The following is a 57671-nucleotide window of genomic DNA, read 5'->3' on the forward strand; positions in this document are numbered from 1 at the left end:
TTTGAGCTGCGTGACTCCTTCATAAGGGATATGAGTTATAAACTGGCTCCGGTTTGCCAGTTTCAGCATCTCAGCCAGCACGCTCATCCGTGCATTTACGGTTAGCGGTGAACGCCCTTGTTTTAGCAAATTGGGCAGACCGGGATTCACTACCGGGCCAGTCAGTAGCTCCTTTCGATATCTTAGTAGATCAGCATGCTGGATGTTCTCTATGAGGGTATTGCCACCCACGATCCGCAGAAGGGTATTAATGCCGGATTTTATGGTGATTAAAGATGCTGCGGATACCTCAAGTGCTTTAGATTCGGTAAACAGATCGCATAACTCCTTGAACGTTGTGATCCGCTTTGTACTGCCAAACTTACTGAGTGCCTTTGATTCCGGAAACCGCTGTGCGTAGTCGAACTGACCTAACTGGATTTCGCTGACAATAACGGCCCGAAGGTTACCCGCCTTTCTCAGATTACTGTTGGTTGCCTGCCAGCCACGCAACACTTCGCGGCAACGAATGCCGCGATAGGTGAATGTGATTCTGATTTTCCCATTATGCAACTCAACACCTGTCGGGAAATCCATTACGCCTCCTGAACGAACCTGTTTATTCGGGGGTAGTTGTACCAGAGGACACCATTGCTGCTGCTGGTCTCTCCCAATGCGGTCAGATGTTTAAAGTGAACACCCTCGATCCACACTCCCAAACGATAGTTTTTAATTTGCCCTTTTGAGAGGCCAGTTCTTTCGCTTAGCCGGGTTTCAACTACCCATTCTTCATTGAAGACGATATCTGGCATGGTCTGTATCTCGTGTTTGCCCGCCGAACGCGCGCAAAAGCCCAGTCCGCCGGATATGGTCTTCTCCGGCGGAGTTTAATCAGGCTGGTGGCGGTGGGGCGGGACAGTAGTTGGACGGATTAAGAAAAAGTGAAATGCTGCTTTGTGATAGTGAAAACAACGGAAAAGAGCCCGCACGGAGAAGCGGGCTAAAAGACTACATTTTATTTTATTGGTATTCTTTCGTTCTGATGCCTCATAACTCTGGCAGAAACGCATGATGCTATTTAGGCATCGACAGGAGATTATTCAGTCGGTTGATCCAGTTCGGAAAGTGAATGTCCGGTAAGTTCCCATTCCACATCACGCCCCTGATACTGCGGCATTACTTCTCCTTTTGTAACACCGGTTACAACTTTATAAGTTTCGCTTTTCCAGACGCCAGTCTGTCCACATACCTCGCCCGAGTTTGCCGTTGTCCCTGGAGGTAACGGTTTGATTGAGTAATCCGTATTGAAATCGAAGTAACTGCCACCTGTAATCGGGGAAACCATACCTACTCCATTATCTCTATTGATGGTTACAATTTTTAAGCGACATTCGATTTTGAAACTTAAGTTTTTTAGTCCAAAAAAATACTTGTGTAGTGTATTTTTGATCTGCTTATTGTGTATTTAACCAGTTCAATATTTTGGTTATGGTGAAAATATTGGATTTTAAGTGATGTTTTTGGGTGCTGGATAGGCGAAATAATATTCAAAAGTGAGGAAACCGTCGCTTTCTACTGGTTGGTCTCATACATACCGGTTTCGACTGCGAGCTCCCTTGCAGCCGCTTTTCACTGTCACACCGCTGCTGGATGAACGAATTCGGCGTGGACACCTTCTTCGCTGTCGAATATGGAGAACAGGAACCAGTCTTCACCCTCTGGGGGGATAGGGTTCCATTCTTCGACTGCTGCAACATCATCCATACATCGTTCGAAAAGGGCATCGTCCTGATCTGACAGGTCAACGACCTTTACCTCGAGCCCATGCGACCTGAACCAATCATTTATCTCGGCAGGTGGGGTGCTTTCATCCCAGCCAGGTTGTAAAGCTGATGCCGGATGTGACCAGCGGCCAATGTGATCGCGTTCAACTGGGACGGGTCCAATGGGCAGGTAAAGCAATTCTGCCAGGCGGCGGGATATAACAGAGTCGATGCAGCAGGATAACGCCATCAGATCGAGCTGATCCATTTGCTGAATACGAGTCGATGTTGAGAACTGGGTTGCCAGCGCGCCCTGCAGATCAACAACTTCAACGGCACGAATCTGGCTCACTGTGTTGCTGAGAGTCAGACTGGGCACTAACTTTTCGGCACCGGCAGAAAGCTCCAATTGCTGGTCAGGCATCAGGTTTGGTGCAACGGACGCCAGTACTGTAATGATTTCGCTGACAGCGTCTGATTGTTTCACTGCATGCTGGTGGAGCAGTTCGCTCTCAGCTGCCAGGTTAATCATTTGCTGATGTTGAACATCCGCCAATTGGCGCTGTACCTGCCAGCGTGAAAGTAGTTCTTTAAGCACCGGGCCTGCTTCGCTGTAGCCAGCCAGTTTCGTCGCTGTTTCGATCAACTCAGCGTCAGTTTTGTGTTGTAGGCTCATAATTCCTCTTATGCTGCGTTGGTTTTGGGCCAGTTTTCCGCCTGCCAGTCTTTAACGACGTTCATACAGGCTGCGTGCACCTGACGTGCAGTCGCGATACCGAATCCTTTAACCAGGTTGGAGAGTTCTTCCGGGGTATGGCTTACTACAGTCCACAGGCTGTAAAGACCGGAGGCGTTTAGCAGATCAAGCCACTTGTCCTGCAGGGGAAGGTTGCTGAGTGGAGTCGCCATAGCCCACTCGGTACGCTGAACCAGGTGAGGGTGAGTATCGCCAAGCAGCTCTATAATCCGTCGGTTTAACGCAATCCCCAGAGCAGAGGACCAGGCTGATTTGAACTGGTCAAGAATTGGATAGCGCGCACGACACCACTGCGTAACGGATACCAGAACTGATATGCCGGAGTTGCTCCGAATCTCGATATGCCAGTCAATATCCTGAAGCAGGTCGAGATGCAGATCCCGGTCGGTGGATCCCAGCGTAAGTCGCCAGCCGAAGGTGTAAAAGTAAAACTGGAGACCGCTGTCGTCGGCAGCCGGGTACCAGATAGGTTCAACGTCACCGTCAATACGCTGGAGCCGTGTCCGCAACTCTTCGTTTTCAAGACTTAATTCGGCGTTCTGCTGGATGGCGACCGCCAGATTGGTTTTCGTCGTGGCCAGCTCGCCGCGGATCTTCCGCATCTCTTGTTTTTGCTGGTCGAGAAGCGTAGTTTTACTGGCGATGGTTTCTTTGAGGCTGACTATCTGCGTTTTCTGGCGTTCCGGGTTCATCGACTTGAACTGATCATTCTCTGTCTTCAGCTGTCGCTTATCACCCTGCAGAACAGCAATCTGTGCTTTTGCGATTTCCTCTGCGGCCCGCGCTTCTTTTGTTGTTAACTCCATATCAGCCAGCTTTTCAGCGAATCCTGTTGCCTGAAGTCCCAGCGTGGTGTTTCGGTCATCCAGTGCTTCGCATTGCTCAACGACAGCGTTGAACTCGTCAACCTGTAGGTTGTATTGCTCGATAACCAGCACTTCTAACTGGTCAGTCAATGCGAGAGCACTTTCGACAGATGCCCGGGAAATGCCGGCAGTCTGTTCGACGGCCAGCTCGAGCTGGGAGCGAACAGGGCGCAATGAGGTAGCCAGCACGCTGGCAACCGTAGTTTCGGTATTGTTGGTCATGGGTATCTCGTGATTGGCTGCCAGGAGCAGCCTTCAGGTTAATCGTGGCAGGGGTAAGAGATATCTTCCGGATCGCAGTCAATGGCTATTTTGGACATGCCGTAGTAAAGAGCCTGAACCATACGTTCAAAGCGGTTAGGGGATATTTCTTTGCTGGCAGGTTTCCCGTCCAGAACTGCTGAATAAACCTGTCCGAGCGGAATATCTATATCTCCTTGCCAGTGATCCTTGGTCCGGAATACTTCTCCATCCCTTGTCGAAATGGCAATACGATACTGAAGGTCATACTCGCTACGCGTGTGGAAACTGCTGCTTTCCCCTGGGTTCTTGTCGAAGAAAAGATGATGAAATCCCTGAACGTGGTTGCTTTCTTTGTAGATGACCTTCGGTGCTTCCCAGCCATTTTCAAAGGCTTCTTCATGATGGGCATCCATGAAGGCTTCCATAAAGTCAGAAAGGAGGATCACTGGTGGGAAGTCATGCTCTTTAAGCGTTTCATCCAGAAGAGTGCCAAGACGGGCTTTCATATCGTCTTCCAGACCGGCGCTTTCCCACTGACGCTTCATACTCTCAACAATGATGGCGTTGTAGCGTTTCAGTTCGAAGAGATTAGAGATATCGCCCGGGAGCGCAGCTTTAACGGACTCTTTGACCAGCTTGGACATGCCGTCGTAGCGACTAAAGCAATCATCAACGATGCCTTTGAACATACTCTCAATGCCTTTATCGATCATCTCAACGGCTTTAGGCGAATTAGCGAACTCGGTTACGCGCTCACAAAGCAGCGCTGCAAGGGTTTTCTCTGTCATTCTGATACCTCCATGCTGCGGCGCTGGCAGATGTCAGCGCGAACGTTACGGTAATGCATATTTGCTTCTGAGCAGGGGTACTCAGTCGATTTCCGCCAGAATGCCTGTGCTGTTTTGTAGTTCCCGCGCCGTTCTTCGCTGGCGGCGCGCTCGGTGATCATCCTGCCTTGCTCTTTCATCTTTTGAGCCAGTGTTTTCATAGGTGCTAACCTTCGTATTCTCGAAATAACAGGTAATGACGCGGCTGTAGCCGATAACGAATAACAGCCGGTCAGTTGTGCGCAGATACCGATATCCGCGGCGTCGCTGCAATCCCAGTTTTCGCAGTCTTGCCTTGGTCAGGGGCTTTGCCTGCAGAAGATCGTCGATGATGAAACAGGGAAGGGATTGCCGCCGTTCGGTGTAACGCCGTATGGCGTGGTCAGTAATGCTGTTAACCATCGCCAGACGTGGGATGGTAATGTCAGTCATTAGCGGGATTTAAACTCCGTAATGGCCTTAAGAAGCCGGATTTGCCAGAGACAGTCGTTAAGCGGCATGTGAATGCCGGTGGAAAGATGTTTAAGCGAAGAGGCAACAAATCCGTTGCGTTCGGCATCATTAAGCAGTGACTGGACATCATTCACATTACGGCGAAACCAGGGCACCTGAACGTCAGCATGCCTGAAGGCGTTTTCCCACTGTGGGATATCGAAGCGCGCTGGCTTTGCCCAGATATGCACTGACTGATGTAAATCACTGAGGCCCGGCGTCTCATCTTCCTGCCAGGTCCGGCGACAGGAGTCGAGCACGAAACGATAGAACTCGCAGCATGCCGAACGAATGGAAATGCGGTCCTCGTCGCCGTAGAACACAGACTGTTGTGTCTCTTTATCCCGCGCCATCCACCAGGCCACAGTGCTGGCATCAATTACCGTTCCGGGCTGACGGTCATGACTGATGCTAATAACTTTCTCAGCGAGCGGGGTGAAGGTGTGTGGATCGAACTGAACTAACCCAACCTGAGCAATATGCGCGTTGGGCAGAACGGATAACGTTTCGTTATCGATCATGATATGAACGGGTTCTTGCATAATTACCTACATCTGCATTGCGAAGTTGAGAAAAGCCAGTGCAAAGGCGCACAGCACCACGGCGAAAAGTACCGGCCAGCGCAACTGACTATCTGGCGGCATCACAGTTACAGGCTCCGGATGCTTGTTAAAACGCGCCTGGCAGCGTGGGTGAGGCCGGAAAGGATCATTGATAAAGATGGTTTGACGGGCGTTACGGGCCGCCATGGATTTTGTTAACACCTGAGATTTCATGTATATTTCTCCTGCTCCTTACTCTCCGTTAGGGGCAATACCAGTCAAACTGCTAACCTTGTCTGGTATCTCGTGTAATCAGCGGTTTGGTCGCTGCTGATTGGGATAGCCCCGGTTTGGTCGCCGGGGCTTTTCTCTTTGTGAGGTGCCTGCTTTTATCCACTTCAGGCGAGGTGGTACTCTTGCTGTCACCACAACAAGCGAGAGTAATTCGATGGAAGAACAACAAACTGGCGAGTGTCCGCTCTGTGATACTGGCGCGTCTTTCACCTTCACCGATCATGAAAACTACAAGCTTGTTCAGTGCCCTAAGTGCGGTATTTTTGAAATAAGCGTGGGGGCTGAAAGAACGCTGCGGGACAGGCATATGGAACAAAGGCTGGAATACGCTGAGTTATCCAGAAATGCGCCGAAGGGGCAGATGCTGGTTATCAAACTCAACGTTACAGTGGATGGAAATTTTCTTGTTTACGGATACGCTGCTCTTCGGTGAGCATTGAGTCTGGGATTTCACGAATTGAGACCATGTATCCGTTTTTATTGATCACTTTATTCAACGTCTGAAATACCTGCGTTGGCCATTCGTATACCAGTTCATTTATTTGCGACAACGTTTCAGGAGATGGTGATTCGTTTTCAGGATTGGATTTCGACATGTTGATTCCTCAAAAGTCCGGCATATTCAGATTCCGGACTTTTACGAGAGATGTACAGGTTAGAGTTCCAGCTGACGAATAATCTCGTCCAGCCGCGTATTGGCAGTAGCGACAGACGCCCCGAACCGGTGAATAACATCGGCCAGTGGAGAGAGTGGTTCATTCACTTCACTGGCGCCACTTACTTTAATTTCCGGGCAGGGTGTAACTACGTAACTACCGGGATCAAGCGGTCATGTAAATTGCTGATTCGCCCGTGAAGACTATCAAGCTGATCCCACACCTGATTGACCTTTACATCGATTACAGAACGCTTGGGTTCGGCACATACTGCCATGCCTGTTGTCCCGCTTTGTCCATTCATAGGGTGCTAACCTCTTTGTTGTGAGTATTGACGCTGTGCTGCGTCATGATTTTCAGACCTAACTTGAAAGCAAGGGGATATTCCGTGACTGCGCTGTCGCTGCCTTTCCAGCCATGTGCATCCAACAAACTACCCCTGGTTAATCTAATCGGATGTGGATGCCTGAAATTAATGAGAAATACTTTTAAAAACTTTATATAAACTATCTTGCATGGGTTAACTTACAATCATGTCACAACGTATCTTAGGCATGGTAAACAACCAACCAATGTAATCTTTCGGCTGGTTGTTTTTTATAAAATATAACTAAGGTGTTATTTTTGTTTTCTGAAGTGTTCTGCAGCTCTTTTTATTAATTTCCGAAAATCCTCTTCGCCTTGATTTTGCCAAGCATCATAGGTGCTTGAGGTGGCATTGTATTTTGATGCTTTACTAAAGAAAACAAAAGCACCTTTAATATATCGACTGATACTGCGTGCAGTTTCTGGAAGTGGTTGTTCATTATATTCACCCATTTCCCATGCTTCAGGGCCGACATATTCTGCTGGGCTTAGTTCAGTAAGATATTCATCAAAGTTACCATGTGAAAGATGTGATGTGATATTTGTAGGTTCAATTTCATCCGCCTCGAGCCAGAAGTAATTCCACTCTGGATCATGCCCAAATGATTCGAAACAGAGTTTTTTAGGTTTAAGAATTTCGGCACATTGATCACTGATCCGCAATTCCATAAATCCATGCTCTCCAGCAGATGCAACATCAGTCAAGTCATTCCCACCTCCACTAGGATAAAACATGTGGTTAAGAGATTTTCTAACGGCTATTAACTTGAGGACACGTATAATGCTATCTAGATCGTACCATTCTGTATGACTCGGGGTACCTACAGGAAATAATATATTCTGAACCTCCAGCCACTCAGTAAGATTTCTCTTTTTAAAGTCTCTATTTAGTTCAATCCACTCTAGGATTTTTTGTTTGAACTCCTTGATGCTCGGTCTTTTAGAAGGCAAATTATCTGTCGCACTTTGGAGAAGATTTTCAAGCGGTGTCAAATAGCTATTGTTTTCATAATTCGAAAGAGAAATTACGCTACCTTTAACATATTGTCCGTCAAAGCCTAAAGGTGTTTTGGTTAGGGCAATCCATAGCGACTTGGCCAAGGAATAAACATCTGCTGAACTACCTTCAGATTTGTATGCTTCTCTTCGCATTTCGGGGGCCATGGTAAACTTGGCTCCAACGTCTCTTCTCTCAGGTGTTAATTGAGGGCTTTCAGGAAATTTCACCAGTCCGAAATCAGTTAAAAAAACTCTATCCTGATAATACAAGAAATTCTCAGGTTTAATATCCCTGTGGAAAATGTTATTATTATGTAGGTTCTCTATAGTTTCTATTAGTGGTATGAATAAGGTGACTATTTCAAGAAAATCTTTCTCTTGAATAACTTCGGTAAAAGGTATCGCAAGTGGCATTGTATACCAAGGCTTGCTATCTTGAGTTTTCTCTGGCAAGTTATACTGAATGATAGGCATAACTCCATCAATACCACATTCAGTCACGATTTTTATTTCATTTTTGAATCTATTATATGTATCATCGCGAACAGTACGAAGAACCTTTAATGCAACTCTTTCAGATGTTTCTTTATTTTCAATGAGTGTAACATCTCCGTTACCACCTTGCCCCAGTATATCAACTGTAAAATAACCTTCTACAGGGCATTTGGGTAATCCTTTTGCTGTCATAATAATTTCCTAAAAGTAATTAATGATTCATTATACAGTCTTCATTGATTACGTGGTCTAGATCATTAACCGCATTTCGTAATCCGGCGCGGTTTCTCCGTTAACGTGGGAAGGCCGTGATCCCCTTACTTGCACATTAGGCCAACACATCCCGGAGGACCACCTCCGGGATTATCGTACTGTCAGCACCCTGGCATGTGCCAGACCAGCAACCCATTCGGGCTGTTAGTTCTATTGACCTGTCCACGTTGTTAAAGAGCAAGGGCCTTCGCCTTGGTTTTATTGTTGCACTTTTAGGAAAATAAAAACAATACCAAAAGTGCAAATTTAGTGTTCAATAAAATCATCGTATTGAAAAATATAAGAAAATAGTTAAAGGACAGGGTATATGGAGAGATGCTTACTGGTGAATGAAGCTCCCTGGAGGGCTTTACGTAGTCCTTCAGTAAGCAAGGTTCCTAGCTTTTCGGGATCTGAAGAGTGACAGATAATTTCGATGCAACTGCCTTTCGCTGAATCATAAAGAGCAGTTCTGATAAGATAACGATCATTTAAATCTTTCAATATCAACATGTTATACCTCCATGCAAGCCAAATCTTATTCTAAGATGGTGTCAGAAAATTGTTTGACTAAAATGGTGGGGAATTACTCCATATTTATCATATAAAACAAGGAATTACAGAGTATTGCGGGGAGCTAAATGTGACAAAGTACGCAGCAAAAACCTAACTGGGTAAAATCACAGTGTTTAGTTTGAGGCTGCTGGAATGAATCTTTCCGGGCTCACAATTGCTGAAATTGGGTAAATAGCACGGATATTATCCTTATACAGCATGGAAGGGCGATTAGAAGTGTAGTCAGATACGGTGTAACCGGCACCAGAGTCCAGCATCAACATAGTTATTAGTGGCTGGTTTTCGCCATGAAGTAAAACATAGACATCATCACCCGGTTGGCATGTTCTTCCCGGTTCAACGACTAAAAACTCCCCTGATTTGACCCGCGGCCATAGTTTGGTACCAATAATCTGCACGCCGAAAGAGGAAAGTTGCGAGTTGTCCAGTCGTAGATAGCCGCCCAAAGGCTCAGTGCAAACCTTACCATCGTCGGTGATGACCTTCAGACGTACAGGCACCCGCTCCTGAAGCTGAGTTTCTGTAAGAGACAATTGTAGCGATTGAGATTGTTGTCTGAGTTCTTTATCAAGTGAGGGGCTGATGTCTGACACATCAACTTGAAGAAGCTTAGCCAGTGCAGATACGGCCTTTGTATTCAGTGAATTACGGCCATAGAAGTAATGCCCCAAGGCAGAAAGGCTGATATCCATCTCATCAGCAATTCTCTGCATTGTGAGGTCAAGACTTTTTTTCTTTGCTTCGTAGATGCTTTTCAGTCTCTCAGCATCAGCAATTTGTTCTGAAGTTAATTTTTTCTTCTGCATCCAGTCATTTTATACCATTGGTACATTTGTTTAATGCATTTTAGGTGTTGTCATATTTGCACTAAAAATGTAGTCTTTCGAATGGAGGACCTATGAAAAAAACAGCGCTAAAAGATCTGGTGAGTAAACATGGTGAACTTAGTCGGGTTGCCAGAGGATTGAATATCCAGCCATCGGCAGTACAGAAGGCGGTTAACTCTGGCCGAGATATCACCATTATCGAATACAAGAACGGGAAAATGGTCGGGTCCGAAGCTCGTCCTTTTCCGGTGCCTAAACACGTCCGCTGACCACGGGCATTTTCAACCTTAAACAAATACACGAGATAACCATGACCAAATCCATTCTTGAACGTCTGCCACAACGTCGTAATCGCGGTGTAACCCCGGATGACATGCGCACCGAAGACATGCGCTGTCGCGTTACTCCGGCTCGTCGGGTTGCAGTTGATGCCGTGGCCCGTAAATGCCGGGATCACGGCGTTTCTCATAAGTCTGACGTAATGAACCTGGCACTGGAGAACCTGGTTTATCAGATGACCAGTTGCGATCCGGAACTTGCCGAAGAAATCCGCCGCGCGCTTAAAGCCGAGGCACTTCCAACCGATCACTCATGGCTTGCTGGTGGAGAAGATGAATAACAATGCCCGTTCTCTCGAAATTGCCCGTCAGGTGCTTATCCGGCAGGCCCGTGCTGCTGGTGGAGAGCCAGCTGTTCAGGCGCTGCTTGATCGCCTGACTGCAAACTATTCGCTTATCCGGAACAACGGTAGCGATAAAAAACACTAAGCGTGCCGGGCTTTCACCGGCACCGTGCTGCGACCAACAGCACTCGGTTAGCAATTGAATGGTAACTCTGTCCCTTTCTGCGAGAAGGGACAGTAGGGCGAACTATGAGCCGAATATTCGATATTGTTCAGTCACTGACTGGGCAGAAAAACAATCTGGTTGTACCCAGGCAGTTTCTGCGCTTCTTTGCCGGAGACCAGCAGGCCTATCAGCTTGCGGCAATTCTGAACCAGATCATCTTCTGGTCCGGGCATTCAACCCGTGACGACGGCTGGTTTTATAAAACTCATGAAGAACTGGGAGAGGAGGTCGAACTCAGCTCCGATCAGGTTCGTCGTGTCGTCGATAAATTATCAAAGGCCTACCTGGCCGGTATTCTCAGTACGGCGAACAAGCGCACGGCCAACGGCGATAAGGTCAAACATTACCACCTTGATGGTGACGCTCTTATCGAAAAACTGTTCCCGGCCACGCCGTGTCCGGAGGAGAAAAAAGAGCCTGATTCGCCAGACGGGAATGGCGAAGCCGCCGAACCGGAACCGCATAACCGCCAGTCCGGAATGGCGGAAGCGCCGCTCCCTGGGTCTGGCGAAGTCGCCGTTCCTATTCTCTATACAGATCAATACACAGATCTAAACATACAGATCTTAAATTATCGTCCGCGCACAATTTCTGAGCAGACGAAGCGGTTTCTTGAACGCCATCCTGATGCTGTCGACGGGGTCTATACCGCCGGTGGTCGCTCATGGGGCAACCAGGACGATGTCGTCGCTGCGGCGTATGTGTTTAAGCGAGCGCTCAACATCAACGCATCCCTCGGCGAACCAAACTGGATTGAGTGGGCAAACGACATTCGCCTGCTGCGCAATGCCAGAAACGTCACGCACAAACAGGTCTGCGAGGTGTTCCGCTGGGCCAACAAACATCATTTCTGGAGCACCAACATCCTCAGCCCGTCCGGACTACGCCGCAAATGGGACAACCTTGTTGCACAGATGGGATGCCGATCAGTTGGCACCGGTTCCGGCGGCCTCGACTGGGATAACACTGACTGGGCTGAAGGAGTACTGGGATGAAAGACCTGATGCAGGCAATACAGAACCGTGACGGCAGGGCGCTCAGCCGACTGGCCAGTGGCGCGCCTCAGCATACCCAGCGTGAAGAGCAGGCCGCTCTGATATTCAACGACCTGTTTCGCCAGTTACGCGCCACTTTCCCGGCTCTCAACACACACGTCAAAACTCAGGATGACCTCGATGAATTTCGTCGAACCTGGATGCTAGCATTTGCCGAAAACAGGATCACCACCATGGCACAGGTGAACGCTGGAATGCAGATTGCTCGCCAGCAGGAAACGCCGTGGATCCCGTCGCCGGGCCAGTTTGTTGCCTGGTGCAGGGAAGGGAGTCTGCGGATAGCCGGTCTGCCTTCTGACGAGGAACTGGTCGAGATTGTCCGGGACTACTGTCGCCAGCGTGGGTATTTGTCCTCTCCGGAGGAGTATGACTGGAAGCACCCGGCGCACTACTGGATGGTTACTGCATTGTATAGCTGTCTGAGGGCCAACAACTGGACTGAGAAAGAATTGCTGGAAGCTGCGCGCCGGGAACTGACCACCATGGCTGAGAAAATCCGTCGTGGAGAACCGATCCCCAAGCCGATTCTGGTACTCACTGAAAAACCGCGCCCGGCATTGTCGCGTGAAGAGGGTTTAAAACGCATCACAGAGATTCGCAATAAGTTCGGCCTGACCAGACGAACGAAGTAACACGAGAAACCGCGCCTGACCAGCGCATTTGAAACCAACAAAACATGAGGTTAGCAATGTTTAATCTGAAGAACCTGCGGTTATACCGCTTAAACCGCGACGTTAAATTTGATACTGACTCGTTGCAGGAAAAACTCCGGGCTATGGCCTTCACACCATGTGGCAGTCAGGATCAGGCAAAAACAGGCTGGGTGCCGCCGCTGGGCAACCATGCAGAACTGCTGTTCCATGTCTGCAATGGTCATATCCTGCTTGCGCGCCGCCGGGAAGAGAAATTACTGCCCGCCGAAATTATCCGAAAAGAGCTAACCGCTAAGGTCGAGAAGCTGGAAAACGAGCAGGGCCGGAACCTCAAGAATGCCGAGAAAGCCAGCCTCAAGGATGAGGTGCTGCACACTTTGCTACCGCGCGCATTCACGCGCCAGTCTGATCTCTGGATCTGGATTGACACCAGCAGCAGCCTGATTGCTGTCGACAGTGCCTCAGCCAAAAAAGCCGAAGATGCGCTGGCGTTGCTGCGCAAAACACTCGGTAGCCTGCCGGTTGTACCGCTGACCATGGAAACACCGATTGAACTGACTCTGACGGGCTGGCTGAAACTTGGTAAGGCACCATTTACGTTTGAGCTGGGAGAGTCTGCCGTTCTGCAGGCGGTGCTGGAAGGTGGTGGGAAGGTCACCTGCAAAAAACAGGATCTGAACAGCGATGAAATAGCCGGCCATCTGTCAGCCGGAAAAGTGGTCACACGTCTTGAACTGGACTGGCACGAGCAAATCCATTTCACGCTTTCGGATGACTTCGGCCTGACAGGTATCAAATACGCTGACCAGCTTCTGGAACAGAACTGTGACCACGAAGATGCTGCTGCACGCTTTGATGCGGACGTAATGCTGTTCACCCATGCCCTGACACGTTTGATCGCCGAACTGATGGAGTGTCTGGGTGGAGAAGTGAAGAAACAGTCCTTCGATGAATTTGAGAACGAAAGTGAACCTGAAGGAAACTGGCAGGATCCACTGTTTACTGACGCTGCACGTTTTGTCCTGGATACCGCGCGTCCGACAATATCCGCTATCCAGCGTCAGTTCCGCATTGGCTACAACCGCGCCGCGCGGCTCATTGAGGCAATGGAGGCTAAAGGATTGCTGTCTACACCGAAACATGATGGCAGCCGCTCTATAGTCGCTGGTGCGGAGGTAATTTGCTGATGGCCTATCAGATTCACACCGGACGCTGTGAAGACGTTCTGAAGACACTACCAGCTGATTCCGTCGATGCATTGGTTACCGATGCCCCTTATGGTCTGACCGACGATCTGGACAAAAATACCCTGAAAGAAGTGCTGCTTCACTGGCTGAATGGTGAAGAATACACCCATAAGGGCGGCAGCTTCATGGGTAAAAAGTGGGACAGTTTTGTGCCGTCACCGGCGATCTTCGAAGAGGCGTTACGGGTACTTAAGCCGGGTGCCTGGTGTGCTGTATTTGCCGGAAGCCGCACGCAGGATCTGATGACACTGTCGCTGCGCCTGGCAGGCTTTGATGTGAAAGATGTCGGTATGTGGCTGTACGGCACTGGCTTCCCTAAATCACTGAATATCGCAAAAGCGATTCGCGCGGCGTTGGGCACTGATGCGCCGGAGTGGGCTGATTTTGGTACCGCGCTGAAGCCAGCATATGAGCCATTCATCCTGTGCCGGAAACCGCTTTCAGGTACGTATGTCCAGAACATCGTGAATTATGGTGTTGGGGTGCTGAATATTGGCGCCTGTCGCATTTCCACTGAGGAGTCATTGGCTGGTGGCGCGGGAGCGCTTCTGTCCGATGTTCGTGATGGTAGTTTGCCTGAGGGGATCGAATGGATTCCGGCTGCTGGTGGGCGATGGCCAGCCAACATTCTGCATGATGGCAGTGACGAAGTGGTGAACCTGTTTCCCGCACAGGCTGGCGCGGCTGCGCCGGTCAAGGGTACGGAACCCTCTGCCGCTGGCGATGGTATGGTTTACGGTCTGCGTGCTCGCGTCAAAACATATTTCCACGGCGACCAGGGAAGTGCAGCACGCTTTTTCTACTGCGCAAAAGTTTCCAAAAATGAGCGTGATATTGGTATGGAACGCTTTGTACCGGTCACGGCCAGCGATATGACTGGCGGGCGCAAAGAGGGCAGCGTGGGAATAAACGATCCGCGCGCTGGCGCCGGGCGTACTGCCGGGGCGAAAAATCCGCATCCTACCGTAAAACCCCTTTCCCTGATGCAGTACGTTTGCCGTCTGGTTACGCCGCCCGGCGGCACTATCCTTGATATGTTCATGGGATCAGGCAGTACAGGCTGCGCAGCAGTGGGCTCAGAGTTCGGGTTTATCGGTATCGAGATGAATCCGGACGATTGCGTCACCGCAGCGGCACGTATTGGTTATGTCTATAAACAACGGGAATGCTCCGATGGGGTCAGAGTATGAGAGCCTTACTTAACCCCATCATCATTCGCGAATTGGATCTGGTAATTGTGCGACCGGGTCGGTCACTGATGGGATTGTTTTACGGCCCAATCATCATTGAGCCCGCAGGCGAAAAGGAGGCCGGGCGTAAGCCCGGTTTACTGCCGGAAGCGCAGCCATTACTGTCGGATCCCGCATATTCCTCATTCTGGATGAATCCTGAAGTGCTGCGCGCCGCTGGTGACTCAGTCCAGAGCTGGGTCGGAAAGTTTAACGTCTGCCAGTGGAACGATGGTGCAGATGAATACCATCACCCGGAACTTACCACGGCCAAGTACGAGCATTCAGGCCTTTGCCTGTGCTGGCATCATGACCGCGTGCTGGTGGACCAGCCTCTGGCACTGGTTGAGAAAGTTGCGCGGCAAAATGCGGCGCAATACATTCTTGAATCAGTTCGCTCGCATTTTCGGTACCCCGATCATCACATCGTTACTATCAGTGACCTGGGGTGCTGGGCGTTGGTGAAACGTGTTGCTAGTCTCCTCCCTGACACAGTTATTCGTAAGTTGCTGTGCATGCCTTCAGCTGAGCCAATTAAGCCTGTCTACCGCGAGAGCGAACTGGTAATACACCCGCCAGATCCACTAGCAATAATTACAACTGCCGCCGAGGAAGCGCCTGTATTGGCCATCACCGTCGATGCTGACGCGCCAGCGCAGTACATGCGCCGTCCGAAAATTCCTCGTTGGGAATGTCAGGTGTACACTGATTGGGTCAAAATACAGGCGTGCTGCGGTTGCGGTGCGCCGGGAGACGATCCGCACCATCTTATTGGTCACGGGTTCGGCGGTATCGGCATGAAAGCAGGGGATTTCCACGTTATGCCCATGTGCCGTATTTGCCACCGGGATCTGCATGACAATGTAGCTATATGGGAGAGTCAACACGGTAGTCAACTGGAACATATTTTCCGGTTACAGCACCGTGCACTGGGGCTGGGTGTGATTGTGGCAGGCAGCGAAATGGTAGGTAAGTTGCTCAAGTAAGGTTTGTGTCAAATGGGAGCAACGATAACCTAATAACCTTTTAGTCGTTGAAGGAGGAATCAATGCGGCCGTAGACTTCTGGCTTGACCACCTCTTTTTAGTGACCTCAGTTATGTTCTTTGAATGAGGTGAAAAGAGCCAGAATTCCTCACCTTTTGATCCTATTTTTTCTAGTTTTTAGCGATATTAACTGGAATATAGATAAAAATTGACATATGGTTATTTAGCTTAGCTACTAATCACTATTTTTATAAATGGATGTTCTGTGAAAAAAAATATTACAGTAACTATTGATTCAAACTCGTTTCCCAACGGTCAAGTTCAGTACTATAATCCGCTTCTTAAAGTTAACAAAATCGATGTGAATTGCATGCTAATTCATACCGCTTTGTGGACTCGTCCCCCCAAGCTTACTGGTTTTCATTTGTCTGACTTCTGGGCTTGGCTAAGATATTTCCCTGCCTTTTCGAAAACTTCAACTGACTTGCGACTTCGTAAAGAATGGAAAGACATAGATCCCCACCAAAAAACCATCTTAAGTGATGAAATAGGTGTTGGCTCAACCACGTTTACATTAATTGATACTCTAGGTTTTCAAGGGTTTATAGATGCAATTTATGTATTAGAGACATTGAATCTTACTCATCTTCTTTTAAAGAAATCTAAAAATGGTAAAGGTAAAACCCCTGACTATATTGGCTTGGATAATTTTGGTAGAGTTGTCGCTCTTGAATGTAAAGGTACGCAGAATAAAATAAAAGATTTACACAAAGCTATAACAAAGGGGGTGGATCAAAAGGAGAACTTGACAAAAAATCCGGCAGGTCAAATTAAAATAGGTCTGGTTGGTGGGGTTTTTATTCCGCAGTTTGACAATCCTGAAAGTGCACTAATACACTTCCGAGACCCTGACTGGAATGAATTTAACAAAATTATTTCAGAAGTCAATCCTCAGGATCTTACTAAAGCAATCATTAGAGGGGCGGTGATTAAACAATTATATCTCGCTGGTGCAAACAATTCAGCTAATGAGTTGTCAAATTATGTTAAAGGAAGCAATTTTGAATTTTCCCTTCAATCTATTAAGGAATTAAAGTCCTTTGAACGGGGAAGCGTGGTATTCAGTCACAGATTAAAACATCCAGCTGAAGGTGGGATCTCACATATAAAATTTAGTGCTAAAATAGAAAAAAATATTTTTGATATCGTGCAAAAAATAACCTCAAGTTACACTGATGTATCTGTGTTAATTAATCAGTTCAGTGTCACAGAGGAAAATTTTAACCGACGGCATGATGATCATTCATGGAGCGCCTATGAGAGTGAAGATAGTGGGATGATCGTATCCCCACAAGGATTTAACTTTAAATTAAGTTATAAAACAAATAACTAGTTACTGCATTAAACTGAACTTATTTCATAAAGATTAATGAGATAAGTGTGTTGTAGAGCCGGCGTACTTACCCCTCCGTCTATAAAAACCTAATTAATATCTTAAAGGCATGTTTGATGGAGGGGGAAAGCTTTAGAAAAATCATGTGTCATAGGGGAATAATTCCGTGCTAATTAATTTTGCTATGTAAATTAAGTCATCAACTGTAACGAAGAATTATTCTGTAATTCTGCTCCTCACTCATAGAGGACCTCGTAGCTCTTCTGTCAGCCCTCTGCATGCCATGAAGAGTAGTAGTTAGGTTTGTGTTAAAACTCACCAACCCCTTGTGATACGATGGTTGCTTTAGATTGTCACATGGGGGCAGATTTTGAATTCATACGTTTTCCTTGCTGGGGCTATTGTAGCTGAAGTCATCGGTACAACCCTGATGAAGTTCTCTGACGGATTTACACGCCTATGGCTATCTGTAGCAACCATTGTGTATTACTGCTCTGCTTTCTTCTTGCCTAGACGCTGTCGACCATTCCAACTGGTATTGCGTACGCAATTTGGTCAGGTGCTGGAATCGTATTAATCAGCCTTTTGGGCTGGTTGGTAAGTGGGCAAAAGCTTGATTTCCCGGCCATCGCAGGCATGATCCTTATCTGCGCTGGGGTTCTTGTTATAAATATTTTTTCAAAATCCTCTCCACATTAATTTTCTTGAAAGAGAGTCGGATATCTGGCGCGCTTAGGTGGTTTCTTCGATTAAAGATGCTGTCCACAAATTCATTTAACTTATACCCGATTTTCGCCTTTGCCAGACGGTCAACGCGACCGTTTAAGAGGCCTCGGTATAATGACTGAGTAAAAACTCAGGTGTGCCGCAGTAGCGGTGTTCCAGGCGATGACCCGTACCACATTGTTGGCCATGGGTTTGGGGGGATACGAACAGAAGCAGGGCATTTCTACGTAATGCTTCTGAGTCGTGTTTGCCATAATGAACTGCACAACAATGCCGCTTTTGGGGAGCAGAAACACGGTAGTCAGTTTGAGTTCGTACTGTGGATACAACATCGTGCGCTAGGGCCGGGGGAGCTAAAACTAAAGTGATGCATTACTTGTTCTCATGACTGTATTATTGTTTTATGATTCATCTGCCACTTTTCTCATGGAATCAAACGGATGAACCAGAAAGCATGGTCTTTTAAAGCAGTAGGTCAGGATGATCTTCGGTACTTTGGTAATAATGGTTATCACGATGACTCGACTAGTTTTTACAGATATGACAATTTTGTTCCAAACCATAAGCAAGTCAAAAAGGGAGATATTGTCATAGTAACTGACAGAAAAAATGTCCTGGGTATATCAGTCATAGATAATCTAATATCGGCTCCGTACATTAAAATTCGTAACCGATGCCCACATGAAAACTGCGCACCAGCAAAGTTAATCCATCGTAAATCTAAAAAACCAGAGTGGCGCTGCAGCAATGGTCATGAATTTAATCATCCTAAAGTAGAAGAAGTCTCTGCGTTAGAATTTAAAGCTGACTATAAAAAACATTACAAACCAATTAGTTCCGTCTCTATAACAGAATTAATATCTCACACACCACGCTACAACGTTCAGAGTTCAATTCAGGAAATCGACTTTGAATGGGCAAAAAATCTGTTTGGCGGCATCGTTCAGTTGGACCCTACTGAAGCGGACTGTGATGATACTCTTCTCGATGCTGATGATCAGCGAAAGGCTGTTTTGCGACATATTAAGCAACGGCGCGGTCAAAAAGCATTTCGTGACAGTTTGATAGCCCAAACCGCTAAATGCGCTGTAAGTGGCTGCGAAATTGTTGATATCCTCGAAGCCGCACATATCACTGCATACAAAAATGATACACACAATCATGTAAGCAATGGACTATTATTGCGTTGTGACATGCATACGCTTTACGATCTGGAACTATTTGCTATCGATCCGGATTCATTCATTATTTACTTTGCTTCACAGATCCAAGATAAAGAATATACGCGGTATCATGGGAAAAAATTACAAGTAACGTATAAAATTAATCGTGGAGCACTTGTGGAAAGATGGGAAAGGTTTATTGAAAAGAATGAGTTAGTTGAAGACGTACCGATGAGTATGGCCATTCAGATTTAGACGCTGTTACATATGGGGATTACATTTCATTAAACATTCTCTATGTTCAAAGTCTGTTCCTGACTCTGAGTCGATTACCATAACTCATGGTCACAATTCCGTTAAGGTACAGATCTTAATTATCTGTACCTATCAATGTCATTCTGACGATTTTACCGGAGATATTAACCACCCATTGATTGTGCTGCTTTTTTAAGCAAATTTTTGCGACATCGATAACTGACTAGTAACAACACAAATGACAAGATTGCGCTGGCTATTTTACGATATATTTCATTTTTTTCTGAATAACTCTCATAAGCATCAGCAAGTGCACTATATGTTCTGGAAAGACGCTGTACGGATGTGAAATATGACACCATTATATTATCACATATCTCAGATTGAGAATTTTCAGATTGAGAAATATTGCGCATTATCACCCGAGTTTGCGCAACTAAAGCATCAGACAGTTTATCCTCAGATGGAGCGGACAGTACTGAAACCAGTGCCAGATAATCTTTAGCTGCATTTTTATTACACTCCGCCAACTGAGGAAAAATTTTATGCAACTCATCAGCCGTTATTTTAACTGACTTGCGAATTTCCGGAGTAAGACTCATATACCAGTTAACATATTTTAACTCTTCAAAGGGTTTTAGCATACCGATGATAATTGGTTTTTCGGCCAACCAAAAATCCAAATAACGCGATTCTGAAATGCTTACCTTTAGTGCAATTTGTGCAGTTTCAGCGAATGTATGCTTACGGGATGTCAATTCCTTCCTCATTTCATCCCGTTGTTTTTGATACTCATCACGTAAATTAATAAACAACTGCGTATGTTCAATGACGATATTTTCATAATAACCTGGTGGCGTTACAGGAATGGATTTTAAGCTTAACCATCCAAAATTAAATAATCCGACGCATATCATGAGTAATACTGCTACTATTTCGTATTTATTGCGCCTGACAATCTGAAAAAATACTATCATCAATACTTTTCTCTTATTAAACTTATTTGTATGTGCGGCTCTTCATTCAACCTCTTTCGTAATCTCTACTACTAGCTTCACTCTGGGGCTGTTAGTTTCTCACTGTGTACCTCGCTTGAATAAGTGTATGTTCTGTTCTCTTGAGAACTACATCGCACAATACAAAAAACTTCCGCTTCAGGAGCCGGGGTGACGTTGAAGTAATCTGTATTCAAACTGGCTAAGGAGTCAGCCTTGATATGGGCTGACTCATTTTAGAAATGATAACTATTTCTGGCTCGAACGACACTCTCTGCACCAGCTTTGATTTGTCGCGCCAGAAGGTATTGTTCTGAAGCCGAAGAGAACCTGTAGCTCGCTAGCCGTGTGTGCTGTAGTCTGTTTACAATTTGGACATGTATGTGGAAGATTTACTGTTCCTACCATTTTGAGCTCCTTTAGATTTCACCGCGTTCTTTGAGAATCTTCATTGCGACACTTTTTTCACGATCGCTGGCTGAACTGAAGAATCCCTCTGACTTGATCAGCTGTTTCAAATCTGCACTGTTTTTACCTTCAAGACGCATTTTAATAGCCTGCAACTCATTTACTTGAGCTTCTAGTGCGCTAGCTACGCCTTTTATGATTTTTCCTGTGACGTTCCAAAATCCCACGTTTATTTCTCCATTTTTTCATCTGGTTCTTCTCGAACCAGAACATGCTGAAAAGTTTGCGATTCACTCGAGAAAACTTAATTATCGGCATGTGCCCCATAAACCTGAGAAATCAATTTTTAACAATTTATGAGAAGGGAAACAATCTTGGTGGAGGCTTACTTACAGTGATTTTTACCCAGTGTATCTTGGAGAAGATTTTGTTACGGATGCGGTGCTGCTTACGGGGTTGTATAGGGGTATATTCTTTGCCACTAATATTTTTATACGACGATAAAATATGATTAATTTGGCGTATTATGTGAATGCTATTAAAAACGGAAAGGAAGTAATTTGCATTCAAGAACAGTGGGTGCAGGATGATTTGGCTGAAGTTGAAACTATCGCCATGGAATGGCTTCATGATAGCGGTGTGGTAATCCGATGCACTAATGAACTTGAAGCTACACAACATCCCAATAATGTTTGCCCTGAATGTCGGATTTGTTGGGAAGTGATAGATGCGGCAGGGCAGGAAATCAGGCCAATGAAGAAGAATTTTCATAATGTTTGTCAGGAGTCATTCTGGTTGAATATGAATTGACAGCCTGTACTGCATTTCACTTTTTGCAACACTGAAAGCAATTACTCCTGTTTATGAGATAATTATCGCGACCAATGCAGGTTAGCGAGAAATCATAATGAGCATAGAAACGGCTATCAAAATCTTCGATCCCCGGACAGCTAAGCTGGAACCGCGAGGTGGTAAGTCGTCCATCCACTGGGATGATATTGCGGCAATGCTGGCAACACTGGAGCGTGAAAACCCAGTGGGTTATCAGATGATAATGGTGAATTACAGGGATGATAAGCAGCAGGAGCGCGCGTTGCGTGACAATGTCACAAAGTGGGCGAAAGCTTTCTGCTCTAAAAGCCAGTTAGCTCACAGACCGCTGGTTGAAGGGATGTGCCAGACGGTTGTCGACCTCCAGTTTCATCGGCCACTGAGCAGTCAGCATCGATCTCTTCAGCACCTGCATCGCCTGTATGGTCCGTATGCTCAGCGTGAAACTACACGTATGAAGAAGCTGAAAAAAATGCTCAGTAAAGAGCTGCGTGCTGACCGAATTAGTTACCTCGAAGATCAAATTTCAGCAGCCAGGCAGAATATTAATAACTGGGTAGTAGCCCATGCGCAGGCATCCACTCATTGCCCGCGCTGCCGTGGGACTGGAATCATTAACCAGCCTCAGCATGGCATTTGCCCCGTCTGCAATGGCGATCGACATATCGCCCCGACGCACCGGGAAATCTTGCGTCATATCAGTAGCAATACAGGCCAGGTCGAAATGTACTGGTTTGTGATGGACGAATGCCGCTGGTGGTTATCGGCCAGTGCCAGTGCAGCGACAACGCGGCTCTATGAACTATTTGAAATGAATCGCGATGGTTGACACAAAACGGTGTCAGGATGAAAATCCCAACAATAGCTGTATCTCTCATAACCCGCCTCGTGCGGGTTTTTTTGTGCCCGCTTCCGGGCAAGGAAAACACAAATGGTCGAAAAAGAACCCGGTATTCTCGGCTGGATCGCATCTCTGGCACCATGGGCAGTCGGGCATGCCTACGCAACCTGGGGAAGTATCACTGCCTTCCTCGCTGCGTTGTGGTCGAGTCTGAAAGATGGGCGGGGATGGTTGTCATCTTTGTTCGGCGGCGTGTTAGCTGTTCTGATAACACTCAGCGTTCTGGCGGCGATGAGAAAAAGTGGGCTTCACGAAGAGTGGATGCCTCTTGTGGGCCTGGTTGTTGGCTTCGTAGGTGCTGACAGGATCCGCGCGGCAGTTCTGGATGCGTGGGAATTACGTAAAAATAAACTGGTGAAAAACAATGAATCAGAAAAGTGAAATTATACCGCTACTGCGGCAAGAAGAAGGTGTCCGATATTCGCCGTACATTGACAGTCTTGGTTTTCCGTCGACAGGCGTGGGTTTTAAGCTCGGTCCTTCAGGTGCGCCACTTTCACACTACACATTTACGCTGGACGACGACACTATTGACGCATGGCTCTACAGTTACGTTGATGCAACTCATGAGGCAATGACTGATAACGATGACATTGCTCAGGCCTTAACTCATTGTAATCAGCCGCGGGAGGATATTCTGACCAGCATGGGTTATCAGATGGGAGTCTCGGGTCTGGCGGGTTTCCATCACATGCTTTCAGCGATCGTTGACGAAGACTGGGATGAAGTTGCAGCCCAGATGATGGACAGTACATGGGCCAAACAGACGCCGGAACGTGCCAGCCGTCATGCTGAAGTAATGCGTAATGGCCAGTGGTCACCAACCTATGATTTTTGATTTATAAAATGCTGATAATTGATGTCTCGCTACGTTAAAAACAGCATAAATTATCTGATTTTCATCTACTTCCCGAGGGTTGTATTTTCAAACCCAGCATAAAACTCTGTTAGGAATTCTCATGAAATCGACAATCGTCTTAACTGGCGTGACATTGTGCTGCCTGTTGTTGTCCGGTTGCTCTGGTGCCAGAGTTGTGGAAACCACCACGTCCGCGGGTACAACGCTGTCTACAGTCAGGGTTTCTGGCGGTACTGAGCTTACCTTTAATCAACAATCCGGCTTACTGTGCATTGATGCAACCGGAAGCAGTGCTTGCTCCCGTCCTATTCAAGAATAGAAGTAGTTACTCCAGAGCGTCGCGTGCGGCGCTCGATAGTGATTACTGGATGTTGATATGGCGAAAACTGACTGGAAAAAGCTGGAGCAGGAGTTTCAGCGTGCTCATGCTAAATCTGGCATCAAATTGCAGGACTGGTGTGAACAGAAAGGTATCAGTTACGCCACTGCCCGCCGCCACATCAAAATGCGCAGAAGTGCGCAATCTGATGCGCAAAAGAAAGTGCGCAAAACTGCGCAGTCTGTTTCTGAGGAATCCGGTGCGGATGCTGGAGAGGACGAAGATGCGCACAGTACTGATGACGATGAAAATTGCGCAGATCGGCCAGAAACGAAACGGATTCGCGGAGCCCGATCTTTGGCCCCAACAAATGCATTCCAGGAGCGCAATACCGCCGCTGTAAAACATCGGGGTTACGCAAAGTATCTGGACGCAGATAGCCTGATGGATGACGCCAGCGAGATGGCGCTCATTGATGAACTGGTGTTCACTCGCGCGCGGGCGCTTTCCGTCACCAGCACAATGAAACGCATGTTCTCCGATATGGAGGAGGCAGAGACTGTAGAACTCCGCGTCGAACTGTACGGCAAGATACTCCAGGCTGAACAGGCACTGGACCGGAATATCGGTCGTATTGAGTCCATTGAACGCACGCTCAGTACACTGGACGTGTATGCCGCAACCACACCGAAAATCATCGCTGATACAGCGCGTATCAAAGCGGCTACCGCCAAACTTAAAGCCGAGACTGACATCCTCACCAGCAATAAGCGGGGCGTGACCACGCCAATGACGTTGATCATTGCTGACCTGCAGGCTATGCACAACTCCGGACGGATAAATGACTTCCCGGAAGAGTGAGCCGCAATATTGCGAACCGGACCTGATCGGTATGTCAGAGGAAGAGAAGCGTCTCTTTATCCTGACAAAGCTCAGTAACCCGTGGTGGCGTCTCAACAACCTGTACCAGATTCAGGATGAGAAAGGGATTCTTGTCACGTTCCGCATGCGACCGGCGCAGCGCCGTCTGTTCCGGAACATGCACAACAAAAACACCATTCTGAAAGCGCGCCAGCTTGGTTTCTCCACCAGCATCGATATCTATCTTCTGGACCAGGCGCTGTTCACGCCAAACCTTAAGTGCGGGATCGTCGCACAGGATAAACAGGCGGCAGGCGAGATATTCCGTACCAAAATAGCCGTGCCGTTCGATAACCTGCCGGGATGGTTGCGGGCCTGCTTCTCTGTCGTCGAGCGCCGCAGCGGGGCGAATGGTGGCTTCATCCTGTTCGGGAACGGCTCAAGTATCGGCGTGGCCACGTCATTCCGTTCCGGTACCGTCCAGCGACTGCATATATCCGAGCATGGGAAAATATGCGCGAAGTATCCTGCAAAAGCGAAGGAGTTGCGCACCGGTACGCTTAACGCCGTGGCGGACGAGTGCATCATCTTTATCGAATCCACCGCCGAAGGTGTTGGCGGGGATTATCACGGCATCTGTACGGCGGCAATTGAACTGGAGCAGGCAGGCATTGAGCTTACTGCTCAGGATTTTAAGTTTCACTTCTATCCCTGGTATGACGATCCGAAATATCAGGCCTCCGTACCTGCAGGCGGTCTGCGTCTCAGTAAGTACCACCAGAAGTATTTTGCCGCCGTTGAGCAGCGCATGGGTATCACGCTGACCGACTCGCAGAAGCAATGGTACATCGGCAAGGAGCGGACGCAGGGCGAAGAGATGAAACAGGAGTTTCCGTCCACGCCGGAAGAAGCGTTCCTGACGTCCGGGCGTCGGGTATTCGACGCGATAGCAACCATGCGCGCCGGTGGCCGGTGCATCACGCCGCTGATTGTCTACGACATGGACCCGGTTACCGGGAAAAAGTTGAAAGTACAGGCATTGCGCGGCGGCAACAAAGAGGAACTCCAGCGCACGCTGATGAATCACCTGCTGGTCTGGGAACTGCCGGACCCGGATGATGATTATGCGATCGGCGCAGATATCGCAGAAGGGCTGGAGCATGGTGACCGCTCATCGTTTGACGTGGTGAAGAAGAGCACCGGCGAGCAGGTGGCGCATTGGTACGGGCATCTGGACGCGGAACTGTTTGCCATGCTGCTGGCCCACGCCGGGCGCCTGTACAGCGGCATTGTCCGACAGGGTGAACATGAAACTCAGATCCCGGCGTACATCGGACCGGAACGAAACAACCACGGTCACGCAGTTATTCAGAAACTCCGTGAGATTTACCCCACCAGCAGGATCTACACCGAAGAGTATATCGACCGGGACAACGACGACGAAACGGCAAAGCTGGGCTGGCTGACCACCAAACAGAGTAAGCCCATCGCCATCGAGGGCATGAAAACCCTGCTACGCGAAGACTGCGACGGGATCCGCTGGCTGGGAACCATCACCGAAATGTCCTCATACGTTTATGACAAGAAAGGTTCGATGAACGCGCAGGAAGGCTGCTTTGACGATCAGGTCATGAGCTACTGCATTGCTCAGGAAATGCGGGCACGTATGCCTGCACGCCCGGTTACCGTCTACAACGACACCAGACCACAGCACTGGATGACACAATGAAACTTATCGAAATCAGCAAGAACCGCCAGCATCGCGGACAGTTCACACAGACGCAGTTACTTAATCTCATGGGCGATATCGACGGTCAGCCGGACTGGCGTACCGACGCAAACCGGTGCTGTGCCTATTATGACGGCGATCAGATACCCCCGCAGGTGGCCGCTGTGCTGGAAGAGCGGGGGCAGCCGGTTGAATGTCAGAACCTGATAGCTCCGGCTATTGACTCCGTGCTGGGTACCGAGGCGAAGACGAGGTCAGACCTTCGGGTTGAGGCCAGCTATGAAAACGACGACATGGAGAAGCTGGCGGAAGCGCTTAACGCTGAGTTTTATACCGTGTGTCAGGAGATGCGCATTGATCGCGTCCGTTCTGATGCCTATGCCGGGCAGATTAAAGCGGGACTGTCATGGGTGGAGGTTCGTCGCAACCCCGACGTTACCGGGCCGCGCTATATTGCGGAGCAGATTAACCGCAACGAAGTTGACTGGGACTGGCTGAGTAAAAAGCCCGATCTGCGTGATGCGCGCTGGGTGCGCCGCCGTCGCTGGATTGACCTGGATGAAGCTGTGATGTTGTTCCCGCAGCGGGCCGAGACGCTGAAGAATGCCGTCGGTACATGGGACACTTTCGACGACATTGAGCGCATTGATGGTGATGACGTCGATCTGCGTAGTGGCTGGGAAGAACGGCAGACATGGAGCCGCAACGAAGCAGAGTATCTCAGTACCAGTCGCGACCGCATCATGCTATATGTGATCTATTACCGCGTCTATGAACGTATCCCGATGCTGGCACTGCCGACCGGCAAGATGGTGGAGTACGATAAAAATAACGTTGCTCATGCCGTAGCGGTCGCCAGCGGGCGGGTTAAGGTTGAGATGCGTCTGGTCTCGTTTATCCGGGAATCGTGGTGGGCAGGGCCGTATCATCTGGGCGATCGTCCGTGTGATGCGCCGCAGGGGATGTTCCCGCTGGTACCTTTCTGGGGATTTCGTAAAGACCAGAGCGGTATTCCCTACGGCCTGGTGTCGCGAATGATCAGCGCGCAGAACAGCTACAACTTCCGACATCTGAAGGTTACCTGGTTATTACAGGCGTCGCAGGTCATCATGGATAGCGATGCCACAAACATGACCGCAGAGCAGGTGCGCAAAGAGGCGAACCGGCCGGACGGTGTGTTTGTCCTCAATGCCGATCGTAAGAACAAAACCAAAGCAGCGGATGCGCTACAGATTAACCGGGACAGCAGTGTCAGCGCTCAGCAGATGCAGGTTATGGAATATGACCGCCAGAATATTCAGGACTGCGCCGGGATCTATTCCAGCTATATGGGGCAGGACACCAGTGGTGTGGTTTCGGGAATAGCGGTCAGTAACCTGGTCGAGCAAAGTTCAACTACACTGGCCGAGATCAATGATAACTATACGATGGCCTGTAATGCGCTGGGTGAACTGGTGCTGAATTATCTGCTGGAAGACCTGAAGCAGAAGACCAGCTATACCATCGTGGTGAACAGGAAGGACAAACGACGCCGCAAAGTGGTGACCATCAATACGCCGGGTGATGATGGCAAGATAACCAACGATATCAGCCGCCTCGATGCACGTATTGTTCTGGCCCCGATCGACTCTACGCCAGCGTACCGTGCCCAGCTTGCAGATCGCCTCATCGGTATCATCCAGAAACTGCCGCCGCAGGCTCAGTCTGCCGTTATCGATCTGGTGCTGGAACTGGTGGAAATCCCGAACAAGGATGAGTTTATCGACCGCGTCAGCCGCGCGCTGGGAACGCAGGATCCGCAGTACATGACCGACGAAGAGAAACAGGCAGCCCAGCAGCAGGCGAAGCTCAATGAGGTTGCTCAGGTGCTCCAATTCAAACAGCAGATAGCGGAGATCCAGAATAAGGATGCAGATACCGAAAGCAAGCAGGCCAGCGCGAACAAGTCTCAGGCCTCAGCCGATGGGCAGAGGTATTCTGACGGGTTAACCATGGCCCAGACCGGGCAGATTATGCAGCAGATGGAATTGACCCAGCAGACGATTACGCAGCAGGGGGCGCAGATACAGCAATTGCAGCAATTGATTATAGATTTAGTGGAGAAAAAACACCCAGCAGTTGGGGTGGAAATTTAATTATGTGAGTTATATCCATTCAGCTAACATTTTTCCCACTATTATGAAATTAGGAGATTTTTCAATTAGTAAGGAGTGATTTATGCCCTACACATATGTATGTTTATTTTCTATTGAAGGGGCTTTAGCATTGGTTGGTAAAAAAAACATTTACTGGGATGGTACTAGAGTTGCATTAAATTTTTCCGGTCAATATTGTTTCCCCGGTGGTGCTATTGAAGCTCAAGATGATATTGATGACGGTAACCAGATTGTTGCGGCCCAAACTGGAGCTTTACGTGAACTTCATGAAGAAACAGGTATTATTATAAACCCTATGCAGGGCATGACAATAAATACGGTTCCATTTCTTGAGGGGAGTTATTATTGTACATTTATATCTGTGCCTTTAAATGTACTTAATAGTTATGTTGCAGATTTCAATAGCGGGATTTTTCAGCCAGCACATAACGAGTTCTCATCACTTCACCGCTTTCCAGTTGATTCATTAATACACCGATTTACGACAGAAATACAAATTCCATATGAAGCTGCGAGGAATTTAGTTTTACGTCGTAAATGTGGACCGATATCGAGAGATGAATGGAGAAGATCATTAGACAGGGATTGGTTTAGGGATATAGTGGCTTATCTCATAGCAAATTATTTCAATTAGAGTAATAACACTATATTGGGATTTGAACTACTTGACTTTACGAAATCGCAGGATGAAAATCCCCACAATAGCCGTACTACCTTCTTAACCCGCCTTTGAGCGGGTTTTTGCGTTTTTACGCCGCCCGGAGCGCGCCGGGCTTCTTTCCATCAGTGCATCACAGCAAAGCCGTTCCTCCGTGGAGCGGCTTTTTTGTATGTACTTTTCGTTAGCCGACGACACAGGCAAAGGTGAGATATGAGCAACGTTGAATTTACAGGTACCGAGACTTTAGAAGAGTTAGAGGCAAAGCTGGAACAGATTGATGCTGAACCGGACGAGGAGATCATCGATGACCTCAACCCGGAGGACAAGCCTGATCCAGTGTCTGCACCGACTACCATCCAGACGGGCGATAAACCGCAGCCAGCCGCAGCCGATCCCAAACCGGAAGATGGCGGGCAGGCAGCACAACAGCCGACGCCGGGCGAGGGTGATAAGGCGGCAGAAGGCAACAAGCCGGTAATTCTGGCTAAGGACGGTGTGCACACGATTCCGTATGACGTGCTGGAAGCCACTCGCGAGCGGGCGCGTCAGGCGGAAGAACGAGCACAGCAGTTGTCTGTTGATGCTGCAAAGGCCACGCAGCTCGAAAAGGAACTGAACGACCTGAAACAACGGGCAGTGGATGCCGGTGTGGATGCCAGTCTTCTCGATGATTCCGGGCTGAATGATGAACAGCTTAAGGAGTTGATGGAAGAATACCCCGCGCTTGGTAAACACCTGCAGGCTCTTACCCGACAGATCAGCGCATTAGCCGCCAGCCCCACGGCGGCGGCACCGGCCAGTGTTCCGTCTGCGGGGGCCAGTCCGGTTGATATGGCATTAATGCAGTTACCGGAACTCGATGGCTGGCGCAGCGGCGATCAGGATCGCTGGGATATGGCGCTGGTTATCGACGGGCGACTGCAAAAAGACCCGGCATTCGCCGGAAAATCTCTCGTACAACGCTTTCAGGAAGTGGAGCGCCGGGTTAAGGCCGCCTTTGGCGATGCCCCGGCGCAGGACCAGGCAACCATTGCAGCGCAGGCAGACAAAGCGGTCGCGGCAGCCGCTGCCACGTTGCCGGGTTCACCTTCCGATATTGGTTCGACAGTCACAGCACCAACCACGGACAGGGCCGCCCAGATTGCGGCGAAGTCCGGGAATGATCTGCTGGGTTCAATGGCATCGATGAGTGATGCTGAAATTGAGTCGCTGCTGTCGAGTCTGGACATCTGACAACCCGCCACCCGGCGGGTTTCTCTTTAATGGAATCAGGATATGACTACAGTAACCTCGGCTCAGGCGAATAAGGTTCTGCAGGCCGCGCTGTTTGTCGCAGCTAACCGCAACCGTTCATTCGTCAATATGCTGACAGAGAACGCCCCGAAGAATGCGCAGGGCGACAACGGCAAGCGCAGTGCAGAGCAGTCCAGCCCGCATGCGCCGGTTGTCCGCGTAACCGATTTAACCCGCCAGGCAGGCGATGAAGTGGATGTTGATATCTTCTTCAAGCTGAACAAGCGCCCGACTATGGGCGATAAAAAACTGGAAGGTCGCGGTGAAAACCTCGAACAGTCCACGTTCGGTCTGAAGATCAACCAGGGCCGTCATATGGTTAACGCCGGTGGCCGCATGTCGCAGAAACGCACCAAGCACAATCTGGGCAAGACCGCCCGCACACTGCTGGGTACGTACTACAACGACCTGGCAGATCAGGTCTGTACGGTACAGATGATGGGCGCACGTGGTGATGTGACTGCCGACGATATCATCGTTCCGCTGGCGGACGACCCGGAATTCGCGGAAATCATGGTCAATGATGTGAATCCGCCGACCTATGGCCGCCAGATGTACGGCGGGGATGCCACCAGCCTCGAAACGCTGGATTCTGCGGATCTGTTTACGCTGGATGTGGTGGACAATCTGTCCCTGTATCTCAGCGAAATGGCGCACCCTCTGGCACCGATTAAGCTTGCTGCCGACGAAATGTCCGGTGACTCCCCGTATTACGTCATGTTTGTCACGCCGCGTCAGTGGAATGACTGGTACACCTCCACCAGTGGTAAAGACTGGCAGATGATGGCGGCGGCAGCGATCAACCGTTCCAAAGGCTTCAATCATCCGATCTTCAAAGGTGACACCGCCATGTGGCGCAACATTCTGGTTCGCCAGTACAGCGGCATGCCGGTGCGCTTTAACTCAGGTTCAAACGTCACTGTCTGCAATAACGACAAAGACGCGACGACCAAGATCGTTACCACCACAACAATGGTGGACCGCGCCGTTCTGCTCGGCGGGCAGGCGATTGCCAACGCCTATGGTTCCGGTGAATGGGGCAGCCCGTTCCAGCAGCACACCGAGAAGGTGGACCACGGCAACACCACCGAAACCTCCATCCGCTGGATCAACGGTCTCAAGAAAATCCGCTTCCGTGGCAAAGACGGTTACGTGCAGGACTTCGGTACCATCTGCGTGGACACCGCTGTTTCCCAGACCAACAACCCGACGCTGTAGGCGTCTTCCTTTCTTCGGGCGGCATTGCTGCCCGCTCTTTTATCAGGAGCTCGTTATGCCAACGATTCAGGCATCGTCTTATAACCGGCCTGTTTATCAGGGTTCGCACGGTAACCAGTCAGTCGCGATTGCGAAATATACGTTTAATGCTACGGCGGTGGATACGGTTGTCGATATCTTCAGTCTGCCACCGGGTGCTCAGCTAACGACGGCATTGCTGTATTCCAGTTCAGGTCTGGGTGAAGGTGCGGGTGTCGATCTGCTTATTGGCGGCGCGGTAGTTACCTCCGTTGATGACTTTTCCGCAGCGGATACCACTCATACCCGTTGTGTTCTGGAAGAAACCACTGAAAACACCGATGTATCTGTTCAGGTGACCGGCGCGGCAGCTACCGGCGATCTGGTGCTGGAAATCTTCTACATCTACGAAGGTACGCTGTGATGGATAAGATTGATCTGGTCTACATCGGATCCAAACGCATCAAGCGTGACACGCTGACCGGCAGTCATCTGCTGTTTCCGCGTGGTAAATCAGTACCGACTCCGGCAGATATTGCCCAGCGTATGCTTCAGCATCCGACGGTATGGATTGAAGCTCAGAATCTTCAGGAGTGGCGGGATCGTGAATCGCAGGCATCGGAAGCGGCGCGGCAGGCCGGTGAAGCGGCACTATTACGGGAAGCGGAAGAGCGAGAACGGCGCGATATGAACTGCGGCGACTACGGTGATATTGGCAAATTTACTGCCGCACAGCTGCGTACCCTGGTGGAAGGCGCTGAACTGGACATCCCGCAGCAGTCCGCCCAGGAAAAAGTGGATGACTTCCGTCTGCGTGTCCGTGACGCACTTCGCGCAAAACTGGCGGTAGAAGGGGACGCGTAATGATCTCGCTGGCATCACCTGACTCTCTGTATCCCCTGGTGCGGGAATCGATTTCCGGCGCGCTGGATTTTATGATCCGCCACGCGATCGTTGAAACGGCTATCGAGTTCTGTCGGGAGTCACGGCTTGTGCAGGATACCGTGGGGCCGGTCAGCGTTGCCGCCGGTGACAGCGTGTTACTGGTGCCAGCAGATCAACCTTATCAGGGCCGACAGTTGATCAGGGTTTTCGGTGAGCAGATGCAGCCGGGTACGGACGGGCCACAGTTGCAGGCTGGCGTTGATTACCAGCAACTGAGCGGCAATGAACTACGGGCTAACCGCGCATATGCACAGTTCAATGCAATCTTCGTTGTTGAACCACGACAGACTGCCATCACTATCCCTCAGAACCTGATTGATGATTATCCACTGGCGCTGGCCTGTGGCACCGTTGCCCGCATGGCGGATATGCCGGGCAAGGCGTGGAGCAATCCGCAACTGGCAGCGGAGATGAAACCGTACTTCGTTGACGGTTATCGTGCCGCGTTCCGCTGGCGTATCGAAAATACCGCATTCAATACCTTCCAGAATCCCGTCGTTAAGCAGGAATTTTTCTGATGACTATCGCTGTTGTGGATGTTCTGGGGCGCGTGAATACCCAGTTGCGCGATCCCGGGTTTATTCGCTGGACCAAATCAGAGTTACTGGGCTATTTCAATGATGCCGTGCGCGCCGTTGCGCTCAAACGCCCGGATGCCACGGCGTCAGTCATTCCTTTCGCGTGCGCAGCCGGTGTGCGTCAGCAGTTGCCGGAGGGTGTCTATCAGTTAATCGACATTGTTGGTCAGGACTCAGGGCGTTCCATAGTCCCCGGTGATCGGGTCACGCTGGACACTGCCGATCCGATGTGGCGCACCACGTCCGGGGAAGTGAGCGTGGAGGCGTATCTGTACAATCCGGCGCTACCGCAATATTTCATGCTTTATCCCGGAGTGGCAGAAGGCGTAACGCTGGAGATGGCAGTGTCGTTGTACCCGATGGAGGTCACGCTGGAGGAACTGGACGAGGAAGACCCGGTTGCGATGGCGATCAGCGATATTTTCATTAACCCGGTGGTGGACTGGTGCCTGTATCGGGCGTTCAGCAAAGATACGCCAGGGCAGGATGACAATCTGGCGAAGCAGCATCTGCAGAATTACAACGACGCGATGGGTATAAAGAACAACGTCGATAAGGCTGGCGTGAAGGCTAAAGCTGTTCGTGCCGCCGGGCAGACAGGAGTGGCACCATAATGGGAACACTGACACTCAGTGGCGTTCTGAAACGTCCGATCTCCGGCGATGTGGTCCCCAACGCGCGTATTACCTTTGATGCCATTGCCACGGGTAATGTTGTGCTCAAAGGCGTGAGTTCATCGTGCAAAACCGCCAGCGACGGCAGTTATTCTGTTGATCTGGAATACGGTGATTACACTATTCAGGTTAGCTGGGCAGGGCAAACACAGCAGTATGGTACTGTACATATTGACGACACGACGCCGACTGGATCCCTGAATGATCTGCTTATGCAGGAGCTGACCGAGTCTCAGCTGACCCCGGAGATTGTTCTGGAATTTCGCCAGCTTGAGCAGGAGATGCAGGACGATCTTGCTCAGATGGAAGGTCTCAATACTGAGGCGGCAGGCAGCGCCAGCGCAGCAGCCTCATCTGCAGCGGCGGCAGCCACATCGGAAACGAACTCTGCCACCAGCAAAGATGCGGCGGCGGCCTCCGCATCAGCAGCAGATGCCAGCGCAAAAAGCATTGAAGGTGATGCAGATGCAGCAGCGGCTTCCGCGAAGGCTGCTGCGACCTCAGAAACGAATGCGGCGGCCAGTGAAGATGCAGCGGCATCTTCGGCGACAGCGGCAAATACTTCCGAAACAAATGCGGCCGGCAGTGAAGCCGCCTCTGCGGCGTCGGCAGCAGCCGCGCAGGTGTCAGAGTCAAACTCAGCCGCCAGTGAAACGGCGTCGGGTGCATCCGCGGCTGCGGCTAAAACGTCTGAAACAAATGCGCAGGCCAGTCAGGAAGCTGCCGCGACCAGCGAAACCAATGCAAAAAATGCGCGGGATGCGGCGGAGGAGTATGCACAGGAAGCTAAAGACGCTGCGAGTAAAGTCACGTCGCCATTAACGGATCAGGGGCAATGGGCTATTCAGGCGGGTTACCCCAGTACGCCGGATATCGCCAGCGTCTGGCAGATAACTGATGGCGGTGTGGACCCGGTTAACTCAGACATTATCTGGGATCCGGGTGACATGCTGGTCTATCTGGCCACGACAGGAACCTGGTGTCGTTTGCTGGGGCAGCAGGTGGTTGCCGGTGAACCTGTGCCCCTCAAAATCGATGCGGATATTATCCTGAATGTTGGTTCTGGCTTACAGATTGTGACCAGCGGCACCACGGCGGTCGATGTGGTACGTCTGGATGCAGATAATAATCTGGTGCTTGGTGCCGACGCATTGCCGGGGATTTGCCTAAAAGCTGCCGAACCGACCAGTTTATTTGTACTGGTGCCAGATGGTAACGGTGGTTACATAAAAAGCCGGATCTACTCCGAAGCGTTTCCGCCTCCAGAAATTGAACCACCGGTTACCAGTGTTAACAGCAAAACGGGAGATGTGGAGTTAACTGCAGCAGATGTGTCCGCATTACCATTGGGTGGCGGAGTACTGACAGGTGATTTGAACGGTACTGATGCCAGTTTCACCGGATTTGTCAGCGCCCCGGATGTCCTGACCAGCAGAATCAATACTGGCGGTGCAGTATTAGAGTTTGGTACCGGGGCGGGGACAACGTCTGATTATTACTGGGATATTCATACCACTTACCCGGAGGCTGATTACGATTACCGGTTTCATTTTCGTTCTGATGTAAACACAATTGAATTATTAAATTCGATTACCTGGGCAAATTTAGTTGTAGGAAATTTAGAAGCTATTGGGTTAACAGCAATTCACTCAAACTATACTGTTTTTGTTAACGGTACAGCAGCGGGGCTCGATGGTTCCGGATTTACTGCATATTATAATTCATCCGGGGTTGATATATGTAATGCTGGTTATTATATGGGCGGCTGGGATATCCATTTTTATGATGATACTGGCCTATGGACTTCTAACCCTGTTCATGTTGACAGAAATGGGTCTGTTACAATTACTGGTCAGCTAAATGCCAGTACTGTATACGAATCAGGCCAGCGGGTTTACTCGCCGAACAACCCACCGCCAATTGACCTTTCTGGCTATGAAACTATTGCTGATGCCAATGCACGGTTTGTACAGGGGATTCAGTTGGGGGCGCAGGGGTCACAGCAGGCTGAATCGAATGCGACTTGTCAGGCTCCATCAGGAAATGTTTTTACTGGTTTGAAATGGTACTCAAACGGTTATGGAGTAAGTGTAATTTATTATAAACCAATTCAGGAAGATGTGGGCGGCATATGGATGACAATTTATGGGTGATTATGCAAAACATTAAAAATTTCACTGAATATAAACCCCTGCAGCAACAAGTAGATGAAGGACTCAAGGTATCCGGGCGCAGGTATAGATATTTAAGATCGGAGGATGGGCAAGACTGGTATGAGTGTCAGAAATTATTTTCTGATACAACAGTTAAATTAATGTATGACGGTGATAGTGTAATTAAGTCTGTAGTCAGTGAACCCGTTCCGCAACGTGAATATACTTATGCTGTCAGTATGTTTTTTCCTGAAAACATGAGCGTTGCCGAAATAGAAGGTTCATTGCCTGAAGGCTTTGAGTTAGATACAGGGACCTGGCTATTTGACGGTAAAACAGTATACCAGGATGCCGGTTTGTTAGCGGCGTACAACCTCAGAAAGAACAAAATCCAGCGGTCAAGCCTGGCAAATAACGCGGCTATAAACATAGCTGTACTACAGGCGGCAATAGCCCGAGAACGAACTAAGCCTGGGGATTCGGATGCGCTGATCTCCTGGGATTACTATCTGTGCAATTTACGCGATATGACGGATATCGATTTGCAGCAATCCTCAGTATCTTTCCCGGAACAACCTGCCACTATCCTCTGATAAAACACCATGAACATTGATATCACCACGATGCACGGGGAAATCCCGCGGGATGCTGACGGGTTATTGCCACAGTCAAATTCAACGTATGCTGAGAATTGCCATTTTGACCGTGGTGTTATTACACCTTTGACAGCGGATATCGATGCTTCTATCGCTTTTACATTCACTCCATTGACTGTATTTCATTATTACGACGACTACTGGTTTGCGTGGGGTCATGACGTGAATGTTATCCGCAGCCCCATTGCTCAGGATCCCTATAACCGAATTTATTATACCGACGGCGAGTATCCCAAACTGACCAGTGCTGATATTGCGCTGGTGGGAGATAATTTACCGTCAGCGTATTACCGGTTAGGAGTCCCGGCGCCGGAAACTGCGATTGGTATCAGTGCTGTTAATCCACCCAATGATGATGACGGTAACCCGGTTATAGATGACGATCCGGCGAACGACGAAACGCGCTATTACTGCGAAACCTACGTAACTGCTTACGGTGAAGAGGGGCCGCCAGGTCCGGCATCAGCAGACGTTGAGATCACCGCACCTGGCAGCTCCGTTACGCTCAGTCTTGCTGCGCCACCGGCAGGCAATTATAACATCACGCGCCGACGTATTTATCGTACCGTCACGACAACCAGTGACGCCGAATTCCTTGAAGTTGTCGAACTTGATATCGCAGTGACCAGTTATGTGGACAGCCTGATGAGTGATGAACTGACCGCAACGCTGGAAACGGAAGACTATCTGATGCCGCCGGATAATATGGTCGGCCTGTGCGCAATGAATAACGGAATCAGCGTGGGGTTTGCGGGCAATGAAATTATGTTCTCAATGCCATATCTGCCGTATGCCTGGCCCGATGCCTATAAATTGTCTACCTACGACAACATAGTCGCTATTGCCTCAGTGGATACCGCTGTTGTGGCTGGCACAGAAGGTGTCCCGGTTGTCTTCTCTGGCATAACGCCAAGTAACATCAGCGATAAGCCCGTCCAGTTAAATCAGGCCTGCCTGTCAAAGCGCTCTATGGTTTCGATGCTGGGTTTTGTTCTCTACGCTGGCCCGGCGGGAATAGTGAAAGTGACGACTACAGGAGCGGGTTCGGTCGCCACTGCAAATGTGATGACGCGTGAGCAGTGGCAGGCGTTCAATCCCTCTACTGTTCGTGCGTGGTCGGTTGGCGGCAATTACATCGGTCTGTATGACTATGATGGGGACGGCGACGGCGTGTATGACACCGTCAGAGGGTTTATCTACGACCCGAATAACAACGATCTCCGCCGTCTGACGAACACTTTCGATGCAGCCTATGCAGACCCCCAGAGCGATCTGCTTTATGTGGCAAAAGGTGGTGAGCTTTGGGTTTCACAGGCGTCGCAGACCCCGCTTTCAATGCGCTGGCGATCAAAAGTGTTTCATGTCCCGCAGGGCAGCAGCTATTCCGTTTGTCGTGTGATGTCCCCGTCAGTCATTCAGGTCGGCATCCATTTTTTTATTGAAGGGCAACTGGCGTGCACCATGCCGCCGGGCTCCATCGTGGATAATATTTTCCGCTTACCTGTGATGGCTGGCAGTAAGTGGCAGGCCGAGGTTTACGGCTACGCGCAAGTGGACCGGATTACACTGGCGCAGAGCGTGAAGGAATTGCCAGCATGAATGTGAAGGATTCGCTCGCCAGAGCCAGGAAACAGGCAAAGGGTGGACAGCGAGATACCCGTCTGAAAGCCAGTTCACCAAACTCAGCCAGTACATCGACAGTAAGCCCACTGTTTCGCGCAGATAAAACGCTGGATGCACTGTATGAAAATATGGAGGTTCTGACGGGGCAACGCGGTGAAGGGGCGGCGGTTGTGATGGTCACTGACAGTTCCGGCAATCGCGTGCCGTTCTACCCTGATGGCTCTGGCGGCACTACGGATGGCAGTGGCTCAGGTAGTGATTCCGGCGGTGATGGCGGATTAACGCCTGCTTATCCCTCAACACCAACCGGACTGGTGGTAAACGGCGGGTTTAGCGTTGTGGAATTAGACTGGGATGCACCAGTGTATTACGGCCATAGCCTGACGCAGATCTGGCGCTGTCCGGAAGATAACCTGTCAGAGGCGGTTCAGGTAGGGAGTACCGCTGCGAACATTTACAGCGACCCGATTGATCCGGTTTATGAGGGATATTACTGGATTCGCTTTGTTAACAGCAACGGTGTGACCGGTCCATACAATGCCAGTGAAGGCACCTACGTTAAAACGCAGGAAAGTACCGATGACATTATCAATGTCATTAACGATACCATTAATGACTCCCCCCTGATTGCTCAGCTGCAGGCCGGACTGGACGGCGTTCAGGAGCAAATCACCACTATTGATTCCGAAGGAACTCAGGCCTTCCAGAATATGTGGTCGGTAAAAGCCAGCGCCGATGGCATTACCGCCGGAATTGGTCTGGTGGCCGGTGTGGATGATGAGGGCGAGCCAATCAGCCAGGTGGCAGTTGCGGCGACCCAGTTCTTTGTATTTGACCCTAATAACCCGAATCCTGACGGCACTATGGAGGCGTTGTTCTATGTGGACGCCGATTACGGCGTCTGCATGCAGAAAGCGGTTATTGAGCAGGCGACAATCCAGGTGCTGAATGCCCAGACCATTGTCGCGGATGAAGTTACCGCCGGAATCGAAATTGACTCGCCAGATATCAAAGGTGGGCAGATTGAAATCGGGAATGGTTTCTCTGTAGACAGCAGCGGCAATATGACCGCGAATAATGCCACGCTGAATGATGTCACGCTAAACCGCGTGACTGCGAACGAGGGGCAATTTAACAACGTCACCATCGGCGAAGACTGTGTGATTGAAGGTACGCTGTCAGCCAACCAGATCAAAGGCGATATTGTTAATGCTGTGGGATTTTCCATGGTAACCAAGAGCACATCCTCAGGGGGAGGTGCAACCTGGGTAGATGGTACAAGGACTGTGATTATTACAGACGATCAGGCGTTCGACCGCTCAGTTATTATTCCTGCAATAGTGACAACAGCAACTGCTCATACAACGGAGAACCCTGACGGTGGAACAACTGATGGTACGAACTATGTTGATATAACAATAACCTGGAATGGTGTGACTGTAGCGAGTTCCAGTTGTACTCAGACTGGTGAAGGGACAACAACACAATCTTTAAGCCTGGTGAAGGACATAATCACCGGTGGCGGGGACGTCACCATTAAAATTATTGGTAGCTCGTATATGCATGGGGATATCGGTTCTGAGACAACTTGTTCTGATATTTGTCTTTTGGTTGCCAAGAAAGGAAGCGGAGGGATCATTGTATCGTGAACCAGTTTATTTCTCTGATTAACCGGGTTGCGGCTGACGTAAATGAACCCGACCTGTTCGAAAGAATTAAAGACGCCTGCCGTAAAAAGCAGGCGTTTTGCTTTGGCGATGAAAATACACGGGTCGTGCTTCGACTGATGGATCGAGACGGTGAGAAATACATGCTGGTCTGGCTGGGAATCAGTTGCGGCATTGGCGCACTGGCGAAGTTTAACCCGATCGTGACTGAGCTGACGCGCGCCGCAGGTGCCGGATGGTTTGAGTTTTGTACGACCCGCCGCGGCTTTGTGCGTGTTGCCGGGAAACTGGGCTTCATTCGCCTGCCCGATGATGAACAGGGCCGGATGCGGTTCAGAAAAAACGTGAGGTGATTATGGGTGGTGGCGGCAGTGTTGAAGTTAAAGAGACTGAAACTCAGAAGGCGCAGGCTGAAGTGGCCGAATCGATGTGGGAACTGTATCAGCAGGAGCTGGCGCCCTATGAAGACGTCTTTATTCAGGATGTAAACAAGATGAATAACCCGCTGGCCTATCAGAAGGCGGCTGGCGATACCAACATGTCATACAGTTCGCAGTTCAGCGATGCGCGTGACAATGCGGCTAATTCGCTGACTTCTGCGGGAGTGAACCCTAGCAGCGGTAAATTCGGTACCACGCAGAACTCCCTGACCAGGCAGCAGGCATTTCAGGAAAACGATGCGATTAATCAGGCGCAGTCGTCGCAGGCCGATCAGTATGTTGGTGGGCTGGAGGATGCACTGGCGATCGGCTCCGGCGAGTCGACCCAGAATATGTCTGCGCTGGACAGTCTGTCTAATGCGTCGAATAAAGCAGCCATTTCGGATGCCCGATCAGCAGAAACAGCATCGCTTGCCCAACCGGATGCGTTGAGTCTGGCAAATTCCGGTATCCGGGCCGGAATGGGCGGTGTTGGGTTCTATCACTCCAGATATTCGTGAGGTTCACATGGGATATGCAGACGATACGATGGCCGAAATCACGCGTGAGGCCTGGGAAGACTGGCAGACACGTTATGAGCCGGTGTTAGACGAAATGCTGAATCTGGAGGATACGCATCAGTTGATGACGGACCAGTTGGGCCGGGTATCGCAGAATGAGCAAAATTCACTGAACACAGCGCAAGTAACACAGAGTAATGATATGGGGCGCTACGGGCTGGCCAGCGCATCGAACCCACAAGACCAGTCAGATTCTGTCAGTGCTGCGCTTTCTGATGCCTCCACGAGAAATGGCATCCGAACGGCAGAACAGCAGCGCGATCTTAATATTCTCACCGGCTCCGGAGCCAAAGCAACCGGCGTGATGAAGTACCACACTGAAGGGGCTTACTGATATGGGCTATGGACTTTTACAGGCCGGGCAGCAAACCCGCAAAGAAGCGATGCAGGGCATGGGACAGGCAGTGAATGAAGAAGCCCAGCGTGAAGCCGCACAGCAGCAGATTGACGCCCAGCAGACAGCGAAGCGTGAAACTGAGCAGGGTGCCTTTGAGGGACTGAATATGGCGGCACTGGCGATGTCAGTTGCGGCGATGTTTTAGGAGGAAGTATGTCTTTTTCAAGTGGATTTGCCGAAGGTCTGAATTCGGTCAACAACATCTGGCGCACGGTGAACAATCAGAAATACCAGGAAGAATCGAACAGCCTGCGCCAGGCAGACCAGATTATGCGTCAGCGTGAATTCGATCAGAATAACCAGTTCAGACAGGATTCACTGGATCAGCAGAAACAGTTTCATGCCGATGAAATGGGGCTTCGCGATAAAGAAATGCAAATGCAGCAGCAGATAGCTGGCATGAATCAGGCATTTCGTAGCGCTCAACTGGGCATGGAGCAATATCGCAATCAGATGGCTGAATTACAACCGGTCTGGCAGGGAGCGATTCAGATCCTGTCAAATGGGGGCGAAGTCCCGGCAGAGGTGCTCGATAAACTGAGCGGTACGCCGTTTGATCTGGGGGCAATGTCTGGTATGCCATACCGGTCTGCGGTTAAGTCGATTACGGATGCGTTGAGCAAAAATCCGGATCAACTGAACTCTGCAGATAATCTGCGAAACTTGAATACCGTCCTGGCCCCAGAGCTCAAGCGCGGGGTTGGGGAGCTGGATCCCGGCAATGGTAAGACGGTTGCAGGTCGTGAAATAACAGGCGTCATTCCATCTCCTGATGGAAAGCTAATTTCACCGAAAATCAAGCTGACATACTCGGATGGTTCTACTGCTGAAGGGCCGCTGTCGAAATTTGGTACCACACATCCGGATGATCCCCTTATTGCTATTCCAAAAGACGCGGCCGGGCAGCAAATGTTTGCGCGCGCGGCGGCATCAGCTCTGATTTCCTCCAGTCCAAATGCGAAAGCGCTTGGTGGGGCCGGGAAAAATACTGTTCGGCAGCAGGTTGCAGGGAAAATTGCAGATCTTGAAGAGAAGCGTATTGAGTCTGACAGTAAGTTGCGGGTAGGAGATATCGGCGGTGATGTCGCCACTCATAAGACGGTTCTGGATAATATCAACGCTAACGACAAGCAGTACCAGGATCTGGAGCAGCATCTGTATAACGTATATGGTGTGACGCCTCCGGGAACGACAAATGGCAAACGTGCTGAACAGAGTGATAGTGATGTATTTCGTCAGCGCCTGGCGGCGGACAAAGACTATCCGGGTTTTAAGCAGGCGATGACTGATAAAAAGTGGGATGTTGATAAAATACCGGTCGATCAACTGAGTTCTCTGCTGGATCAATACAAGCAATCACTGTCCAAAAACATTAAAGCCACCAGTATGGCGGATCAGATGCGCCAGGGTTATAAGCAGGCTAATGGGCGGTAATGCAGAAAAATGCCCGCCGTGAGCGCGGGCAGCATATTAATGTCTGTTGTGTTTTTTTCCTGTCGACCAGTTTTCCCACTTTTGGGCTTCCTTGTACCAACCAGAAGCTTTCATACTGCCTATTCAATCATTGACATCATGCGCACTTTCTTGGCTATTTCAGGTTCTGAATTGTTTTACTACATTCCAGTTTGAGTTAGGAAGTTTTGTTATTATAGATACATTCATGCGTGTATTATTAGTGGGTTTCACATATCACTTGCTGTTTTTATTTACATTAAGAAATAGTTAATAAAAATATCACCTATCACAGGGTAGTAATATGCAAAAAAAAAGGAGGTGGTATGAAACTACAGCATGTTTTATTAATATTGATTTGTACATCAACTTTTGCAAATGCAAGAACTGAACAGGACTTTGCAGCGGCTAAGGCGCAGTGTCTTTCAATGTCGGGAAGTTACAATGCGCAGCAGTTTGAAAACAATAGAGTACCCGGATTTAATCATGGGTTTGTAGATGGAATGAATACGTTTGCAGTAGTAAACGCCAACCAACAGCGACAGGAGATCTACAAAGATTGCCTACGTGGTCAAGGCTGGGGGGAGGATGGAAGTGAGTTGCAGAGCAATGCCCAGCAACCAGATACTCAGAGCAAAGCATCTTCGCCTGTAATGACAGAGATAAATAATATACCGGAGTTGTCGAGTTGGCTGAAGTTCGATCAAAAGAGATTTAACGTATCTATCGATAGTGATAATTATTTAAGAAGTAAAAGTGGTTGGAAGGATGCTTCTCTTCACGATCGGTTCTTGCGTGTAGTGGGCATTACCAATGCCATCTTTGGTGACTCACCAAATGATGATGAAAGGTGTCTGGTTAAAGATATAAAAAATGATATCAATGGCGCTAAATATGATCTGGCAGCAATTCGAATGTACCCAGTGGATATAGTAAAAAATTATGCTTTTATGTGTGATAAGAAAACAAATCCAGAGTCATTGGCTAGATTCGAGAGTGAAGTGATAAAAAAGACAAATGTTATCGCCACTTTTCCCAGTGTTAAGGCTGCTGGCGCTCAATCCTCGACCACCAACAAAAGCGTAGATGACTACTGATTAGTTAACCTGCTACCCACACCACTAAAAACTCCGTATTATTCTTCTAATGATGCCGAACTACGCCTGACCGCGAGTTCGGCTTTTTTATTGCCATTTTTCAGGAGTTCATCATGCCTCTCACTCGTCCCAATGAGTTTGAACCCGGCTTACCACCTGCGGAATACGCGCTGCCAGACGCACCTGGTGCGGAGTTTATGGATATCCCCAAAGCGTTTGGTGCGGGTTTTGGTGAAGGAACACACTTAATTGGTGAGGGGGTGCAGGAAAGTAGTAAAAAAATTGCCCATAACGTTGCATCTCATCCTCTGGATACCGGGTTGGGAGGGATCGCGGCGTCAGTGGGGATGGATGCTCTTGGCAATATGCTTAACTCTGCCGGGCACAGTATCGGCGACTTCTTCAAGGGACATATGTCCGAAGGCGGCCAGAAGGTCATGGATACACCGCTTTATCAGGATGGTCATTTTACCGATACGGCGAAAAATCCCCTGAACTGGCCGATTGTCGCAGCGGATGCCGTTGGGCAAACCGCACCAGTAATTGCAGCGTCTGCTGCTGGTGGGCTGCCACTGGCTACAGCGGCTGGCTTCGCCCAGAATGCTGGTGGTACGAGTGAGGCGGTGCACAGCGCTATCATGAATGCAGATGATAATCAGCTCATGCAGAGTTCCACCTTCGTTAACCTGTTTAAAAATATCGACCAGGATCCGCAGTATTCAGGTTACAGCGACCTGCAAAAGATTGACCTCGCCAAAAAGCAACTTGCCGATACCGTTGCTATGGCAGATATCAGCGACCCTAAAATGCTGGCTGCCAACTTATTAGCAGCCTACACCGGCGATGCCTATCTGGGACAGTTGTTTGCCGGGCGCATGCTCTCCAGTTCTGTCGCCAAGACGCTGGTAAAAGCGGGTGTTCGTGATGCCGGTATTAATGCCGGTTATGCCGGCACCAGCCAGTATGTTGAAAACGAAGGCATGAATGAGGCCGGGATAAAGACCGAGTCCGGACAGGGCGTTAAGGACCAGATGATCACCGGCGGCCTAACCGGTCTGGCCATGGGGGGCGTTCCGGCAATCGTTGGGCATGTTCGCGAGGGGCGTGCTGCAGGTCGGGGCGAGAATATTTCAAATGAACCCGCAGCTTCATCTTCGGAAGAAAAGACCGAGAAAGCTGTTGATGATATTGAGACCGGCGCAAAAGAAGTTCAGCAGGGGATGCAGGATCTCAAAGAAGAGATTCAGCCTGAAGAAGACATGTTCAGTAAGAGGCTCGAAGGACACGATAATACATCGCCTGAACCCCGGGCAGATTATCGTAACGGTCTGACGCCTGAGCAGGCAGCAGAACAGGAGCGCCTTGCGTCGGGCTTTAACGACCGGGAAAAATTTGGCGGCAACGGTCCTGATGATTTTGCTGATATACCGGCATACATGCGGGCAGGGAAAGCGGTACATACTGACCCGGATTCACGCCCATTCCATCTGGTTGATACCGCCGGTTCACAGGGACAAGTTAAAGCGCGCTTTGATGACAAAAATGATGCCGAAATATTCAGGAATGCGCAGTTGCTGGATCAATACTCTCGCGGCAAGCGAAATGAACCGGATGAGAATGAACACCAGGATGTAAAAGACTGGTTTTATCGCATGACCCGTGGCGTCAAACGCGAGGATGCCGACCCTAAAAAGCGTAAGCGCGGCAAAAAAGGGGCATCAGAGACTCAGCCTCAGCGCGAACCACGTAATGATTTCGAAGCGAAGAATATCCACGACACCATTATGGGCTACTACCAGTTCGTTATGGATGCCGCCAGAAATGCAGAGAATGGCGAGTATACCGCGCCGTCTATGGCGGAGTATGCCGACCACCGTTTTCCGGATCGCCGGCTAGCGCTGGAAGACAAGAATATTATATTTGCTGGTGGCCCGGTTCATCACGCGCGGGAGGGCGCAGGGGATGAAACGCAGTCCGGCGCTGGCCCTGAGTTTCGTGCAGGTGAGCGTGTTCGAGGTCAGGAGTTTATACCTGCCGATCGTACTGGCGGAGGTATGCGTCAGGTTAATACCATTGACGGCGAGGCGCGCCGTGTTTTGCCTGAACTGGAAGATAAAAACATCATCTTTGCGGGTGGGCCAGTTCCGGATGAGGGACAGCGCGGTGCTGCACCGCAATTTGAGGGCGGCAGGACCAAAGCCCGGCGCCGTCTGGATCGTTTTGAAGATCGAATGGGATCGCGACAGAAGCACGCTGCACTTCCATATCGACAGCTTTCCTCCGGTGAAGCAGCTATCCCGGATTCGGTTTCTGAGGTTGCGAAAGCCGGGAACGGCGAACTCTATATGCGGCGTAACGGAAAACCATTCCCGAGCGAGGGGCTGGCCAGACTGAGTAAACCGTATGCAGAAGCTAAAAAAGCCGGGGAACAGCCGGAGGTAGTGAAAGTTGACGGTGGTTATGCTGTAGAAGTCCCGGACAAACAGGATAACCCCGTAAAAAAGGACGAGCCTACCAGAGAACCTGACAAACCCGATCGCCAGCCCGCAGAGCCTGAAACCAGAACCTCATCAGCAACAGATACCAGCATTACCTCTCCTGAACAACATTCCACCTTTTTTCGTCATCTTATTGAAAACCCCGAAAACACTTCGCCGGATGATGTACGTTCTGCGCTTGAATCGACCATAGCAAACAAAGGCGCAATCACGCATGTCCTGGGTAAGCTGACGAAAGAGCAGCTCAAACCTTATAGCGGTCGGTATGTCCCGTCAGATGTGAAAAAAGGACGCCTGGTGGACAATGCCTGGGACTCGCTGGTTAATGACTTCCGCTGGCTGGTGAACAAAGGCCCGACGATGGTGACCACTGGCGGTCGAAGCATTGAACAGCATGCGCGTGATGCAGTAGCGGGGATCACGCAGTCAGATATTAACGAATACGCTGCCAGCGTGAAGCAGGTCCGGGATGAGCATCAGCAACGTGCCGATGCCGTTCGCTCGGCGATCGACAATCCGCAGACGCTGGATGACTACCGCACACTGATAAAAGCGAAAGGGCGCGCAGCGCTGACGGCCATGCAGGGGGAGAAGTACGATCAGTTGCTGGCAGAGCACCAGATTGAACAGCAGAAAACGCAAAAGGAAACACCGCGTGTGACGGAGGGCTTTACGCACGGTGATGCTCTCCAGATTAATCCTGTGGAGGAAGGGAAAAACAGTAAGACTGGCGAAACGGTCTATAACGTCAACCTGCAGACACGTCTGGGAACCGAAAAATTTAAAGAGGCGGCAGGGATGGCGCGCAAACTGGGTGGCGGGTACTGGCGGGGTAACTTCTGGTTTCCGTCACCAGAGAAAGCGCAGCAATTTGTTGGCTGGTTGCGTGGAGACCGCGTCGATCATTCCGCTGCAGATGCTGAACGCCGCGTACAGAAACAGGAACAGCAACAGGAACGTTTAACCAGCACTTCTGACCGGTTGCGCGAGAGTGCCGAAGATCGTCTGAACGCAGACCGGAAGGTGAACACCGTTAAACGACTGCGTGAAGCTGCCTCTGCGATGGATCAGGCAAACCGGGATCTCCGGGATGCCGATATCATGCAGAAAATTGCGCAGGGCATTGCTGATGGCAGCCTGAAGTATCTTTCCGGTATTCAGCATAAAACCCAGATTGACACCCTGCGCGGCATTGCCCGTCGCCTGGTTTACGATATACCGCAGGATATCCGTGACAGTCTCAGCTATACCACCGCTGACGGTAAGCGGGAATGGAATGATGATGTGCCGCTGACCAGCCGCGTAAAATATGCACGCTACCCCATGCTGGACTGGCATCCTTCTACTTTGTTTGATGTTATCGGGAAAATGGGGGATGCGCGTGGATACAAACTGGCGGCCAGCGAGTTGCGGCTGTCACAGCAGAGAGAGCATGGCATGTCCCGGCTGCCTGCCGGGCGTAAGGCGAACGACAAACTGGCAGCATATTTATCCGGTCAGCCCGGAAGCTGGCCTGAATATGTGGCTGAATATAACCGCCTGCAGCGTGCCGGGATAACAACACGTCCGCTGTTGCGGGCCGCCCTGGTGGAACTGGAAAAATTATCCGGCGACGTACCGCTCAACGACATCCCCAAAATCCAGAAGATGGAGATGGATCTGCGCAAGAAACTTGCCTGGGATCGCAACGCCTTCAACGACTTTTTTCCCACACCGGAAAGCCGTGCTGACTGGATAGCCAGCGAGGCCGATATTCAGCCTGGTATGGACGTTCTGGAGCCGTCAGCGGGTAACGGCGTTCTGGCAGAAGCGGCGCGCAAAGCGGGTGGCAATGTGGATGTTGTCGAACTGGAACAGCAACTGCGCGATATTCTGAAAGAGAAAGGTTTTAACGTTGTCGGCAGTGACTTTGACGAGTTTACTCCGGATAAGCTTTACGACCGCGTGCTAATGAATCCACCGTTTTCCCACGACCTTGATATCAAGCATGTACAGAAAGCCTTTGAACATCTGAAACCCGGCGGCAAGCTGGTCGCCATCGTTTCCACCATGGCTGGGGAACGAAGTAACAAGCGCAATCAAGCATTCAGAGAGTGGCTGAATGAACTGGGGGCTCGCGAAGACAGACTGCCAGAAGGCATGTTCAAAGAGTCGATGAATCCCACGAACGTGGCGACGAAACTGCTCACACTGACAAAGCCTGACGAGATTAATTATTCAAAGGTTCCGCGCAGCGTATGGGATAAAGATTTTCCGGATACCGTGTTGCATGGACGTCTGGGCGATGCCACGTCCCATAAGGACTACGTGGCCGCAAAAGGGGGTGATGATGCTGCAGCACGCCGGTTAGTCGCGGATGTGATGACCAGAAAGTCAGTTAACGAGTTGCGCCAGCTGCTGGCTGGCAGAAAGGCCATACTTGCGGCAGTACATGCTGAAGAAGCTGTCAGTCGTAACGCTATTCCGCAGGCAATGGCGGATGTACTGGGGAAGGCGCTGGATCTCGATGTAGCGACCGGGATTGTACAGGCAGCGAAAGTAGGGCGCACGGGGCAGGACGGTTTTGGTCGATTGACCAATCAGCCTGCCTTTGAAGGCCCGGTGCGTACTGATTTACCTTATATTCTTCTGGATGACACTCTGACACAGGGCGGCACGCTGGCAAATCTGAAAGGCTACATTGAAGATCATGGCGGTAAGGTAATTGGCGCCAGTGCGTTGACGGGTAAAAAATATTCAGCGAAAATTGCATTAGCAGCGGATACGCTTCGCAAATTGCGCGATCACTTTGAGGGTACCGATCTTGAAAACTGGTGGAACGAACAGCACGGGTACGGCTTCGACAGGCTCACAGAGTCAGAAGCAAACTACCTCCTTCGCGCCGCGGATGCTGACAAAATCAGAGATCGTGTCCTTGCAGCAAGATCAGATGGAACGCCATCAGCGGAACCAGAAAGCCTTAGAGACAATGGACCTGTCCCACCTGATGTAAATCATAAATTTTCGCAAAACGCCTCCGAATCCGGGGGCGTTTTTGCATCTGGCTCTCCACGCGAACGTATCCGTTCCGGTGTCGCTGACTACCAGCCGCGTGGTATGCGTAAAAAGCAGGTAGAAGATGAAGTCGCACGGTTCCTGAAAAAATGGAAAGGTGCCGGCGGTATTGCCGTGCAGGTCGCAAAGGATATGGCTGAAGCTGAGCAACTGGCTGGTTTCCCACTCCCGGACGCCCTGATTCATGCGATGCACCTTCCTAACAGCAGTCGCATCATCCTGGTCGCAAAAAATCTCGACAGCCTTTCTCATGTTCGCGCCAAGTTACGCCACGAAATCCTCGGGCACCATGCGCTGTCTGAAGTTGTGGGCCCGGCGGAGTACGACAAATTGTTGCGGGCCGTAGCCGCTGGCCAGAATTCCAAGTCACTGAAACCGTACTTTGACCGCGTCGCTGAGAACTACGAGAGCGCAGATCCGTGGAAGCAAGTGGAAGAGGTCATCAGTCATGTCATTGAAGACGGGGAGCGCGGTTTTCTGGGGCGCGCATGGGATCGTGTGTCTGGTGCAGTTCTCCAGGCATTACGTAAATCAGGCTTACTGAGCGATGAAAATATCACTGCCGGTGAAGTGCGTAGCATGATGGCACCGATCGCCAGGCGTCTTAAAAAGCTCGGGGGATGGGCCGAAAATACGGATAAAAAACGGGATGTCACTGCCAGTTTCAGCCTGACCGGAAAAGACGGGCTGTTCAGCAAACCGTTACCCGGGGAAACCGAGACCGAAGCGACTCAGCGGCGTTCGAAGAATTTCGGCAGTGTGGTCCGGGAGACAATCGGTAATGTCCGCAACCTTTGCCCGACCGACATCATTAAGCGCCTGCGATCTAACATCAGCACCAATGCCCTGATGATCGGCACACTGACCAACCGCCAGCTCGCAGCCGTTTATAACAGGCTGATGAAAACTGACTATGCCGGACAATACCAGGATCTGCAGGCGAAAATGGAGGCGCGCCGCAACCGCATTATGAACTCTGCAGAACGGGGCATAGAAAACCAGTGGAACAAACTGGATAAGGAAGAAAGCCGCTCGTTGTCTGACCTGATGGTGGATGCGACGATGACCCGTGTTCACCCGGACAAACCACTGGCAGAGCAGGACCGCTTCCAGAATCTGAAGAATGAGCAGACCCGCCTTCGTTCCTCAAAAAGCGGTGAGAACAAAGAAGAGTCCGCCAGCCGTCTTACCCGGGTAAGTGCTGATCTTGATGCAATGCGGGATAACTATAACGATCTCCATAGCCGCTGGATGAAGCTGTCGCCGGAAGCTAAAGAACTCTGGCACGACACCGAAAAATGGTACAAAAACAGTTACGCCGACCTCAAAGAGGCGCTTATCCAGCGTATCAATGATGTGGGCGGTGATCAGAATGCCGCGTTAATCAGTCGTGTTCGCGAGCAGTTTGAGCGAGCCCTGAAAGACGGCCCGTACTTTCCGCTGGCCCGCTTCGGTAAATACGTTGTGACCGCCCGTAAGGATGGTGATTACATTCGCGAGCACTTCGAAACCCGCAGTGCAGCGCTGGCCGCTCTCGAGGCCTACAGAAAAGAAGGGTACCAGGCAGCCCAGTCAGTGAAGGCGAAGGAGAACGGCAAAAATGATGATTCCGCCCATAGCCTGGGTAAAGAGATCCTCGACCTGCTGAACAAATCAGAAGACGGGAACCTTAATAAAGAGCAACTGACCGATCAGGTCTGGCAGATGATGCTGGAGCTGATGCCCGATTCCACTTACGCCCGCCACTTTATACGCCGTCGCCGGGTGAAGGGCGCCAGCCATGATGCGCGTCGGGCATTCGCGAACAGCGCCTTTCACTTTGCTCATCACATTTCCAAGATCGAATATGGCCATAAAATGCAGGCTGTACTCGATGACATGGGGAATGAAATCGATGCGGTAATGAAGGGGGATTACTCTGGCGTCCAGCCGGATAATCTTGAAACCGCCCAGCGTATGCTGGACGAACTGAAAATGCGTCATGAGATGACGATGAACCCATCCGGTGATGGTTTTGGTAATGCACTGACCGGCACGGGTTATGTCTTCAACATGGCGGCTAATCCTTCCTCAGCCATTATTAACATGACACAGACGGCGCTGGTGGCATTGCCGCAACTGGCTGCCAGATACGGCTGGAAGAACGCCATGAAAGCGATGGGAACCGCCACCGTGGATTATTTCCGATCTGCTGATAAGCGATTTAAATGGTTTGGTAAAGGTTCTTCCTGGTTAGATCGCGATGCCTGGTTGTCTATGAGCCGCAGTAACCGGCTGGATGCTGAAGAACTGGAACTGATGAAGCGCCTGAATGAGGATGGCGTAATTTCCATTACCCAGGCTTCTTCTCTGGCGCAGCGCGCGGAAACAGGGACAAAGGATAAGATTCATTTTAATAAAGCGCTGGATATGTCGATCCTCATTGGTGGCCAGCTTTTCCATAATGTAGAGGTCGCCAACAGGGAAGTGACGGCACTGGCAGCGTACCGGCTGGCAAAAACAGCTGCAGGTGGGCGCATAGATCCGGCGCAGGCGTATAAAGTTGCGAGTAACGCCGTGTATGACGCACATTTTGACTACAGTAGCGCCAACCGTCCGCGCTGGATGCGCCAGAGCTGGCAGAAGGTGGTATTGCAGTTCAAGATGTATGCCCAGCATATGTTCTATACCCTGGGACGGAGCTTTGCGCAGTCGTTTAAAGGCGAAACGCCGGAAATTCGCCGGCAGGCACAGAAAGAGTTTCTGGGTTATATGCTGATGCATACTCTGGCGGCAGGTGTCACCGGTTTACCGTATGTTGTTCAGGTTATTTTTGGCGCGGCAGCGCAGGGGATTCATGCTGCAGTGTCGGATGATGATACCCCATGGGATCCGGAAGTGGCACTCAAAAACTGGCTGAGTGATGAGCTTGGTGGTTTCGCATCCACAGCAATTACTGACGGCGTAGTCAACGCACTGGGTATCGATCTGCATTCCCGTGTGGGTATTCAGGATTTGCTGTGGCGCAGTCCGCCGGAAGGGACTGAAGGCAAGGATCTGTATGTTTACTACATGGAGCAGATGCTTGGTCCTACCATTGGCGGTATCGGTCTCAACTTTGCCGGCGGATACGACAAAATGGCGAAAGGTGACTGGCTGGGGGGGATTCAGACAGTAACACCGGCAGCAGTGAAAAATCTGGTGAAAACCTATGCTGAAGCCACTCGGGGTGTCACTACATCATCCGGGGAGGAAATTGTACCGGCTGATGAGTTTACCCACTTCGAACTGGCTGCCCAGGCATTTGGATTTAGCCCGTCAAGGATCGGCCAGGCGTATGATGCCCGATCGGCTGTCAAAAATGTGCAGTCTGAACTATCAAATCGCCGGGCTCAGCTATTGCAGCGATACTTTGCAAACACTATGCGCGGCGATGATAACGAAGGCGTCCTGGACGATATTCAGGCCTATAACCGTAGTAATCCAACCAACGCTATTACCGGTGAAATAATCCTGAAGGCGATGAGGCAGAAGCAGAAAGCAAGGCTGAAAAAGGAAAGGGGGCTTGCGCTGAGTCGTAAGGATGAGCATTTGAGAACATTGGGAAGGTTTGGCGATTATGAACCTTTATTTTAGGTTGGGGCTAGTGATCCTTATTATTCGTTCCCTCTATTGTATTCACATCTCCTGTTTAGAGATAAGAGGACACTTTGAGCAAAAGCTGACTTAGCACTCGCCCCTAATAGATAGGTTCTATTATAATTTTTCGGAAGCATCAAATTGAGTAAGGTGAGAAGTCCCATTTAAAAATGGAACTTCTATAAATTATTGTATATTGTAAGAGTTAATCTTTCTGCATATCCTCCTCTCGTTCAATAATTTTCACAAGCTCAGTTTCTTTAATGCGGTTTTCTATAAATTTTGAAGAACTGCAAATTCCTGGAAATAGATCTTTATGATCCATTATGATATTAGTGACTGATCGGCTTTCAGCTAGTGGCCAGTTACTGAATACATAGTTTTGTCTATCAAGCCATGCTCGCAAATCTCTATCTTTCTCCGCAAGATTAAATAATGCACCAATGCCACGGCGCGATCCGCCTTTCTCTGGCTCAGTAAAGTTTATCACATCACCAAAATCGTGAATGAGCTTGACTCTATTGGATTTACTCACCTGAACCTCCAGAAGAATATCGTGAAGCTGAACAAGAATTTCCTGTTGTTGTTCTTCATCAAGCAAATCCCAGATGAAACGAATCCTTTTAGTTTGAGTTAACTCTTCGCTAGAAGCAGAACGATACCATTCAGCAAAGCTGTTGACATCAGGAGATAGATGAATTTTTCTACCCAGATTCTTCATATGGGTTAAAATGATTTGATTATTAGAGGTAATTGTTCTAAATGAGGTAGTCAACATATCAACTGCCAGCAGAGACTGACTCAAAGCATAAAGATGATCATGGGTATCCAGTAATGCTTCAGTTCGAAGCAGAGCTTTAAGGGTATCTTCACTTATAAGTTCGATTTCTTTGAGGTTGAGGCTCTCTTTAAGCCACTTTTCACGTGATATAACAGGTTCCATCAGGTCAGCATCTTTAATATGCATGCTTAATAACGGATAATCTTTTCTTACATATAGTGCAACATCTAATCGTTCAATTTTATTCTCTTGGAATAGTCTTTGGATGGCAGCTTTAACAATCGGAATGGCTTCGTTATTTGATAACGATTTAGAAATATTATGCCAGTCTTTACCATATATAAAGTATTTTACAAGCAGATCAGTGAATTCATCATTGTCAATATAATTATTGTACGCTGTTATTTCAGTAAAAATACCTATTGCAACCATGTGGGCAACTGAATGTGCTGCAAATTCAACAGGATAGTTTTGTTGCATTGTTGTTTGATAGGTGAGGAGAGAAAGTTGGTTGGATGTATTCCAATCCTTCGTTAAGGCTAGTTTCCTAAAATCAACGAAATTATCAATTACTGTTCCATTCGCAAAGTCGGATATCAGTTTGCTGATATTTTGATAAATTGGTTTTTCACCTTTGATAATGTTTTCATAAGCTAGACTATCTACACCAACAAACCTTAGTACACCGGAATTGAAAATATCCTCACCGGGGGCGTCTAATACAGTAACTAGCATAGTCTCCGTTTCAACTTCATCAAGCTTAAGAGCAGGGATGTTTAATCCTTTCCATCGTTTCTCATTATTCAGAAGATAGTGGACATAAATGTTGCCAGGAATGAAGGTATCGATCGAGTCAAACAAACTAGCGCCGAATAATATTGAATATTGATCAGCCTCCGCAAAAAGCGTTGAAATCATCTCATTGCTATCCACATCAAAAGGGGTTAAAGCATTAAGTTCGGAAATAATAAATGCACGCTGCCGTGTCATAAATGATTCAGTGGAAATGATGTGGTTCTGGATAAGTTTTAAAAGTGCATTATTTAACGAAAAGTTAAAATCCTCACGTGCCTGAATTGCGTAACTGGTGTTCAATTGCTGCAAAGCATGATCTATTTGGGGTTGAATTAAATTATATATTGATGGTGGTAGCTCGGCCACTGTTTCCAGCCAGATTGACATATCCATTGCTGAAGCACAGCGATGCCAGGCATGAGTGAATCCCCACATATTAATCAGTCGTTCAAGTGCTACGGGATCTTTTGCTATCACAGCAGAGATGAGAGGAGTATCAATTAATTCGCTTCGTGCCAGTGCAGCAGGAGCTTGGTAGTGGACGCTCATAAGATACTCACTCCAACGATTATCATCGTTACGGAATATACGCTTCAACTGAGCATAGTTTGCCCTGAGTTTATCGGATTGATCGTCAGGCGGTAGATTCAATTGCCCATTTAGTTCTCCTTCTTGGAGCGGGTTCCGTAAAAGGACCCTGATATCATAATCTCCATATCTTACCATCAATATGTAAAGCGCTATTAGAACGAAACGCAAAGGTTCTTCTGAAGAGTTAACCGGGACTGTGAGATTTAAAATATGAATATCATTAACCAACTTCTTGAGCAGACGGGGTGTAATACGTGGGTACTGCAGAGGGCGCCAACGTTCAATGAGTTGAATGACTTCCGTACATGATATCTCATCCAATTCACTGACAGTTTGATGCCACATAGTTTTAAAAGCATCTTGCCAACCAGCTGTTATGAGTGGAGGGACACTAAACGTAACCGGAATTCTCTTTGCAATAAACTCTCGTCCACTATGCCCTTCCATTTCAAGAGATGAAGCGACCTGGCGAGCAGAATAAGGAATGATAACTCTGAAGTGCTCATGCGTAGTTCCGGCAATAAGCTCCATATCACTCCACAGCTCTTTTACTTTTTCAGGTACAATCCTGTCAAGGTTATCGATAATAAGAATAAAGTGAAGGTTACGCGGGAGTGTATCTTTATCTGTGAAGCCTGACAGCGCATCGTGGAGTTCGATAGTACCAACTTCGCGGCTTGCCATCCATGTTTCAGATATTGTATCAGTACTGTTACGTTTAAATAGGTCGCCAACAGTGATTGGCTCCTTGTTACCTAGTTTCGAACGACAGAAACATCGAGTAAACCAAAGTATACCGAGCAGAATTGCAGGTGAAAGAAGACCCAAAGTTTCTATTAGAAGAACTAGTTTACTGACAGTGATATCTGTAACCATTAACTTATTGATATCACTAAGTAAGTATCTAGCCATCTGAACTGCTAACAGTGAGCACAGGATGAACATAACCGTCCACCAACTCAACCTACTTTTCACTTTTTTTTCATATTCAACAATATTGCCAAGAGCCTGATTACGATAGGTATCTAGCTTGCTTTGGTTTGCCCCTGTTCCATCACTAAGCCCCTTATAAATCACTTCAATCAGCGCTTTTTTGGTATTCCCATAGTGGTAACGTTCTGCATCAAATTCAATAAATCGATACTCAGATCCAAGTTCACTTTTCAAAAGATTTATAATGGTAGACTTACCAGAACCCAGTTCTCCCTCAAGACCTATAATATTGTTATCGGCTTCGCGTAAAACCCCAGCCATACGCTCAGCCACTTTCTTGTGGCTCTCACCTTCAAAAAGATCATTATCTGCAGGTGATTCCTTTTGTAACTTTAACGGCATACTTCCCTCACAATGATAATCTGATTGTTTTCTGTGCTATCTAATTACAACTATAATGTATTGGTTATGTACCTAATGTATCTATTGGCGATAATAAACTAATCCCGATATCGCTATGAACAAAATATCATTAAGTTAATTCAAAAATGGAGCGTTGGATTACCTTAGGACAATAGAATAATTCGTGTAGTGAAAATAGTTTATCAGAAAAATGGTCAAGCAGTAATCAGAGTTCCATACTGTCTGCTAGGGCCATCTCATACAACAGAAGATCTGTATGTAAATACAGTATTAAGAGATGCGTTATGCTATCGTACAGCTCCATAGAGCTACGTAAAATTGCTGCTATTCCTCTTTTCAGTGATTGAGTTCAATGCGTCTTTTCCAAACCGCCTCAAGGTTATGTTGAACAACATATTGATCCAGTTGAAGTGCTGATTAACTCCACCAATTTGACGTATTTTGCAACAGCTGCAGTTTACTTGATGAGCGATGCTTGTATCAGCACTGAAGTACTAACCATCGTTGATATCTCATTATCACCAAGTATGGTGATATTGTAAGTTTTGTGGTTGACGGCAAGTTTACCCTAATAAACTTCAGCTTGATTCTGTGATACAGCTCAATCCGATGAACGGTTACACAGGCCAATACGTATTGGTAGTGAAGAGCGAAGAAGATCTCGATTTATTGAGTGGAGTATGACTATAACAGATAGTAGAGAAGGGGATATTTGGGGGCAAATTTGGGGGCATTTTGGGGCGTAGGGGCGGGTTTTGGGGCAAAAAAATAGCCGCTATTAGCCGCTATTGTCTGAACCCATTGATCTGTATGTGTATGAAATCTAGGTAAATCATTGAAACAGGGGAGAACCTCCTGCCAGATCAATAAATCGGGAAAATTTAGCGATTTGACAGAAGGCTAACTGCGATGCTTGCGGAAAGATTAAGCAACGTTACGTGTGTGACCGGCAAGAACGGCCAGCGCGTCGCTATTCTCGATAGTGATATATTTACCTT

Annotated in this window: 53 protein-coding genes and 2 pseudogenes (2 of these 55 cut by a window edge); 38 read left to right on the plus strand and 17 right to left on the minus strand. The window is 49.2% G+C overall.

Annotation, left to right across the window (positions count from 1 at the left end; all coding sequences use genetic code 11):
* The 13 genes from JQ822_RS05910 to JQ822_RS05965 all read right to left on the minus strand — a co-directional run.
* Positions 1-576: the beginning of a site-specific integrase gene (locus tag JQ822_RS05910; RefSeq protein WP_213132655.1), read on the minus strand. The gene continues 711 nt to the left of window position 1, outside the view; the window shows 576 of its 1287 coding nt (coding positions 1-576); its start codon is at positions 574-576; the stop codon falls past the left edge of the window.
* Entirely contained in the window at positions 576-791 is a 216-nt protein-coding gene (gene xisR, locus JQ822_RS05915; protein ID WP_213132656.1) for an excisionase family protein, read from the minus strand. Before xisR ends, JQ822_RS05910 begins: the two co-directional genes overlap by 1 nt.
* Before the next feature lie 284 nt (positions 792-1075).
* Positions 1076-1324, minus strand: a complete 249-nt coding sequence (locus JQ822_RS05920) for a hypothetical protein (protein WP_138828463.1) — start codon at positions 1322-1324, stop codon at positions 1076-1078.
* A 290-nt stretch (positions 1325-1614) separates the two neighbouring features.
* A complete protein-coding gene (locus JQ822_RS05925; RefSeq protein ID WP_213132657.1) occupies positions 1615-2418 on the minus strand; it encodes a hypothetical protein in 804 nt (267 codons plus the stop codon).
* A gap of 8 nt (positions 2419-2426) precedes the next feature.
* Complete coding sequence (locus JQ822_RS05930) at positions 2427-3587, minus strand: hypothetical protein (RefSeq protein ID WP_213132658.1); 1161 nt, start codon at positions 3585-3587, stop codon at positions 2427-2429.
* A 38-nt stretch (positions 3588-3625) separates the two neighbouring features.
* Positions 3626-4396, minus strand: coding sequence for a hypothetical protein (locus JQ822_RS05935; protein ID WP_213132659.1), 771 nt, complete (start codon positions 4394-4396; stop codon positions 3626-3628).
* Positions 4393-4557: an ANR family transcriptional regulator gene (locus JQ822_RS24605; RefSeq protein WP_446715005.1), complete on the minus strand. Its 165-nt coding sequence runs from the start codon at positions 4555-4557 to the stop codon at positions 4393-4395. Before JQ822_RS24605 ends, JQ822_RS05935 begins: the two co-directional genes overlap by 4 nt.
* Positions 4478-4867, minus strand: coding sequence for a hypothetical protein (locus JQ822_RS24325; protein ID WP_226792320.1), 390 nt, complete (start codon positions 4865-4867; stop codon positions 4478-4480). Before JQ822_RS24325 ends, JQ822_RS24605 begins: the two co-directional genes overlap by 80 nt.
* The gene (locus tag JQ822_RS05945) at positions 4867-5469 is read right to left on the minus strand and encodes a 3'-5' exonuclease (RefSeq protein WP_213132661.1); all 603 of its coding nucleotides are present in this window, start codon (positions 5467-5469) and stop codon (positions 4867-4869) included. The genes JQ822_RS24325 and JQ822_RS05945 overlap by 1 nt, the downstream gene beginning before the upstream one ends.
* 6 nt (positions 5470-5475) lie before the next feature.
* A complete protein-coding gene (locus JQ822_RS05950; RefSeq protein WP_043016517.1) occupies positions 5476-5703 on the minus strand; it encodes a hypothetical protein in 228 nt (75 codons plus the stop codon).
* A 443-nt stretch (positions 5704-6146) separates the two neighbouring features.
* Positions 6147-6359, minus strand: coding sequence for a hypothetical protein (locus tag JQ822_RS05955; protein WP_137367639.1), 213 nt, complete (start codon positions 6357-6359; stop codon positions 6147-6149).
* Between the two features lie 678 nt (positions 6360-7037).
* The gene (locus tag JQ822_RS05960; protein ID WP_213132662.1) at positions 7038-8471 is read right to left on the minus strand and encodes a protein kinase domain-containing protein; all 1434 of its coding nucleotides are present in this window, start codon (positions 8469-8471) and stop codon (positions 7038-7040) included.
* Positions 8472-9220: 749 nt separating this feature from the next.
* Positions 9221-9913 (minus strand): helix-turn-helix domain-containing protein, encoded by a 693-nt coding sequence (locus JQ822_RS05965; RefSeq protein WP_213132663.1) that lies wholly within the window; start codon positions 9911-9913, stop codon positions 9221-9223.
* A 92-nt stretch (positions 9914-10005) separates the two neighbouring features.
* Between JQ822_RS05965 and JQ822_RS05970 the strand changes: the two genes are divergently transcribed.
* The 13 genes and pseudogenes from JQ822_RS05970 (at position 10006) to JQ822_RS06025 (ending at position 19489) form a co-directional block, all read left to right on the plus strand.
* Positions 10006-10203: a Cro/CI family transcriptional regulator gene (locus JQ822_RS05970; RefSeq protein ID WP_213132664.1), complete on the plus strand. Its 198-nt coding sequence runs from the start codon at positions 10006-10008 to the stop codon at positions 10201-10203.
* Between the two features lie 41 nt (positions 10204-10244).
* Complete coding sequence (locus tag JQ822_RS05975) at positions 10245-10553, plus strand: hypothetical protein (protein ID WP_043016513.1); 309 nt, start codon at positions 10245-10247, stop codon at positions 10551-10553.
* Positions 10546-10701, plus strand: a complete 156-nt coding sequence (locus JQ822_RS05980; protein WP_155269015.1) for a hypothetical protein — start codon at positions 10546-10548, stop codon at positions 10699-10701. The genes JQ822_RS05975 and JQ822_RS05980 overlap by 8 nt, the downstream gene beginning before the upstream one ends.
* A 104-nt stretch (positions 10702-10805) precedes the next feature.
* Positions 10806-11777, plus strand: a complete 972-nt coding sequence (locus JQ822_RS05985) for a replication protein 15 (protein ID WP_213132665.1) — start codon at positions 10806-10808, stop codon at positions 11775-11777.
* Entirely contained in the window at positions 11774-12469 is a 696-nt protein-coding gene (locus tag JQ822_RS05990; RefSeq protein WP_213132666.1) for a replication protein P, read from the plus strand. The genes JQ822_RS05985 and JQ822_RS05990 overlap by 4 nt, the downstream gene beginning before the upstream one ends.
* A gap of 56 nt (positions 12470-12525) precedes the next feature.
* Positions 12526-13425: pseudogene (gene rdgC, locus JQ822_RS05995) on the plus strand (recombination-associated protein RdgC); the annotation flags it as partial.
* Entirely contained in the window at positions 13399-13677 is a 279-nt protein-coding gene (locus tag JQ822_RS24330) for a DNA translocase FtsK (protein WP_244848796.1), read from the plus strand. The pseudogene rdgC and the gene JQ822_RS24330, both read left to right, overlap by 27 nt.
* Complete coding sequence (locus tag JQ822_RS06000; protein ID WP_213132668.1) at positions 13677-14927, plus strand: DNA methyltransferase; 1251 nt, start codon at positions 13677-13679, stop codon at positions 14925-14927. The genes JQ822_RS24330 and JQ822_RS06000 overlap by 1 nt, the downstream gene beginning before the upstream one ends.
* Entirely contained in the window at positions 14924-15952 is a 1029-nt protein-coding gene (locus JQ822_RS06005; protein ID WP_213132669.1) for a DUF968 domain-containing protein, read from the plus strand. The genes JQ822_RS06000 and JQ822_RS06005 overlap by 4 nt, the downstream gene beginning before the upstream one ends.
* A gap of 265 nt (positions 15953-16217) precedes the next feature.
* On the plus strand, positions 16218-17345 hold the full coding sequence (locus JQ822_RS06010; protein WP_213132670.1) for a hypothetical protein: 1128 nt from the start codon (positions 16218-16220) through the stop codon (positions 17343-17345).
* A gap of 370 nt (positions 17346-17715) precedes the next feature.
* A pseudogene (locus tag JQ822_RS06015) lies at positions 17716-18044 on the plus strand (EmrE family multidrug efflux SMR transporter).
* Positions 18045-18205: 161 nt separating this feature from the next.
* Positions 18206-18439, plus strand: a complete 234-nt coding sequence (locus tag JQ822_RS24610) for a DUF968 domain-containing protein (RefSeq protein ID WP_213132671.1) — start codon at positions 18206-18208, stop codon at positions 18437-18439.
* Positions 18440-18511: 72 nt separating this feature from the next.
* Positions 18512-19489, plus strand: coding sequence for an HNH endonuclease (locus JQ822_RS06025; RefSeq protein WP_213132672.1), 978 nt, complete (start codon positions 18512-18514; stop codon positions 19487-19489).
* Between the two features lie 164 nt (positions 19490-19653).
* Here the strand turns inward: JQ822_RS06025 and JQ822_RS06030 are convergent, their stop codons facing one another.
* The gene (locus JQ822_RS06030; protein WP_213132673.1) at positions 19654-20466 is read right to left on the minus strand and encodes a hypothetical protein; all 813 of its coding nucleotides are present in this window, start codon (positions 20464-20466) and stop codon (positions 19654-19656) included.
* 437 nt (positions 20467-20903) lie between these two features.
* Positions 20904-21119 (minus strand): transposase, encoded by a 216-nt coding sequence (locus JQ822_RS06035; protein WP_213132674.1) that lies wholly within the window; start codon positions 21117-21119, stop codon positions 20904-20906.
* A gap of 280 nt (positions 21120-21399) precedes the next feature.
* On the opposite strand from JQ822_RS06035, the gene JQ822_RS06040 reads away from it, so the two are divergent.
* The 25 genes from JQ822_RS06040 to JQ822_RS06160 all read left to right on the plus strand — a co-directional run bounded on the left by JQ822_RS06040 (position 21400) and on the right by JQ822_RS06160 (position 53147).
* Entirely contained in the window at positions 21400-21702 is a 303-nt protein-coding gene (locus JQ822_RS06040) for a hypothetical protein (RefSeq protein ID WP_213132675.1), read from the plus strand.
* 97 nt (positions 21703-21799) lie between these two features.
* A complete protein-coding gene (locus JQ822_RS06045) occupies positions 21800-22552 on the plus strand; it encodes a TIGR02642 family protein (protein WP_213132676.1) in 753 nt (250 codons plus the stop codon).
* A 102-nt stretch (positions 22553-22654) separates the two neighbouring features.
* Complete coding sequence (locus JQ822_RS06050) at positions 22655-23005, plus strand: phage holin family protein (protein WP_213132677.1); 351 nt, start codon at positions 22655-22657, stop codon at positions 23003-23005.
* Positions 22989-23462 carry a glycoside hydrolase family protein gene (locus JQ822_RS06055; protein ID WP_213132678.1) on the plus strand — a complete coding sequence of 158 codons (474 nt, stop codon included), beginning with the start codon at positions 22989-22991 and terminating at the stop codon, positions 23460-23462. Before JQ822_RS06050 ends, JQ822_RS06055 begins: the two co-directional genes overlap by 17 nt.
* A gap of 397 nt (positions 23463-23859) precedes the next feature.
* Positions 23860-24663: a terminase gene (locus JQ822_RS06060; RefSeq protein ID WP_213132679.1), complete on the plus strand. Its 804-nt coding sequence runs from the start codon at positions 23860-23862 to the stop codon at positions 24661-24663.
* Positions 24644-26392, plus strand: a complete 1749-nt coding sequence (locus JQ822_RS06065; RefSeq protein WP_213132680.1) for a terminase — start codon at positions 24644-24646, stop codon at positions 26390-26392. The genes JQ822_RS06060 and JQ822_RS06065 overlap by 20 nt, the downstream gene beginning before the upstream one ends.
* Complete coding sequence (locus tag JQ822_RS06070) at positions 26389-28527, plus strand: portal protein (RefSeq protein WP_213132681.1); 2139 nt, start codon at positions 26389-26391, stop codon at positions 28525-28527. The genes JQ822_RS06065 and JQ822_RS06070 overlap by 4 nt, the downstream gene beginning before the upstream one ends.
* 82 nt (positions 28528-28609) lie before the next feature.
* Positions 28610-29182, plus strand: a complete 573-nt coding sequence (locus tag JQ822_RS06075; RefSeq protein WP_213132682.1) for an NUDIX hydrolase — start codon at positions 28610-28612, stop codon at positions 29180-29182.
* A gap of 237 nt (positions 29183-29419) precedes the next feature.
* Positions 29420-30442, plus strand: coding sequence for a hypothetical protein (locus tag JQ822_RS06080; RefSeq protein ID WP_213132683.1), 1023 nt, complete (start codon positions 29420-29422; stop codon positions 30440-30442).
* A 42-nt stretch (positions 30443-30484) separates the two neighbouring features.
* A complete protein-coding gene (locus JQ822_RS06085) occupies positions 30485-31720 on the plus strand; it encodes a N4-gp56 family major capsid protein (RefSeq protein ID WP_094169012.1) in 1236 nt (411 codons plus the stop codon).
* Positions 31721-31775: 55 nt separating this feature from the next.
* Entirely contained in the window at positions 31776-32162 is a 387-nt protein-coding gene (locus JQ822_RS06090; RefSeq protein WP_213132684.1) for a hypothetical protein, read from the plus strand.
* Complete coding sequence (locus tag JQ822_RS06095; RefSeq protein WP_244848707.1) at positions 32162-32602, plus strand: hypothetical protein; 441 nt, start codon at positions 32162-32164, stop codon at positions 32600-32602. The genes JQ822_RS06090 and JQ822_RS06095 overlap by 1 nt, the downstream gene beginning before the upstream one ends.
* Positions 32602-33201 (plus strand): hypothetical protein, encoded by a 600-nt coding sequence (locus tag JQ822_RS06100; protein ID WP_213132686.1) that lies wholly within the window; start codon positions 32602-32604, stop codon positions 33199-33201. Before JQ822_RS06095 ends, JQ822_RS06100 begins: the two co-directional genes overlap by 1 nt.
* The gene (locus JQ822_RS06105) at positions 33201-33875 is read left to right on the plus strand and encodes a phage adaptor protein (RefSeq protein WP_213132687.1); all 675 of its coding nucleotides are present in this window, start codon (positions 33201-33203) and stop codon (positions 33873-33875) included. The genes JQ822_RS06100 and JQ822_RS06105 overlap by 1 nt, the downstream gene beginning before the upstream one ends.
* Positions 33875-36088 carry a prophage tail fiber N-terminal domain-containing protein gene (locus tag JQ822_RS06110; RefSeq protein ID WP_213132688.1) on the plus strand — a complete coding sequence of 738 codons (2214 nt, stop codon included), beginning with the start codon at positions 33875-33877 and terminating at the stop codon, positions 36086-36088. The genes JQ822_RS06105 and JQ822_RS06110 overlap by 1 nt, the downstream gene beginning before the upstream one ends.
* Entirely contained in the window at positions 36067-36681 is a 615-nt protein-coding gene (locus JQ822_RS06115; RefSeq protein ID WP_213132689.1) for a tail fiber assembly protein, read from the plus strand. The genes JQ822_RS06110 and JQ822_RS06115 overlap by 22 nt, the downstream gene beginning before the upstream one ends.
* A 9-nt stretch (positions 36682-36690) precedes the next feature.
* On the plus strand, positions 36691-38343 hold the full coding sequence (locus tag JQ822_RS06120; protein ID WP_244848709.1) for a hypothetical protein: 1653 nt from the start codon (positions 36691-36693) through the stop codon (positions 38341-38343).
* A complete protein-coding gene (locus tag JQ822_RS06125; protein WP_213132690.1) occupies positions 38340-40016 on the plus strand; it encodes a phage tail tip domain-containing protein in 1677 nt (558 codons plus the stop codon). Before JQ822_RS06120 ends, JQ822_RS06125 begins: the two co-directional genes overlap by 4 nt.
* Positions 40013-40387, plus strand: a complete 375-nt coding sequence (locus JQ822_RS06130) for a hypothetical protein (RefSeq protein WP_342344228.1) — start codon at positions 40013-40015, stop codon at positions 40385-40387. Before JQ822_RS06125 ends, JQ822_RS06130 begins: the two co-directional genes overlap by 4 nt.
* Positions 40384-40974 (plus strand): hypothetical protein, encoded by a 591-nt coding sequence (locus JQ822_RS06135; protein ID WP_213132691.1) that lies wholly within the window; start codon positions 40384-40386, stop codon positions 40972-40974. Before JQ822_RS06130 ends, JQ822_RS06135 begins: the two co-directional genes overlap by 4 nt.
* A gap of 7 nt (positions 40975-40981) precedes the next feature.
* Complete coding sequence (locus JQ822_RS06140) at positions 40982-41368, plus strand: hypothetical protein (RefSeq protein ID WP_213132692.1); 387 nt, start codon at positions 40982-40984, stop codon at positions 41366-41368.
* Between the two features lies 1 nt (position 41369).
* A complete protein-coding gene (locus JQ822_RS06145; protein WP_213132693.1) occupies positions 41370-41576 on the plus strand; it encodes a bacteriocin in 207 nt (68 codons plus the stop codon).
* 8 nt (positions 41577-41584) lie between these two features.
* Positions 41585-42865 carry a hypothetical protein gene (locus JQ822_RS06150; RefSeq protein WP_213132694.1) on the plus strand — a complete coding sequence of 427 codons (1281 nt, stop codon included), beginning with the start codon at positions 41585-41587 and terminating at the stop codon, positions 42863-42865.
* A gap of 344 nt (positions 42866-43209) precedes the next feature.
* Positions 43210-43980, plus strand: coding sequence for a hypothetical protein (locus JQ822_RS06155; RefSeq protein ID WP_213132695.1), 771 nt, complete (start codon positions 43210-43212; stop codon positions 43978-43980).
* A gap of 113 nt (positions 43981-44093) precedes the next feature.
* Positions 44094-53147: a PLxRFG domain-containing protein gene (locus tag JQ822_RS06160; protein ID WP_213132696.1), complete on the plus strand. Its 9054-nt coding sequence runs from the start codon at positions 44094-44096 to the stop codon at positions 53145-53147.
* A gap of 208 nt (positions 53148-53355) precedes the next feature.
* On the opposite strand, the gene JQ822_RS06165 is transcribed toward JQ822_RS06160, so the two are convergent.
* Complete coding sequence (locus JQ822_RS06165; RefSeq protein ID WP_213132697.1) at positions 53356-56652, minus strand: P-loop NTPase fold protein; 3297 nt, start codon at positions 56650-56652, stop codon at positions 53356-53358.
* 945 nt (positions 56653-57597) lie between these two features.
* On the minus strand, positions 57598-57671 hold the end of the coding sequence (gene fnr, locus JQ822_RS06170; RefSeq protein WP_003020397.1) for a fumarate/nitrate reduction transcriptional regulator Fnr. 679 nt of this gene lie beyond the right edge of the window; only the last 74 of its 753 coding nucleotides appear in the window; its start codon lies beyond the right edge, outside the window — the gene reads right to left on this strand; its stop codon occupies positions 57598-57600.

This window comes from Citrobacter sp. FP75, from assembly GCF_018342065.1.
Classification (GTDB): Bacteria; Pseudomonadota; Gammaproteobacteria; order Enterobacterales; family Enterobacteriaceae; genus Citrobacter.

What these genes read in the sequence shown, in the direction of transcription:
- xisR (WP_213132656.1), bottom strand. Translation starts at nt 791, where the DNA reads ATGCCAGATATCGTCTTCAATGAAGAATGGGTAGTTGAAACCCGGCTA.
- JQ822_RS05920 (WP_138828463.1), bottom strand. Translation starts at nt 1,324, where the DNA reads ATGGTTTCCCCGATTACAGGTGGCAGTTACTTCGATTTCAATACGGAT.
- JQ822_RS05925 (WP_213132657.1), bottom strand. Translation starts at nt 2,418, where the DNA reads ATGAGCCTACAACACAAAACTGACGCTGAGTTGATCGAAACAGCGACG.
- JQ822_RS05930 (WP_213132658.1), bottom strand. Translation starts at nt 3,587, where the DNA reads ATGACCAACAATACCGAAACTACGGTTGCCAGCGTGCTGGCTACCTCA.
- JQ822_RS05935 (WP_213132659.1), bottom strand. Translation starts at nt 4,396, where the DNA reads ATGACAGAGAAAACCCTTGCAGCGCTGCTTTGTGAGCGCGTAACCGAG.
- JQ822_RS24605 (WP_446715005.1), bottom strand. Translation starts at nt 4,557, where the DNA reads ATGATCACCGAGCGCGCCGCCAGCGAAGAACGGCGCGGGAACTACAAA.
- JQ822_RS24325 (WP_226792320.1), bottom strand. Translation starts at nt 4,867, where the DNA reads ATGACTGACATTACCATCCCACGTCTGGCGATGGTTAACAGCATTACT.
- JQ822_RS05945 (WP_213132661.1), bottom strand. Translation starts at nt 5,469, where the DNA reads ATGCAAGAACCCGTTCATATCATGATCGATAACGAAACGTTATCCGTT.
- JQ822_RS05950 (WP_043016517.1), bottom strand. Translation starts at nt 5,703, where the DNA reads ATGAAATCTCAGGTGTTAACAAAATCCATGGCGGCCCGTAACGCCCGT.
- JQ822_RS05955 (WP_137367639.1), bottom strand. Translation starts at nt 6,359, where the DNA reads ATGTCGAAATCCAATCCTGAAAACGAATCACCATCTCCTGAAACGTTG.
- JQ822_RS05960 (WP_213132662.1), bottom strand. Translation starts at nt 8,471, where the DNA reads ATGACAGCAAAAGGATTACCCAAATGCCCTGTAGAAGGTTATTTTACA.
- JQ822_RS05965 (WP_213132663.1), bottom strand. Translation starts at nt 9,913, where the DNA reads ATGCAGAAGAAAAAATTAACTTCAGAACAAATTGCTGATGCTGAGAGA.
- JQ822_RS05970 (WP_213132664.1), top strand. Translation starts at nt 10,006, where the DNA reads ATGAAAAAAACAGCGCTAAAAGATCTGGTGAGTAAACATGGTGAACTT.
- JQ822_RS05975 (WP_043016513.1), top strand. Translation starts at nt 10,245, where the DNA reads ATGACCAAATCCATTCTTGAACGTCTGCCACAACGTCGTAATCGCGGT.
- JQ822_RS05980 (WP_155269015.1), top strand. Translation starts at nt 10,546, where the DNA reads ATGAATAACAATGCCCGTTCTCTCGAAATTGCCCGTCAGGTGCTTATC.
- JQ822_RS05985 (WP_213132665.1), top strand. Translation starts at nt 10,806, where the DNA reads ATGAGCCGAATATTCGATATTGTTCAGTCACTGACTGGGCAGAAAAAC.
- JQ822_RS05990 (WP_213132666.1), top strand. Translation starts at nt 11,774, where the DNA reads ATGAAAGACCTGATGCAGGCAATACAGAACCGTGACGGCAGGGCGCTC.
- JQ822_RS24330 (WP_244848796.1), top strand. Translation starts at nt 13,399, where the DNA reads ATGGAGTGTCTGGGTGGAGAAGTGAAGAAACAGTCCTTCGATGAATTT.
- JQ822_RS06000 (WP_213132668.1), top strand. Translation starts at nt 13,677, where the DNA reads ATGGCCTATCAGATTCACACCGGACGCTGTGAAGACGTTCTGAAGACA.
- JQ822_RS06005 (WP_213132669.1), top strand. Translation starts at nt 14,924, where the DNA reads ATGAGAGCCTTACTTAACCCCATCATCATTCGCGAATTGGATCTGGTA.
- JQ822_RS06025 (WP_213132672.1), top strand. Translation starts at nt 18,512, where the DNA reads ATGAACCAGAAAGCATGGTCTTTTAAAGCAGTAGGTCAGGATGATCTT.
- JQ822_RS06030 (WP_213132673.1), bottom strand. Translation starts at nt 20,466, where the DNA reads ATGATAGTATTTTTTCAGATTGTCAGGCGCAATAAATACGAAATAGTA.
- JQ822_RS06040 (WP_213132675.1), top strand. Translation starts at nt 21,400, where the DNA reads ATGATTAATTTGGCGTATTATGTGAATGCTATTAAAAACGGAAAGGAA.
- JQ822_RS06045 (WP_213132676.1), top strand. Translation starts at nt 21,800, where the DNA reads ATGAGCATAGAAACGGCTATCAAAATCTTCGATCCCCGGACAGCTAAG.
- JQ822_RS06050 (WP_213132677.1), top strand. Translation starts at nt 22,655, where the DNA reads ATGGTCGAAAAAGAACCCGGTATTCTCGGCTGGATCGCATCTCTGGCA.
- JQ822_RS06055 (WP_213132678.1), top strand. Translation starts at nt 22,989, where the DNA reads ATGAATCAGAAAAGTGAAATTATACCGCTACTGCGGCAAGAAGAAGGT.
- JQ822_RS06060 (WP_213132679.1), top strand. Translation starts at nt 23,860, where the DNA reads ATGGCGAAAACTGACTGGAAAAAGCTGGAGCAGGAGTTTCAGCGTGCT.
- JQ822_RS06065 (WP_213132680.1), top strand. Translation starts at nt 24,644, where the DNA reads ATGACTTCCCGGAAGAGTGAGCCGCAATATTGCGAACCGGACCTGATC.
- JQ822_RS06070 (WP_213132681.1), top strand. Translation starts at nt 26,389, where the DNA reads ATGAAACTTATCGAAATCAGCAAGAACCGCCAGCATCGCGGACAGTTC.
- JQ822_RS06075 (WP_213132682.1), top strand. Translation starts at nt 28,610, where the DNA reads ATGCCCTACACATATGTATGTTTATTTTCTATTGAAGGGGCTTTAGCA.
- JQ822_RS06080 (WP_213132683.1), top strand. Translation starts at nt 29,420, where the DNA reads ATGAGCAACGTTGAATTTACAGGTACCGAGACTTTAGAAGAGTTAGAG.
- JQ822_RS06085 (WP_094169012.1), top strand. Translation starts at nt 30,485, where the DNA reads ATGACTACAGTAACCTCGGCTCAGGCGAATAAGGTTCTGCAGGCCGCG.
- JQ822_RS06090 (WP_213132684.1), top strand. Translation starts at nt 31,776, where the DNA reads ATGCCAACGATTCAGGCATCGTCTTATAACCGGCCTGTTTATCAGGGT.
- JQ822_RS06095 (WP_244848707.1), top strand. Translation starts at nt 32,162, where the DNA reads ATGGATAAGATTGATCTGGTCTACATCGGATCCAAACGCATCAAGCGT.
- JQ822_RS06100 (WP_213132686.1), top strand. Translation starts at nt 32,602, where the DNA reads ATGATCTCGCTGGCATCACCTGACTCTCTGTATCCCCTGGTGCGGGAA.
- JQ822_RS06105 (WP_213132687.1), top strand. Translation starts at nt 33,201, where the DNA reads ATGACTATCGCTGTTGTGGATGTTCTGGGGCGCGTGAATACCCAGTTG.
- JQ822_RS06110 (WP_213132688.1), top strand. Translation starts at nt 33,875, where the DNA reads ATGGGAACACTGACACTCAGTGGCGTTCTGAAACGTCCGATCTCCGGC.
- JQ822_RS06115 (WP_213132689.1), top strand. Translation starts at nt 36,067, where the DNA reads ATGGATGACAATTTATGGGTGATTATGCAAAACATTAAAAATTTCACT.
- JQ822_RS06120 (WP_244848709.1), top strand. Translation starts at nt 36,691, where the DNA reads ATGAACATTGATATCACCACGATGCACGGGGAAATCCCGCGGGATGCT.
- JQ822_RS06125 (WP_213132690.1), top strand. Translation starts at nt 38,340, where the DNA reads ATGAATGTGAAGGATTCGCTCGCCAGAGCCAGGAAACAGGCAAAGGGT.
- JQ822_RS06140 (WP_213132692.1), top strand. Translation starts at nt 40,982, where the DNA reads ATGGGATATGCAGACGATACGATGGCCGAAATCACGCGTGAGGCCTGG.
- JQ822_RS06145 (WP_213132693.1), top strand. Translation starts at nt 41,370, where the DNA reads ATGGGCTATGGACTTTTACAGGCCGGGCAGCAAACCCGCAAAGAAGCG.
- JQ822_RS06150 (WP_213132694.1), top strand. Translation starts at nt 41,585, where the DNA reads ATGTCTTTTTCAAGTGGATTTGCCGAAGGTCTGAATTCGGTCAACAAC.
- JQ822_RS06155 (WP_213132695.1), top strand. Translation starts at nt 43,210, where the DNA reads ATGAAACTACAGCATGTTTTATTAATATTGATTTGTACATCAACTTTT.
- JQ822_RS06160 (WP_213132696.1), top strand. Translation starts at nt 44,094, where the DNA reads ATGCCTCTCACTCGTCCCAATGAGTTTGAACCCGGCTTACCACCTGCG.
- JQ822_RS06165 (WP_213132697.1), bottom strand. Translation starts at nt 56,652, where the DNA reads ATGCCGTTAAAGTTACAAAAGGAATCACCTGCAGATAATGATCTTTTT.